At 38.1% G+C, this 57,671-nt stretch carries 41 protein-coding genes and 1 pseudogene (2 of these 42 cut by a window edge); 13 read left to right on the forward strand and 29 right to left on the reverse strand.

What is annotated here, in order from left to right; genetic code table 11:
- Positions 1-491, forward strand: partial view of a phosphatase PAP2 family protein gene (locus tag IPZ59_RS16040; RefSeq protein WP_236137061.1) — the 3' portion only. The gene continues 85 nt to the left of window position 1, outside the view; 491 of the gene's 576 nt are visible here — the last part of the coding sequence; its start codon lies off the left edge, out of view; the stop codon is at positions 489-491.
- Here the strand turns inward: IPZ59_RS16040 and IPZ59_RS16045 are convergent, their stop codons facing one another.
- Positions 492-1,085: a riboflavin synthase gene (locus IPZ59_RS16045; RefSeq protein WP_236137062.1), complete on the reverse strand. Its 594-nt coding sequence runs from the start codon at positions 1,083-1,085 to the stop codon at positions 492-494.
- A gap of 125 nt (positions 1,086-1,210) precedes the next feature.
- Here IPZ59_RS16045 and IPZ59_RS16050 point away from each other — a divergent pair, with 125 nt between their 5' ends.
- From IPZ59_RS16050 to IPZ59_RS16070, 5 genes are all read left to right on the forward strand, one after another.
- Entirely contained in the window at positions 1,211-1,864 is a 654-nt protein-coding gene (locus IPZ59_RS16050; protein WP_236137063.1) for a protein-L-isoaspartate(D-aspartate) O-methyltransferase, read from the forward strand.
- A gap of 84 nt (positions 1,865-1,948) precedes the next feature.
- On the forward strand, positions 1,949-2,479 hold the full coding sequence (locus IPZ59_RS16055; protein ID WP_236137064.1) for an acyl-CoA thioesterase: 531 nt from the start codon (positions 1,949-1,951) through the stop codon (positions 2,477-2,479).
- Positions 2,480-2,657: 178 nt separating this feature from the next.
- A complete protein-coding gene (locus IPZ59_RS16060) occupies positions 2,658-3,215 on the forward strand; it encodes a hypothetical protein (RefSeq protein ID WP_236137065.1) in 558 nt (185 codons plus the stop codon).
- A 4-nt stretch (positions 3,216-3,219) separates the two neighbouring features.
- The gene (locus IPZ59_RS16065; RefSeq protein ID WP_236137066.1) at positions 3,220-3,516 is read left to right on the forward strand and encodes a DUF3817 domain-containing protein; all 297 of its coding nucleotides are present in this window, start codon (positions 3,220-3,222) and stop codon (positions 3,514-3,516) included.
- A gap of 55 nt (positions 3,517-3,571) precedes the next feature.
- Complete coding sequence (locus tag IPZ59_RS16070) at positions 3,572-4,594, forward strand: hypothetical protein (RefSeq protein ID WP_236137067.1); 1,023 nt, start codon at positions 3,572-3,574, stop codon at positions 4,592-4,594.
- A gap of 32 nt (positions 4,595-4,626) precedes the next feature.
- Here IPZ59_RS16070 and IPZ59_RS16075 read toward each other — a convergent pair whose 3' ends face one another.
- The 7 genes from IPZ59_RS16075 to alaS all read right to left on the reverse strand — a co-directional run bounded on the left by IPZ59_RS16075 (position 4,627) and on the right by alaS (position 14,497).
- Positions 4,627-7,083 carry a leucine-rich repeat domain-containing protein gene (locus tag IPZ59_RS16075; RefSeq protein WP_236137068.1) on the reverse strand — a complete coding sequence of 819 codons (2,457 nt, stop codon included), beginning with the start codon at positions 7,081-7,083 and terminating at the stop codon, positions 4,627-4,629.
- A complete protein-coding gene (locus IPZ59_RS16080; RefSeq protein ID WP_236137069.1) occupies positions 7,070-7,909 on the reverse strand; it encodes a hypothetical protein in 840 nt (279 codons plus the stop codon). Before IPZ59_RS16080 ends, IPZ59_RS16075 begins: the two co-directional genes overlap by 14 nt.
- Positions 7,906-8,484, reverse strand: a complete 579-nt coding sequence (locus IPZ59_RS16085; RefSeq protein WP_236137070.1) for a hypothetical protein — start codon at positions 8,482-8,484, stop codon at positions 7,906-7,908. The genes IPZ59_RS16080 and IPZ59_RS16085 overlap by 4 nt, the downstream gene beginning before the upstream one ends.
- Before the next feature lie 25 nt (positions 8,485-8,509).
- Positions 8,510-8,983 carry a nucleoid-structuring protein H-NS gene (locus IPZ59_RS16090; RefSeq protein ID WP_236137071.1) on the reverse strand — a complete coding sequence of 158 codons (474 nt, stop codon included), beginning with the start codon at positions 8,981-8,983 and terminating at the stop codon, positions 8,510-8,512.
- A gap of 236 nt (positions 8,984-9,219) precedes the next feature.
- On the reverse strand, positions 9,220-10,335 hold the full coding sequence (locus IPZ59_RS16095) for a peroxiredoxin family protein (RefSeq protein ID WP_236137072.1): 1,116 nt from the start codon (positions 10,333-10,335) through the stop codon (positions 9,220-9,222).
- A gap of 3 nt (positions 10,336-10,338) precedes the next feature.
- Positions 10,339-11,799, reverse strand: a complete 1,461-nt coding sequence (gene gatB / locus IPZ59_RS16100) for an Asp-tRNA(Asn)/Glu-tRNA(Gln) amidotransferase subunit GatB (protein ID WP_236137073.1) — start codon at positions 11,797-11,799, stop codon at positions 10,339-10,341.
- A gap of 61 nt (positions 11,800-11,860) precedes the next feature.
- The gene (gene alaS, locus IPZ59_RS16105) at positions 11,861-14,497 is read right to left on the reverse strand and encodes an alanine--tRNA ligase (protein WP_236137074.1); all 2,637 of its coding nucleotides are present in this window, start codon (positions 14,495-14,497) and stop codon (positions 11,861-11,863) included.
- A gap of 121 nt (positions 14,498-14,618) precedes the next feature.
- Here alaS and IPZ59_RS16110 point away from each other — a divergent pair, with 121 nt between their 5' ends.
- Positions 14,619-15,596, forward strand: a complete 978-nt coding sequence (locus IPZ59_RS16110; protein WP_236137075.1) for a M23 family metallopeptidase — start codon at positions 14,619-14,621, stop codon at positions 15,594-15,596.
- A 215-nt stretch (positions 15,597-15,811) separates the two neighbouring features.
- On the opposite strand, the pseudogene IPZ59_RS16115 reads toward IPZ59_RS16110, so the two are convergent.
- Positions 15,812-16,224: pseudogene (locus IPZ59_RS16115) on the reverse strand (sodium:solute symporter family transporter); the annotation flags it as partial.
- A gap of 235 nt (positions 16,225-16,459) precedes the next feature.
- Between IPZ59_RS16115 and IPZ59_RS16120 the strand changes: the two are divergent.
- Positions 16,460-19,933: a gliding motility-associated C-terminal domain-containing protein gene (locus IPZ59_RS16120; RefSeq protein WP_236137076.1), complete on the forward strand. Its 3,474-nt coding sequence runs from the start codon at positions 16,460-16,462 to the stop codon at positions 19,931-19,933.
- Positions 19,934-20,099: 166 nt separating this feature from the next.
- Here IPZ59_RS16120 and IPZ59_RS16125 read toward each other — a convergent pair whose 3' ends face one another.
- Entirely contained in the window at positions 20,100-21,851 is a 1,752-nt protein-coding gene (locus IPZ59_RS16125; RefSeq protein ID WP_236137077.1) for an ABC transporter ATP-binding protein, read from the reverse strand.
- A 90-nt stretch (positions 21,852-21,941) separates the two neighbouring features.
- Between IPZ59_RS16125 and IPZ59_RS16130 the strand changes: the two genes are divergently transcribed.
- Entirely contained in the window at positions 21,942-22,472 is a 531-nt protein-coding gene (locus IPZ59_RS16130; protein ID WP_236137078.1) for a DinB family protein, read from the forward strand.
- Between the two features lie 4 nt (positions 22,473-22,476).
- Positions 22,477-24,252 (forward strand): acyl-CoA dehydrogenase, encoded by a 1,776-nt coding sequence (locus tag IPZ59_RS16135; RefSeq protein WP_236137079.1) that lies wholly within the window; start codon positions 22,477-22,479, stop codon positions 24,250-24,252.
- A gap of 28 nt (positions 24,253-24,280) precedes the next feature.
- On the opposite strand, the gene IPZ59_RS16140 is transcribed toward IPZ59_RS16135, so the two are convergent.
- The 4 genes from IPZ59_RS16140 to IPZ59_RS16155 all read right to left on the reverse strand — a co-directional run bounded on the left by IPZ59_RS16140 (position 24,281) and on the right by IPZ59_RS16155 (position 30,469).
- Complete coding sequence (locus tag IPZ59_RS16140; RefSeq protein ID WP_236137080.1) at positions 24,281-26,056, reverse strand: tetratricopeptide repeat-containing sensor histidine kinase; 1,776 nt, start codon at positions 26,054-26,056, stop codon at positions 24,281-24,283.
- 155 nt (positions 26,057-26,211) lie between these two features.
- Positions 26,212-27,327: a glycerate kinase family protein gene (locus IPZ59_RS16145; protein ID WP_236137081.1), complete on the reverse strand. Its 1,116-nt coding sequence runs from the start codon at positions 27,325-27,327 to the stop codon at positions 26,212-26,214.
- Between the two features lie 14 nt (positions 27,328-27,341).
- The gene (locus IPZ59_RS16150) at positions 27,342-28,685 is read right to left on the reverse strand and encodes an alanine/glycine:cation symporter family protein (RefSeq protein WP_236137082.1); all 1,344 of its coding nucleotides are present in this window, start codon (positions 28,683-28,685) and stop codon (positions 27,342-27,344) included.
- A gap of 188 nt (positions 28,686-28,873) precedes the next feature.
- Positions 28,874-30,469 (reverse strand): beta-N-acetylhexosaminidase, encoded by a 1,596-nt coding sequence (locus IPZ59_RS16155; protein WP_236137083.1) that lies wholly within the window; start codon positions 30,467-30,469, stop codon positions 28,874-28,876.
- A gap of 205 nt (positions 30,470-30,674) precedes the next feature.
- Between IPZ59_RS16155 and IPZ59_RS16160 the strand changes: the two genes are divergently transcribed.
- Together IPZ59_RS16160 and IPZ59_RS16165 are read left to right on the forward strand one after the other, a co-directional pair.
- On the forward strand, positions 30,675-32,132 hold the full coding sequence (locus tag IPZ59_RS16160) for a Gfo/Idh/MocA family protein (RefSeq protein ID WP_236137084.1): 1,458 nt from the start codon (positions 30,675-30,677) through the stop codon (positions 32,130-32,132).
- A gap of 348 nt (positions 32,133-32,480) precedes the next feature.
- Positions 32,481-33,599: a fatty acid desaturase family protein gene (locus tag IPZ59_RS16165; protein WP_236137085.1), complete on the forward strand. Its 1,119-nt coding sequence runs from the start codon at positions 32,481-32,483 to the stop codon at positions 33,597-33,599.
- Between the two features lie 179 nt (positions 33,600-33,778).
- Here IPZ59_RS16165 and IPZ59_RS16170 read toward each other — a convergent pair whose 3' ends face one another.
- The 10 genes from IPZ59_RS16170 to IPZ59_RS16215 all read right to left on the reverse strand — a co-directional run bounded on the left by IPZ59_RS16170 (position 33,779) and on the right by IPZ59_RS16215 (position 46,179).
- Complete coding sequence (locus IPZ59_RS16170) at positions 33,779-34,921, reverse strand: hypothetical protein (protein ID WP_236137086.1); 1,143 nt, start codon at positions 34,919-34,921, stop codon at positions 33,779-33,781.
- Between the two features lie 10 nt (positions 34,922-34,931).
- On the reverse strand, positions 34,932-35,957 hold the full coding sequence (locus IPZ59_RS16175; RefSeq protein WP_236137087.1) for a S41 family peptidase: 1,026 nt from the start codon (positions 35,955-35,957) through the stop codon (positions 34,932-34,934).
- Positions 35,954-36,721 (reverse strand): hypothetical protein, encoded by a 768-nt coding sequence (locus IPZ59_RS16180; RefSeq protein WP_236137088.1) that lies wholly within the window; start codon positions 36,719-36,721, stop codon positions 35,954-35,956. Before IPZ59_RS16180 ends, IPZ59_RS16175 begins: the two co-directional genes overlap by 4 nt.
- 313 nt (positions 36,722-37,034) lie before the next feature.
- Positions 37,035-37,610 (reverse strand): HD domain-containing protein, encoded by a 576-nt coding sequence (locus tag IPZ59_RS16185; RefSeq protein WP_236137089.1) that lies wholly within the window; start codon positions 37,608-37,610, stop codon positions 37,035-37,037.
- Positions 37,611-37,622: 12 nt separating this feature from the next.
- Complete coding sequence (locus tag IPZ59_RS16190; RefSeq protein WP_236137090.1) at positions 37,623-38,489, reverse strand: YitT family protein; 867 nt, start codon at positions 38,487-38,489, stop codon at positions 37,623-37,625.
- Positions 38,490-38,550: 61 nt separating this feature from the next.
- Complete coding sequence (locus tag IPZ59_RS16195) at positions 38,551-39,591, reverse strand: response regulator (protein ID WP_236137091.1); 1,041 nt, start codon at positions 39,589-39,591, stop codon at positions 38,551-38,553.
- 11 nt (positions 39,592-39,602) lie between these two features.
- Positions 39,603-43,337, reverse strand: coding sequence for a sensor histidine kinase (locus tag IPZ59_RS16200; RefSeq protein ID WP_236137092.1), 3,735 nt, complete (start codon positions 43,335-43,337; stop codon positions 39,603-39,605).
- Between the two features lie 4 nt (positions 43,338-43,341).
- On the reverse strand, positions 43,342-43,776 hold the full coding sequence (locus IPZ59_RS16205; RefSeq protein WP_236137093.1) for a hypothetical protein: 435 nt from the start codon (positions 43,774-43,776) through the stop codon (positions 43,342-43,344).
- Between the two features lie 318 nt (positions 43,777-44,094).
- Complete coding sequence (locus IPZ59_RS16210) at positions 44,095-44,988, reverse strand: NAD-dependent epimerase/dehydratase family protein (protein ID WP_236137094.1); 894 nt, start codon at positions 44,986-44,988, stop codon at positions 44,095-44,097.
- 288 nt (positions 44,989-45,276) lie between these two features.
- A complete protein-coding gene (locus IPZ59_RS16215; protein WP_236137095.1) occupies positions 45,277-46,179 on the reverse strand; it encodes an OmpA/MotB family protein in 903 nt (300 codons plus the stop codon).
- 166 nt (positions 46,180-46,345) lie between these two features.
- Between IPZ59_RS16215 and IPZ59_RS16220 the strand changes: the two genes are divergently transcribed.
- Complete coding sequence (locus tag IPZ59_RS16220) at positions 46,346-46,744, forward strand: STAS/SEC14 domain-containing protein (RefSeq protein ID WP_236137096.1); 399 nt, start codon at positions 46,346-46,348, stop codon at positions 46,742-46,744.
- A 336-nt stretch (positions 46,745-47,080) separates the two neighbouring features.
- Here IPZ59_RS16220 and IPZ59_RS16225 read toward each other — a convergent pair whose 3' ends face one another.
- From IPZ59_RS16225 to IPZ59_RS16245, 5 genes are all read right to left on the reverse strand, one after another.
- Positions 47,081-50,914 carry a PAS domain S-box protein gene (locus IPZ59_RS16225; RefSeq protein ID WP_236137097.1) on the reverse strand — a complete coding sequence of 1,278 codons (3,834 nt, stop codon included), beginning with the start codon at positions 50,912-50,914 and terminating at the stop codon, positions 47,081-47,083.
- Between the two features lie 196 nt (positions 50,915-51,110).
- Positions 51,111-53,015 carry an acetate--CoA ligase gene (locus IPZ59_RS16230; RefSeq protein ID WP_236137098.1) on the reverse strand — a complete coding sequence of 635 codons (1,905 nt, stop codon included), beginning with the start codon at positions 53,013-53,015 and terminating at the stop codon, positions 51,111-51,113.
- A gap of 660 nt (positions 53,016-53,675) precedes the next feature.
- Complete coding sequence (locus IPZ59_RS16235; protein ID WP_236137099.1) at positions 53,676-55,061, reverse strand: TolC family protein; 1,386 nt, start codon at positions 55,059-55,061, stop codon at positions 53,676-53,678.
- Positions 55,061-56,410, reverse strand: coding sequence for an HlyD family secretion protein (locus IPZ59_RS16240; protein ID WP_236137100.1), 1,350 nt, complete (start codon positions 56,408-56,410; stop codon positions 55,061-55,063). Before IPZ59_RS16240 ends, IPZ59_RS16235 begins: the two co-directional genes overlap by 1 nt.
- A gap of 11 nt (positions 56,411-56,421) precedes the next feature.
- Positions 56,422-57,671: the 3' portion of a peptidase domain-containing ABC transporter gene (locus IPZ59_RS16245; RefSeq protein WP_236137101.1), read on the reverse strand. 451 nt of this gene lie beyond the right edge of the window; 1,250 of the gene's 1,701 nt are visible here — the last part of the coding sequence; its start codon lies off the right edge, out of view; its stop codon occupies positions 56,422-56,424.

A 57,671-nucleotide genomic window follows, 5' to 3' on the forward strand; every position in this document is an offset into this window, starting at 1 on the left:
ATACTGCTACTCAAACTTGGCCTTGGGTACCCATGTATGCTTTTTTACTATTTTTAATTTGGAAGACACATGGGCTACAAGGCTGGTGGACTTTGATAGGGATATTTTTGGCTATTCTATTTGCTGATCAATTCACATCTGCCTTTATGAAACCCTTTTTTGGCAGGTTGAGGCCTTGTCAAAATCAAGATTTTGCTGAGCTATTGCATACTTACAAAACCTGTGGTGGAAAATTTGGTTTTGCTTCTTCGCATGCTGCCAACAGTTTTGCAATTGCAACCTTGATGTGGCAACTCATCGGTAAAAAATACCCCCATGTCAAATGGCTTTTTCTTTGGGCTGCATTTTTCTCGTATACACGTGTCTACCTAGGTGTACATTATCCTGGAGATATAATCGTAGGAGCGATCGTAGGTTCGATATGTGGATATCTAGCCTACTTGATCAGCTTCACACTGCACAAATTCGCAAGGAAAATTACCAGCAACTAATTATTGCTGGTACCCTCTGATGATACGTTGTATATATTTTCCTACAATATCAAACTCCAAATTGACCTCATCCCCTACCCGTAGTTGATGAAAATTGGTATGTTCATAGGTATATGGGATAATCGCCACTCTGAATGAACCATTTTGGGAGTTGAAACAGGTAAGACTGGTCCCATTAATAGTGATAGAACCTTTTTCAACGGTGACATTACCTGTGGATGGATCAAAGGAGAAATCAAAAAGCCAAGAACCGTCTTGCTCTTGAATGCTTCTAACCGTTCCAATTTGGTCTACATGTCCTTGTACAATATGCCCATCAAATCTGCCATTGGCAGGCATGCAGCGTTCTACATTTACCTTTTTACCAGGAGACCATGACTTCAGATTAGTCTTTTGCAACGTTTCATCGATTGCAGTCACACGATAGGTATCGCCTTCGATCGCAACCACCGTCAGACAGACACCATTATGTGCAACTGACTGATCTATTTTTAACTCATTAGTAATGGGTGAACTTATATCAAAGTGAATATTGGTACCTTCTATGGTTTTACCTGTTACCGTGCCGAGTGTTTCTATAATTCCTGTAAACATTTATCTATCGTAAGCTTTTGAATTTCAAAAGAACGCTTTTTCAAGCTTAATTTCTTTTCAAAATAAGTGAATAATTCCTTTAACTTCGCAAGGTCGATTCATGTTTTGAAGAATTAATCAATCAAATGATTAAACTAGAAGATACCTATAAACACAAAGGACAACGCAAAGCGCTTGTAAAATTATTACAAGAGAAAGGCATTCGATCTGAAGCCGTACTTGAAGCAATCCATGCACTACCCCGGCATTTCTTTTTTGACTCTGCCCTGCACTCGCATGCCTATGAAGATAAGGCCTTTCCTATCGGAGAAGGACAGACAATTTCACAGCCGTATACAGTTGCTTTCCAGACAGAATTATTACAGATCAAACCTGGAGACAAAGTACTGGAAATAGGTACTGGTTCAGGATATCAGGGGAGTATTTTACATTTGTTAGGAGCTGTAGTTCACACCATTGAATATCAACCGAAGCTCTACGAACGCACCAAGAGATTTTTAGGCAAATTAGGTATCCCGTTAAACTTTTATTTGGGTGATGGGAGTCAGGGCATTCCTCAACAAGCTCCATTCGATAAAATAATTGTCACCGCGGGTGCACCTGTTGTACCCACATCATTACTCAATCAGTTAAAAATCGGTGGTATTTTGGTAATTCCAGTAGGTGATCGCAAAACCCAAAAAATGATGAAATTAACTAAAATGAGTGCTACTAAAATCAGTAAAGAGGAATACGATAACTTTGCTTTTGTTCCTTTACTAGGAAAAGAGGGTTGGTAAAAACAAAATTTTATACTGTTAACTCAAACTTAAAAATCCTTTTTTGAGTTAAAATTTTGTACATTTGAAAAAAAATTAATTTTTATGGCAAAGAAAAAAGCAGCGTCTCTATCTCAAGTCATCATGACTGAAATGGTGCTACCAAACGACACCAACACCTTAAACAACCTCATGGGTGGAAAACTCATGCATTGGATGGACATTGTGGCCGCCATAGCTGCACAAAAACATTCCAATAGGATCGTTGTGACTGCTTCTGCAGATAGTATATCATTCAAGCATCCTATTGCCTTAGGTAATGTAGTCACCTTAAAGGCCTTCGTTACAAGAGCATTCAATTCATCTATGGAGGTATTCATAGAAGTTTTTGCCGAAGATATCCCAGCTAACAAAAAAATTACAACTCACCGTGCATTTTTCACCTTTGTAGCGGTAGATCAAAATGGTCGCCCTATAGAAGTCCCTGAGGTGGAACCCCATACACCGGATGAAATTGAATTGTTTGAGGGTGCATTGAGAAGACGTCAGCTGCGTCTAATTCTTTCCAAGAAAATGGATCCCAATGATGCATCAGAGTTAAAAGCGATATTCGATTTAAATGATCCAAAAAAATAATTCAACTGACTGTCTGTCCATTTAACTAACAGAATATATGATAAGATAGACACTTAATGGACAATCTTATGATCTACTCTGCGATTACCTCCTAAACTAATGAAATGTTTTTTGGACAGACAGCCTCTTTACTTTTTTAAGCTTTGGAAAGCATCTTATTTTTGCAGAATTTAGCCTCATGGAACAAATGAATCTGCATCACCTTAGTTTGTTTATCATGGACGATGTATACCTCATCCCTGGAGAGGAGGCAAACGCTACGATTTACAAAACATCTGCGCAGCCACTTCCTCAAGAAAATTCAATATCTCGCGAAGAAATAGAAGAAAATCTGAAGGATTTGGATAATGTGAAGGAACTACATTACGAGGGTAATTTTGAAAAAGGGGTACTAGTCATTATCGATGAGGTTGAATTTAAGAGCGAACTTAAGGAATTACTGTTTAAGATTTTAGGAGCTGTAAATTGTGCTCTCAAAGATATAGCACTTGTCAACGCGAGCGAATTAGAAGGTACAAGTATCGACTCTATCCAAAGGATAAACCCATCCAAAATCATCCTCTTTGGAAAAGTTGCGCATGACATCATGCACTACCGCGAAGATTTATACAAAATATCTGTTGAGGACAGCATAGAGTTTCTTTTTGCAGATCAATTAAGTGCTATTAACAGCAACGTAACGATGAAAAAGTCGTTATGGAATCAATTACAAATCCTTTTTGGAATTCAAAAATAAAAAAATGACTGAATCAGCAATTGTATGGCTAAAGCGTTTTAAATGGATCAGTATTATTGAGGGATTATCTTTCCTTCTGCTATTATTCATTGCTATGCCTCTCAAATATATGATGGATATGCCCCTTGCAGTGACTTATGTAGGATGGGCACATGGGGTACTATTTGTAGTATATATCTACGTGGTATTTCCTACGGCCTTTAAAGCAAAATGGGACTTCAAAAAAACATTTCTTGCCCTCGTAGCTTCTATTTTACCATTTGGACCATTTGTATTTGACAAATACATTCTAAACAATTGAGCAAAAACTTGCTCTTTTTTATGGTTGAAATTATCCTCTCAACATCTATGAGCGCATGGCACTGATCAGCAAAAAGAAATTAATTTATCCCATCAGCCAACGGCTAAGAGCCTTCCTTGTAAAGTATGGGCGTGAAGTTGACTTCCCGATTCATTATGGAGACTTGCTCCGATACACGGGATCAATTCCACTTTATGATTTCAAAGGTAATGACACATTGTGGGAAACAGTTTTCTTTGCAGAATCTGATAGGGAAGAAATTCATTACCATGTCAAAAAAATCTATGCTATTTTAAGATCGGAAGGTGACATGTCAGTCATGGACCATTTGTACATAGATCGGATTGATTTGTGTGTTTATGGAAATACACAACCCTTTCGGGTGCGCGTTGTGAACCGAATCAACGACAACTTTGATTATTTTTATATCAAGAATGCAGATGCATCAAGAGTTTATGGACTTGAATTAGAGCATTTGTTATCACCCAATAGAATCAGCTATTTGGTTCATCAAAATACCTTAATTGAGGAGCATATTGCTGGGATTCCAGGAGAACAATTCATGAGGCAACACATCAATGATCCTAACCTCAACCCTATCAGACTAGCTAAAGAATTTGTAAAATTTAATGAGCGGTGTTTTGTTCGCTTATTGGGAGATATGCATTCTTCTAACTTTGTGATTGATGTAACTCCTGATTTTGAGGAAACGCATTACAGAATCCGGGCTATTGACTTTGATCAGCAATCTTACGAAGGGAAAAAGTCCATTTATTTGCCTCAGTATTTTAAAGAAAATAATGCATTGATTCAATTAGGTATCAAACACATCACCCCCGAATCCATGCGCCAATATCAACGGGAAGAGCGGGCCCTAATTGCTACCAGACTCAAAAGCTCACCACAGGAGATCGAAGACATACTTTCAACAATGGAACTTGATACCGTTTCGATTCCGGAAAATATTCAAAGTCTTAAAAAAGAACTTGCAAAACATTATAAAAATCCACAGTTCTTAGCCTGTAAAAATATGGGACAGATTGTCCGAGAAAGCTTAGAGCAAGTATTACACCGATAAATGCAATACTTGTCCAAAGCTTCCTTAATGCATTAATAAAACTTGATCTCGCAGGTAGGATTCAATTTTCTAAAAGAATCAATAGCCCTAACGCTTATTCTGGTATTGAAAGCAGATAAACGTTTTAGATTGGCTAATCCTTGAATTGGTCTCAACGAACGAACATTCGTGCTTGCAATATTTAACTCTTCTAACTTTTGCATGGTTTCCAACCCCCGCAAAGACTTAATATTAGTGCCCGAAATATTTAGATAAGTTAAATTTTGAAGTTTTGCAAGGGGTCTTAAATCTGTGATTCCTGTATTTGATAAATCTAAACTTTTCAAATCTACTAAAAGACCCAATACCTCTAAATCGGTAATCGGAGCTTGCGATATTTTCAATTCCTCAAGTAATTTCAACTGACTTACTGCTTCAATATCTCTGAAATACACATCAAAAATTGACAATTTCCTAAGATTATTAAAGATTATCAATGGTTCAAGATTTTCAATGGAAACTTTTTCTATTGAAAATGAAGGTGTGGAAGTCCAGCTATGCAAGAGTTCTGAGTGTGGCTGAAAGGTGTTATCTCCAAAATGTTTTTGAATTACACTCTTCCAATCACTTTCCATCGATTCCCACCAAGCTTCTAAAACCGCCGTACGGTAGATAATAGCTACAGATTCGTTTTTAACCAAAAACTCTGATACTTGATCTTCATCAAATGTTGCTCCATCAATATTTAGGTATTCCAACTGTACCATATTGACCAGAGAAAGTATTTCCTGTATTGGAGAACGAGCAAAATCTATCCTTCTCAATCCATTCAAATTAGCCAGTGCACGTAAGGACCTTACATTCGTTTCCTTTCCTACCACACACTGTAACATTCGCATTTCTGACAGTGGGGTAATATCCGCAACGGAAGTTTGACTAAAATCCAGGTAATTTAACTTCCTAAACTTAAGAACCGGCGCAAGATTGGTAATCGCACTACCTGAAACTATTAAGCTATCAATCCCGACGGTGGCGGTTAAATCTTCAATAGTTGGATTGGCCTTTTGCAGATTAGGATTGTTTTTTTCAAGCACTTCACGCCAAGCTACCGACAAACCATCGTACCAAGTCTGTAGATTTTCCACATGATGAACCAATAAAACCCTTCTATTTGCGCGTGCAAACTCATCAGCACTTTCTTCTGAAATCCTTGTCAAATCAGCATACACCCTTCGAAGACTTAATTTATTTTGAAGTGGCGACAATTCAGCAATTTCTGTCTGATTAAAATTGACCATTGCCAAGTTTTGCATTGTTTTGAGAGGCTCCAAACTAGAAATATTCGTCTCGGAAACATTCAATTCGACCAAGCTAGACAAGTTTTCCAATAAATCGAAGTTGATGACAAAATTCTTACTTATGTCTAAATGGATCAATTCAGATAGTTCTGCAATATTTTCCATGTTATTAAATCCACTTTCACGCACATTCAACACTCGTAATGCTCCGAAGGAATTTAACACATCAAAACTTATAATAGGTGTATTTACGGCCTTGAGGGTATGCAATTGTTTCAAATTACCCAACTCACTTATATCGGTAATTTGGGTATTGGAAATATCTAGGAAAGCTAATCTATCTGAATATTTGATAAATTGAATATCATTAGTAGGTGTATTGGCAATATTTAAATAGCTTAGAAATGTTACATTACTGATAGGGCTCAAGTCTTGAATCTTTGTATTGCTGATATCAATGTATTTGAGATCCCTGAGAGCCTCTAAAGGCTCTAAATCAACAACAAAAAGATTACCTGTCAAATCAACCGAGTCAATAGCTGAAATCTTGTATAAATGATCGATTGTTACAGAATCCATTTCCTGTAAACCAACCTTATTTCTAAAATAATTTTCCCAAGTATAAGAAAGATTTGACCACCAAGTTTGCAACTCTTGATCCCTACTTAGTTTAGTCGTGTAGATACTTGCGATTTTGAGCTCATTGGATTTTTTGTCTACATTGATCTCTAAAAATCGTGGCTTGGTATTGGTAATTTTTTCTTTATTAAGTCCAGTTGCGGTGAGCGTTCTATCCATAGAGACAAGGAAAGATAGCTCCTCATTATCTCTTAGAAAAGGCTTCACCTCACGAATTTTAAACTTAAAATTTGCATCCTTGAAAAAAAATTCAATATCCTTCAAGTAGGCGGTAATGTCTTTGTTGGTAATTACCTTTCTATCATTTAATAAATCGTCTTCAACTTGTACTTTCCCATCTCTAAAAATCTTGGTATAGCTTTCACGAATGATCACATCTTTATCACGGGCAGGAGTATCCTTGCTTCCGACCGTATTAAGGAAATATTCCAAGAATCGGATTTGATCCTCTACTTGACTAGATAAATCCTTAAGTTCTTGTTTGCTATATCCCTTGATGTCTTGCGCTGCAGAAATCTGGATAATCAACAAGAAAAGACTGAAAAACGCCGTATAAAACTTATTTTTGATCATAAATGTAGCGTAAGATGGTCTCTTTATCGCCAGGATTTAATTTCACAAGATTACTAATCAGCCAACCTGTGTTAAACCCTGGTCTATTAAATTGATTTAATTCAAAGTACCAGTTATTGATTTGAAAGAAATGAAATTTGACATCTCTTATGTTATCAAATTTAATATTCCCTCTTTTCATTTCATAGAGAAACAGGGTAAGGTAATCAGGCTGAAAATCACTTGTAGTAAATGATTCCGGTAAATTAGATTCCTGAAAAGCCTTACGTAGGTTCATAAAACCAAGCTCATGACTTAAGGGATGTAAGAAACTTTTGCTGCTCCCCTCAGGCTTTTTGAAAATATCTTTGAAGGGACCAAAGGATACTTTATCAATGACCCACTCATAACCAAGACCTTCTGGTTGTAATTTCAAGAACAAGGTAGCTTTTTCAATTTTACCACGGTAACTGAATAGTGCTTCAACTTCGGCAAACCATCCTTCTCTGTGGAAATTTATATATTGAGGGAGTGTTTCAGAAAGCACTTCACTCATAAATGTTGTTTTCAATTGAGAGGAAATACCTGAAGTCTCATTATCAAAAAGAATTGATATGAATTTCCCCCTTAATGTTCGATCTCTATACAGCTCATCTTCAGGATAGTATCGTTTGAGACCATCAACACTTTCTTCTGCATTAAATCTTCTAAAAAATTGATTAACTTGTTTGGTGGAAGCTGCAAACCTCCCATCATCCTTGATGGCACCAGGACCGGAAAAGCCCTGTCCTGACGCCAATTCAATAGATGATACTAATATTAAGATTACTGCTACTAATTTTCTCATGCGGAGGTTTCGGTCACTCGAATGTCACCCAACATTACATCCCAGAACTCAATAGTTCTACCTGCAATCTGAGTTGATTTTTTCTCTACGTAGATGGTAATATCTTTTTTGGTAGTGTCTCTGTAGTTCAAACCACTTTCAATAGAAGTACCTTCAAATCTTTGATAAACTGTGATTACACCAACAAACCTGCCATCCGGCTGTCTTTCCAAGTCAGAAATGTAATGGATATCGTACCAAGAAATATTTACACGGTCATAGTTCAAAGCCATCAGACGCTCAAAGTATCTTCTTACTTTGTAGTATGCAATTTCTTTTCTATTCAAAGAGGAAACACCCATTTCAGCACCAGGAGCGAACAACTCTTCAGCTCTATCCATTACACGGTTAGCCTCAGAGAACTGGGTTTCTTTACTTCCGATGATACTGATATATTTACTTAAATCTTTTACCTTTTCAAGTGCAAGAGAATCGATTGCCTGCTTTCTAGCAGGGCTGATGTTGTCGGATTGAGCAACGGAAACAGATACCGCTGCTAAGAATACCAACAAAAATAGTGAGATGTATTTTTTCATTGTATAAGTGTTTTTTCTTTAGAGATTATTTCTTGCGACGTAATTCAAGCTCAGTTACTCTACCTGCATTATCCAAACGGATATCACTGATAAAATTCAAGTTTTTCTTCGTGTCTTTTAAATAGTGAAGGTACTTTTCAATTGAAGTTGGTTCATCGTAGTCTTTGATGCCACTCTCTTCATGAATTACAATCAAAACAGGAGTCTCTTTGTTCGAAAACAAATTCATTGCCTCACCTATAGTTCTGTTTGCAGCATCGACATTGGACGAATTAGCAATGCTGTTAAAGTAGTTTTCCAACTTACCTACTGCGACTTCTTCGGCAGAAGGTTGAGCTGGTGCTGGGGCTGGCGGTGGTGGTGGTGCTTGTTCAGCTACAGGAGCTGGCTCAGGAGCCACAACCTTCTTTTTACTTTTACATGCTCCCATAGAAAGCAACACGATCAAAGCAAGAAATGCGATCTTGCTTACGGGTGAAAGAATGGTTCTTTTTTTCATTAGTAGGTTTGGATTAATTTATTTTTACGTTTCAAATATCATTCCATTATGGCTATTTTAAACTTATTTTTAAGAGATTTTAAGTTATTATAGCAAAGGATTGTGATATAAGCCTGCAAATCTAAATGAAATTTTCTAGATTTTTTACAAGCGGTTTCTCACATCGATAAGATTATTTTTTTACAACAAAAAAGCCATCTCAAAAGAAGATGGCTTTCAATGTTTTTTTTAGAAAATTAACCGAAAATCTCTTTCAATTTATTTTCTAAACTATTTCCTCTCAGATCTTTAGCAACAATTGTACCATCAGGCCCAATTAAGTAGGTGGCTGGTATAGCATTGATCTGATAGGTGGCAGCAGCAGCAGAATTAAAATATTTTAAATCAGAAACATGCGTCCAGGTCAACTGATCATCTTCTATCGCCTTCACCCAAGCTTCTTTGGTGCGGTCTAGTGATACCCCAAATACCTCAAAGCCCTGTGAATTGTATTGATTAAATAAGCGTACTACATTTGGATTTTCTTCTCTGCAAGGCCTGCACCACGCAGCCCAAAAATCGATAAGTACATACTTCCCTCTTAAATCTGATAGCTTTACAAGTTCACCTTCCGGATTTGGTAGTTCAATTTCTGGTGCCATTTGACCGATAGCTAAGGAACGCATATCATCTAATTGTGCCAAAACATTCTGAATCATCTGCACATTGGGATATTTTTTATCTAAAGACTGAATCAATTCATCCACAAATTGAAAATCATTCCGAATATTGATCATGCCCAATGCAGCCATGGCAGCAAAACTATTATCCATAGAAGCTATCAATTCTTTTACTTTTTGCGATTGATTGGATTCCATGGAGATCGCAATGTCTTGGATATCTTTGATTTTATCAGTATCACGATTATTCATGGCTTCCATGTATGCCGTATTCAGCTGATTGATTTGCTCTTGATATTCTTCCGTCAAGCGCTCAATAGCCAACATATGCTGAGAATCCTCGGAACCATCAAGCACTAGTGAATTGGCGTCATTGAAATCATATATGATTTTTACATCCTGATCATACAATGCTAAACGAACAGATTTCTTACCCATCAAATCGACTTCATAAAAACCTGGTTCTGTCAATGCAAGTGTGTAAGAAAATTTCCCATCACCACTAACTTCGATTGTAGTAACCAATTCAGCATTATCATCTATAAATTTTGATATCTTGACCTGACCTGCGTCTGCATTTTGTAAGCTAGCTTTAATTTCTACTTGGCCATCAAATGAGCGCTCACTTGAGGAAGAGCAACCAAAAGAAATCACAAAAACAAGGGAAAAGAATAGTTTACTTAGCTGTTTCATATCTTAATTGTCTAGTAATTCTGTAAGTAATTTGGTAGCAACTTTAGGGTCTGCTTTGCCTTGTGATTGCTTCATAACTTGTCCCATAAACATCCCCATTAAACCTTTCTTACCAGACTTATATTCTGCTACTTTCAAGGCATTTTCGTTAAGAACACGCTCTACTATTGGTTTTAAGGAAGCTTCATCTGATTCTTGGATAAGATTCAACTCCTGAGCTATTTCCAAAGGTGACTTAGTCGAATCTGCCAGTAGCACCGGGTAAATTTTTTGAGATGCTACGGAAAAATTCAATTTTCCTTCATCAATGATTTGAATCAAAGAGGCCAATGCCTCTGGTTTAATTGGGAATTGCTCTATATGAAGTGTTAATTCATTTAAATAAGACTTCACAGGTCCCATCATCCAATTGGAAGCAGCCTTGTAGTTAGATGTCAGTGCACAAAGCTTTTCAAAATACAATGCTATCTCCTTAGAATCGGTCAATACCCCTGCATCGTAGTCAGGTAAGCCATATTCTTGTGTGAACTTTCTGAATAATTCTCTTGGTAAGGACGGCATGGAAACCTTTACCGAATCCAGCCATTCTTCAGAAATAATCACAGGGCTCAAATCTGGCTCAGGAAAATATCGATAATCATTGAGATCTTCCTTCGTTCGCATGCTTGCCGTAGTTCCGGTAGTAGCATCAAATGTTCTTGTTTCTGAAATGATAATTTCTCCGGCCTCTACTTGCAAAATTTGTCGCTCAAATTCATGCTCAATGGCTCTTGCTACATTTCGGAAAGAGTTCATATTTTTCACTTCCACCTTCTTCCCATATTCAGTCGCTCCCTTCAGCATAACAGAAATATTGGCGTCGCAACGAAGCGAACCTTCTTCCATATTCCCGTCACATACATCTAAGTATTTGACCAGTTTTTTGATCTCTACTAGATAATTATAAGCCTCCTCTGAGCTTCTGATATCGGGTTCTGATACAATCTCAATCAGAGGAACACCTGCTCGGTTAAAATCCACTAAGGTATCCACCTCTTCCGCTAAGTGCATGGATTTCCCAGCATCTTCTTCCATGTGGATACGGTTTAATCGAATCGTCTTTTCTTCACCGTTTGCTAATACCACAGGAACAAAGCCACCAACGCATATAGGGCCCTTATCTTGGGTAATTTGATAGCCTTTAGGTAAATCAGGGTAGAAATAGTTTTTTCTAGAAAAAATATTATATCGAGTAATCTCTGAGTTACAAGCCAAGCCCATTTTGATCGCAAATTCTACTGCTTTGCGGTTGACCTTTGGCAAGGTGCCCGGATGACCGAGTGTAATGGGAGAAATCTGCGTATTCGGGAGATTTCCAAATTCAGTGCTGTCTGAGGCATACATCTTGCTTTTAGTAAGCAACTGCGCATGCACTTCAAGACCAACTACAAGCGTATATTTATCTTTAATTTCCTGTGAAATCATTCTGCTAAAATTTTATGCATGGAGCTCAAAAATGAGTCCAAAATTAAGTAAAACCAAATTTTTATGCCGAAAGGTTGGCGAAATAGCTTTTGGCCTTTTCCAAAACCTTGGGAAGACCATTGATATCTTTTCCACCGGCCGTTGCAAAGAATGGCTGACCTCCGCCACCTCCTTGAATTTCTTTTGCCAATTCTCGTACAATAGCTCCAGCATTCAAACCTTTGCTTTCAATCAATTCTTCTTCAACGGCAACGGCCACCTGAGGTTTCCCATCGACATCTGCAGCAATAACAATAAATGCTCGTTGTAACTCATTTTTCAATTCAAACACCAACTTTTTTAGAGCATCAGCTGTAGGCAATTTTACCATTCCAAAAACCACTTGGACATCTCCTGCAGTAAGGGCATTTGCTAACAAATCAGCTTTCACACTGCCCGCCTTTTCGGCATGCAGAGTTTCCAATTCTTTCTTGAGTTCGTTCCGCTCAGTAAGTAAAGCTTCGATAGATTTTTTCAAATCGCGTGGATTCTTCATCAGTTCCTGCAATTCTTTAACCATAGTCACATGTGCACGATAATACGCTTCAGCTGCCTGTGAAGTGATTGCTTCAATTCTTCTCACACCAGCCGAAATAGAACCCTCAGAAACAATCTTGCAAAGACCAATTAATCCGGTACTTTTCACATGTATACCCCCACAAAGCTCCACAGAAAAATTGGGATCAAAGGTGATCACACGCACAAAGTCCCCATATTTTTCTCCAAACAATGCCGTAGCGCCTTGCCTTCTTGCTTCATCGATCGGCACATTTCTCTGTTCATTTAAAACAATATTTGCGCGGATTTTCTCATTCACTATCTGTTCGACTTGTGTCAGTTCCTCATCTGTCAATTTAGCAAAATGAGAAAAGTCAAAACGTAAAATTTCATCGTTAACCAGGGATCCTTTTTGCTGCACATGATCGCCTAACACCTGCTTCAATGCTGCGTGGAGCAAATGGGTAGCCGAGTGGTTGTTTGTGATCAAACCTCTTCTCTGCACATCCACTTGAGCATCAAATATGACCGATGGATTGGAAGGGATTTTATCTACAAAATGAACGATTAGGTCATTTTCTTTCTTCGTATCCACTACCCTAATCACTTCTTGACCATTGGTTAAAGTACCTTGATCACCTACTTGTCCCCCACTTTCAGCATAAAAGGGGGTTTTATCCAAAACAATTTGGTATCGATCCCCTTTCTTATCAGTAATCTTGCGGTACTTTACGATAGTAGAGCTCGCTTCTGTGTAATCATACCCTACAAACTCCACTCCTTCTTCCTCCCCTACAAGCACCCAATCACCTGTTTCTTGTTCCGCTGCAGCCCTCGAACGGGTTTTCTGGATTTCCATCTCTTGTGTGAATCCAGCTTGATCAACTGACAGTCCATTTTCTCTCGCAATCAAAGAAGTCAAATCCAAAGGAAATCCATATGTGTCGTATAGTTCAAAGGCTGTTTTCCCTGGAATGACCGAATCTCCCTTGGCTTGTAAATCAGACTTGATCTGATCCAACATTTTTAGACCATTATCCAAGGTACGTAGAAATGAAGCCTCTTCTTCTTTGATTACTCGGGCAATAAATTCTTGCTGCTGAGCTACTTCCGGAAACACATCACCAAAATTAGCTGCCAACAAAGGTAAAAGCTCGTGTAAAAATGGGGTTTGGAATCCAAGAAAGGTATAACCATAGCGAACAGCCCGTCTTAAAATTCTTCGAATCACGTAGCCAGCTTTGTTATTTGATGGCAATTGTCCATCTGCGATAGTAAAAGAAATCGCACGAATATGATCTACTATCACCCGCATGGCAATATCTATCTTTTCATCCTTGCCATAGGTTTTTCCAGACTTCTGTTCCAGATAATCTATGAAAGGTAAAAAGACATCTGTATCGTAATTGGATGCTTTTCCTTGAATGGCTCTCACCAATCGCTCAAAACCCATTCCTGTATCTACATGTTTGGCAGGTAGTTCTTTTAAACTTCCATCCGAAAGTCTATTGAATTGCATAAATACCAAATTCCAGATTTCAATCACCTGAGGATGGTCATTGTTAACCAAAGCATATCCATCCACAAGGGCACGTTCTTCATCCGTGCGTAAGTCGATATGAATTTCCGAACATGGACCACAAGGACCTGTATCCCCCATTTCCCAGAAATTATCTTTTTTGCTTCCGAAGATGATTCTATTCTCAGGGACAATCTGCTTCCAAAAGTCAAAGGCTTCTGTATCCTTGGACAAGTTATCACCTGCATCTCCTCCAAAAACAGATACATACAATCGGTCCTTTGGAAGGTTATATACATCTGTCAAGAGCTCCCAAGCCCATTCAATCGCATCCTTCTTAAAGTAATCTCCAAAAGACCAATTCCCCAACATTTCAAACATCGTATGATGGTAGGTGTCTACCCCTACTTCTTCTAGGTCGTTATGCTTACCTGATACACGTAAACATTTCTGACTGTTGGCTACACGAGTTGCTTTGGGAACGTCATTTCCAAGGAAAAAGTCCTTGAACTGATTCATCCCTGCATTTGTAAACATCAAGGTAGGATCATTCTTTACAACGATGGGTGAAGAGGGTACAAATTGATGCTGTTTTGATTGAAAAAATTCAATGAAGGTGGTTCTAATTTTTTTGGCTTCCATGTAAGCTTTTGACTATGTTCGGATTATAAGATTTACTTCGTATATTTACGGCCCTTGTCGATCAATCACCTCCAAAAGCCTTTAGGGCTACAAAATTAGGATATTTACCCCGCAAATTGTAATGAGTAGAATAAAATATTACTATGACCCAAAAACCTGCAAGTATGAACGGTATACCCGTAGTAAATGGGATGTTTTTTTAAACTCCTTGGGTTTTTTAGCACTTGCAGCCTTACTTTCGGCATTTATCTTGGCTATTTTTACTTACTACTTTGATAGTCCAAAGGAATTGTTGCTACAGCGGGAAAATCAAGAACTCAAGCGCTACTTCCAGTTAATGGAGGAAGATTTATTGAACATGAATGAAATGCTTGCAGATCTGCAAGATAGAGATGATAATTTGTATCGGGTGATATTTGAGTCAGAACCAATTCCAAGCGAAGTCAGAAATGCCGGTATTGGTGGAACAGATCGGTACCAAGAGATTAAAAGTAAAGGTTTAAATCAGGAAAAGCTGCTGGTTTCTTTAATGGAAAAAATTGATCTCCTTAAGCGCAAGATGTATGTTCAATCATACAGTATTGAAGAAATTACAGAGCTGGCTCTTAAGAAAGAGGAATATTGGGCATCTATTCCAGCAATTCAGCCTGTACTGAATGAAGAGCTAGGCAAACTAGCTTCTGGATTTGGAATGCGATTGCATCCGATCTTAAAAGTAAGAAAAATGCATACTGGAGTAGATTTTACAGCTCCTGTTGGAACTCCCATTTACGCCACAGGTGATGGAATAGTGAAAGAAGTTATCAGCGTTTTTGGTGGCTACGGGAAATATGTAGAAATAGACCATGGCTTTGGTTTTGTAAGCCGGTACGCTCATATGAATGAATTTTTAGTTCGGAAGGGACAAAAAATAAGAAGAGGAGACCAAATCGGAACAGTGGGAAATACAGGATCTTCGACTGCACCTCACTTACATTACGAAGTGATCAAAGATGGACGTTATGTGAATCCAGTCAACTACTTCTTCAAAGACCTCACACCAGAGGAATATGATAAGATTTTGGAATTGGCGAATAAGGAAAATCAGTCGTTGAGTTAAGGAGAGTCGCAAGGTTAGATCCGAGAAGCTAAAGGGTGGAAACAAGAAGCAAGCTAGATTCTAGGTAAAATAAGCTATGCTTTGACGAGTTCAACCCAAGTGCTTCGAAAACTCAAGATGATTGCAGTGAGACTTTTATAGGTTTATTGGGATGAAGACCTTCTCTAAAATTTTAGAGACTGTTCACTAATTCATCCTTTCGTAAGCCTCATCTCTAAATACTTATTAGTAAATCCTAAATAGCCCAAAAATGAAATAATAGCCGCTAGCAATCCAACCTTTTTATTGCATAGGTATTCAAAAATTTGCGGAAAAGTATAAAACTTTACAAAAGAGGGGTCACTTTTTACCCGAGGAATCAGAATCACAGCAGCTAACCATGCCCCTAACAAACCAGTAAATAACATCCAACTACCAGAAAGTCCCATTATAAAGCCTAATCCACCGAGACCAACGGTGCCCCCCCTACATCAGTAGCTACTACAGATACCCCTATGTGCCAGCTACCAATATTTCTGCCTCCTCCGTAGTAATCGTCCTGATTTTTATTTTGAAGGATGAAGTAGTATCCTACGCCCAACATTAGCACCATGTACCCGACAAAAATGCCGAGGTCAATGTAATGCATGCTTACTCATTTAAATATAAAAAAATAGTGGTCGAGCTTTCCGATACTATTTTTAAAAGTATTCTTAATCGGTTTAATTGCAGGAGTTTATTTTTTAAATCAAATAAATTGTTTTTCAAATACTTTAAAAAGCATTTGAAATATTTAATTTCAGAAATTTGGACTAAAAAAAACTTTTTAATCTCATCGCTTTCAAGTACTTTTGGAAGAAATATTAAAATTTCTCTTTATTCATATGAAGGTATTGGTTCAAGTTTTTTTATTCTTGATCGTGGTGTTGGAAATAGGCTCGATTTCAGAGGCGAAATCAGAGTCTATTAATTTTTCATTGATGGAAAGAGAAATGCCTATTTTTGAACATAGCATAACGGGGCCGGATGAATTATGCTTATATTATGGAAGCATAATTGGGGAGTTTTTTGGTGGAGGCCGTCTGACAGATGTATTCCGATGGAGAATTATCAACGAAAATGGTCAGGTAATTATCGATCGCGAAGGAGGATTCCAAACTTTCAGTCATACATTTTCAGAAGTTGGTGAATATGAAATACAATTGAACGTACGAAGAGGGGTAGAAGAAGTGTTCTCAGGAACTAAAAAAATCACCATTAATCCAGGAGCGAATATAACCTTAAACAATGCATATCTGCTTTGCGATAACGGTAGCACAACCATGCAGCTACTAGATCCAAACACGCCTGGATTATCAAATTACCGAATTGAATGGACAAATAGCAACGGAACTGTTGTAAGTACAAGTAATACATTTACAACTGATCGACCGGATCGCTACACTGTGAGTTTTTTTACTTTCAATCAATCAGGTGCACAGGTATGCCCTTTTAGTGTTAGTACAACAGTGAGTAGGCCTAGAGACTACAGTATAAACATCTCTGCCAATGAAGTTTGTCAAGGAGGATCTACAATAACCCTTTCAGCAACCAATAATGCCTTTGGTAATTGGTTTTTTACAAAAGATGGGGGTACAGAAGAAACTCTTTTGGGCGAAGGTCGGAGATTAGACTTTACAGTAAATAGAGACTTGAATGGCCCGGGTGATTATGAATTTATATTTAGACCTGATAATAGCAATAATGAATTTTGCAAGCTGGAAGAAAAGATTGGTTTTAGAGTAAATTTCACTCCTAATGTAAGAATCTTTTTTCAACAAGAGGCAGAAAGCTGTGAAGCTAATGATGGGATATTAATTATAGAAGCTTTAGGGGATGTTGATAGAATTACTCTATTTAAAAATGGTCAAATGATAGACCGCTTTTTTGATCTTAAGGAAGGAGAAGTCATTGAATTAACTGGAATGGAAGCTGCCATCTATAGAGCTTCTGTGGCACTTGGTAATTGTTCTACAAGTAGAAGTGTATTGTTACCTATGAGTAATCCTCCTGATGAAATAAATTTCAATATTATAGAAATAACAGATGAATCATGCAATGAGACTGGAACAATAGATGGAAAAATAAAGATTCAACTAAGCCAGCCAAACTTTACAGGAAGTTATCGTTTATTACAAATCAATGGAACGGTATTCAGCTCAGGAGAAATCAACAATGCTAACGAGTTTGAGTTTTTTGCTCCAGCAGGCAGTTATTTCCTAGCGTTAAGCAATGATCAAAATTGTTCATATCCAAATGACCAAAGAATTAATATTTCTTCAAAAGGAGAGGTTAATTTTTCTGTTCCCGATAGACTAAATATCTGTGAATACTTTGATTTCTCCCCAACCACCTCTATGGATTTGGTATTTACTCTGATCTACCCTGATAACACCGAAATCATAAAATCAAGCCAAGAAACTTTTCGACTTGATCAAGCAGGAGAATATAGAATCATAGGTAGAGATGTAAATACTGAGGATGGTTTTTGCCCAAGAGAACTTAATTTCTTTGTAAATTTAACCAATCAAATCAATTATGAACCTGAATTAATTTCTGAAGACTGTTTCGGAAACAAGCAATACTTTGCTAATCTTTTTGGGGCAGATATCAGTCGCTACAACATCCGATGGATCAATGAAAATGGGGTTGTAGTAGGTACTGAAGAATTCCTTTTCCCTACGTCAAGTGGAGAATTTAAATTAGAGGTGCAACCTCGAAATTCAGAAGCTTGTCCTACTCCACCAAAAAGTTTTTTTATACAACCTGCTGTCACAGAGGTAGCTGTTAACCTCTCAGCAGAACCACTTTGCCCAGGAGGAGAGTCAAGAATAGACTTGGTTACCGATTTTGATGAAGTTAAACAAATATTTTGGCTATTTATCGATGAAGATGGGGAATCAACCCCCTTAGATCAATTTGATGATCAACAATGGATTGTAATTTCTGAGGAAGGATCTTACGAAGCAGTAGTTTATAATAGGCTTAACTGCGAAATCGGAAGAAACTTTATCCAAATCAATACAAGCACAGATTTAGCTATTTTTGATATTCCTGAATCAATCGTTGTATGTGAATTTTATGAACTTACCCCACAAACAGAACTGGATCTAACGTTTATTGTGCGTTTCCCGGACGGTAATGAATTAAATTATGCTAAAGGTGATCTCATCTTTTTTGACCAAGAAGGAGAACACTTGATCACTGCTAGCAGTGCCGATCCAACTATTTTTTTGTGTGAAATTTCAAAAGCAATTCAGGTTACTCAGAAAAATGCAATCCCCTTTAGTCCTGAGCTTGTTGACCAAAGTTGTGATGGAACACTTACATACAGTGCTGAATTATTTGGTACTTCGAGTTCTGAAACTGATTTCTTGTGGTACGGTCCTGATGGCTCACTACTAGGGGAAATGGAGTTTTTCCAACCTCAAGAAAATGGGATATATGAATTAGAGGTAAGGCCTCAAGGAAGTTTGGTTTGTCCGGAACCTAATCGTATAAGTTTTGAAGTAATCATGCCCGTTACGGAACTTGATGGAAGCCTAAGTGTTGCGTTTTATTGTCCAAACGCTCCGTTTACAACTGTGACTTTAGATGCAGATCTTGAACAAGTGACAAGGATACAATGGTATTTCACCAATTTACAAGGAGATAGAACTACTTTAGATGATTTTTTTGGTCAATCGGAAATTATTGCCATCGAAGAGGGCTTCTATCGTGTAGAAACGTTTAATGCTCTTGATTGCCCATTAGGTGCTGACGAGGTGCTAGTTCAGAGAAGTACAGATGATTTGAGACCTCAGATTAATGAAAACTATACCATTTGTGCCCAATTCGGCTTATTCGTCACCATTAATCCAGGTTCTTTTAGTGAGTACCAATGGTTTTTTAATGGTGAATTAGTTTCAGAAAGCAGCACATTTGAACCGAGGAGTGCTGGTTCTTATGATCTCATCGTAACAAGCGTTGAAGGGTGTGACTTCTCTGCAAGCTTCGAAGTAGTAGAAGAATGTAAACTACAAATCAGGCACACGACAGGAATGCAGCCTAACAATGACAAACTTCCCTTTGAAATTTATGCAAACTTTTTAATTGATGAAATTGAAGTTTGGATTTATAACCACTGGGGGCAATTAGTCTATCATTGTCTCAATCAAAACAATGATGGAGAAACTCCTTCCTGTTCATGGATGGGGGTTTTAAATGGCGAAAAAATATTACAAGGAACTTATGCAGTAAAAATCAGGTATAAAAATAATTTTGAAAATATAGATAGAACGGAATTTGGATCACTGATAGTAATTGATGGAGGGACATAAATATAACTAAGGGAATTTTTGGCAGTTAAAGCTCATGGTATTCAGTGATTTGAATCAAATCTTTAGGCTGATATAAATGAATAGGGTCCAATTATTTACTTTAATCAACCCCAAAAATCTCTCCACACCAACCATCTTACTATCCATAAATATTATCCAATATCCCCTATATCCTAGCCTGATACGTATATAGTTGGTAATACCTCCCCTGCTTAGCAATCAACTCATCATGTTTACCGGACTCTACAATCTGACCCTGCTCGATGACCAAAATCTGATCAGCTTGACGGATGGTGCTTAGTCGGTGAGCAATGACAAAGGTGGTCCTGCCCTTCATTAATTCCTTCAATGACTCCTGTATTAAGCTCTCACTTTCAGTATCCAAATTGGATGTAGCCTCATCCAACACCAAAATCTTTGGATCTGCTAAAATGGCTCTTGCAATGGCAATCCGTTGTCGCTGACCACCGGATAACTTGACTCCTCGTTCCCCGATGACTGTTTCAAGCCCTAATTCGAATCGATCGGTAAATTCTTGCACATGAGCTGCTCGAACAGCCTTCATTAAATCTTCATGAGAAGCATTTGGTCTTGGAAACAAGATGTTTTCCCGAATAGTCCCCTCAAACAAAAAGTCATCTTGCAATACCACCCCCAACTGCGAGCGGTAACTATTCAACAAAATTTCCTGAATATCCACACCATCTACCCAAATATACCCGGAATCAGGATTTAAGAAAGATGCTGCCAAACCAGCAATGGTAGTCTTTCCTGAACCAGAAGTGCCAACCAAGGCTGTAACTGATCCGGCAGGCGCATGAAAACTTACACCTTTGATAACTTCTTTACCCTCCTCATAAGCATAGGAAACCTGCTCAAAACGAATATCCCCTCGGATAGACTCAAGACTCTTTGTTCGATTACCTGTAGTATGCTCGAGCGGCATATTCATGATTTCTTCTGTACGATCCAGCCCAGCAAATGCTTCCGTAAATTGACTACCAATGTTACTCATCTGTACAATTGGGGCAATCATAAAACCCAAATACAAGGTAAATGCAAGAAAATCCCCAAAGGTCATTTGCCCATCCATGATCATATAGCCACCAATACCCATGATTCCTGCTGATGCCAATCCAAGAAGAAAGGTTGCAGCAGAAGTCACAAAACTAGTAGCTGTCAAACTTGCCTTAACATTCAAAAACAAGCGCTCTACTCCATCCTCAAAAGATCTAATTTCCTGCTGCTCCGCATTAAATCCTTTAATCACTCGGATACCGCCTAGGGTTTCTGTCAGTCTACCCGTAACTTCTGCATTGATTTTACCACGTTCGCGAAAGATCGGTCTAATTTTACTGAATGCTTTCAAAGAGATGAATCCAAAAATAATCACTGGAACCAATACATAGAGCGTCATCAAAGGGCTTATATAAATCAACAAAACCAATGAAATGACTGCCGTCAAAATTCCGCCGATCATCTGTGCGAAGCCTGTCCCTACCAAATTCCGCACACCTTCTACATCGGTCATGATTCGGGAAACCAACTCACCTGTTTTAGTATTGTCAAAAAAGCGAATCGGTAATTGAATAATATGTCTCTGAACTTTTGAACGAAGTTTGGCAATCAAATGCTGTGCTTCCACGGATAAAATCTGGGTTAACGCATAGGAAGTGACCGATTGAATAGTGATCGCTACCACCACTCCAATAACCAAATACTTTAATAAGTCTAAGTCATTGGAGGGAATAACATCATCAATCAAAAATTTACTCGCTCCTGGTAATACAAGCCCGGTTAACCTTGAAATGATGATTAAAAATAAACCTAGGAATAGCTGACGGCGACGTGGCCAAATAATAGTTTTGAAAACACTGGCCATCGTGACCCTGCTCTCTTTTGTTTGGGATGTTTTCATAAGAATTTTCAACAATTAGTAACACTAATGGCTGTAACAATAGTTTCTTTTTCCTCACAAATAAATGGTTTGATTCCTATCTTTGGTTTTATGAAACAATGGATCCAAGAAATCAATGGTATTTCCTCCGAGGTTGAACGCTTATTTGGCAAACTTTCCCAAGAAGACTTACATAAAAAGCCAAACCCTTCCACTTGGAGTATTGCGGAAAACTTACAGCATTTGATTACACTCAATTCCAGCTATTTTCCAATTTTCAGACAATTGAAAGATGGCACAATCAGGCGGCCGTTTGTTGGAAAATTTGAATTTTTCACTAAGCTTTTTGGCAATATGATTTACCAATCGGTTAGTGATGGAGGAAAGAAAAAAATTAAAACTTTTCCACGGTGGGAACCAAAAATTTTTGATCCACAAGCACCTATCGTTGTAGACTTTCTAAAGCATCAAAAAGAGCTGAATGATCAAATTAAATCTTTGCAACTCTTCATAGAAAAAGAAGCGGTCATTTATTCTCCTGCCAATAAATTGATTGTCTATACCCTACCCAAAGCGTTAGATATCATCGTTGCACATGAACATCGGCATTTAGATCAAGCTAAAAAACTACTCAACCCATAACCTTATGTTTTATTCATCCAAGGATTTAAAATTTCAGCTTTTTGAACATATAAAGGTGAATGACTTATGTGAACTCCCCTATTTTGATGCACATTCACAGGAAACGTTTGAAATGGTGCTAGATGCAGCAGATAAGATTGCAGTGCATCAATTAAGGCCTTTACTTACAGCAATGGACAGACAGGAGCCGCAATTGACAGCTGAAGGTATCAAGGTACATCCCGGCATGAAAAAAATCATCCAAACCTTTGGAGCAGATGGATGGATCAATGCTACTTTTTCTTTTGAAGAGGGAGGTCAGCAGCTTCCCAATACCATGCACATGGCAGCGGGATTTATCTTTCAGGCTGCTAATTATTCAAGTTCGGTTTATCCATTTTTAACAACAGGTGCAGCTAACTTGATTCGAACTTTTGGTTCGCAGGAACTGATCGATAAGTTTACTCCAAACATGTATAGTGGTCAATGGCAGGGAACGATGGCTTTGACAGAACCAGATGCTGGAAGTTCCTTATCAGATTTAAGCACTACCGCATATCCCACTGATCATGAGGGTGTTTTCAAAATCAAAGGACAGAAGATTTACATTTCCTGTGGCGACCATGACGCTTGTGAAAATATCATTCATCTGATGCTGGCGCGCATACAAGGTGCCCCCGCAGGAGTGAAAGGGATTTCACTTTTTGTAGTCCCTAAAATCAACATTGTTACAGGACTTCCCAATGATGTTCGTACTGAAGGAGTTTATCATAAAATGGGTTACAAGGGTGCTCCCATTGCCCACTTGATGATGGGCTCGGAGGATCTATGCGAGGGCTACTTGGTTGGAGAAGCTCATAAAGGACTCAGCTACATGTTCCAGATGATGAATGAAGCAAGAGTTGGTGTTGGCATGAATGCGGCAGCCATTGCTACAGCTGCTTATTACAGTTCGCTCACTTATGCCAAGGAGCGTCCTCAAGGTAGAAAGGTTGGAGAAAAAGATCCCTACAATCCACAAGTTCCAATCATCGAGCATGCAGATGTCAAGCGAATGTTGCTCTTCCAAAAAGCCATTACCGAAGGCTCACTATCTTTACTCCTTTATTGTAGTAAACTTGGCGATTTGGCACATGCAGGTACAGGGGAGACCAAAGCCAATGCTGCATTATTATTGGATTTGTTAACACCAATTGCCAAAAGCTATCCTTCTGAAATGGGCTGTTTGAGTACATCTGCCGCGGTGCAGGTTTTAGGAGGTGCAGGCTATACTACGGATTTTCCTGTGGAGCAATACTACAGAGAGGCAAGAATCCATCCCATTCATGAAGGGACCACAGGTATTCATGGTATGGATTTGTTAGGCAGAAAGCTTGTCATGCAAGATGGAAAGGCCGTTCAATTATTGATGGCTGAAATGCTTCAATCTATTGCCAAAGCAAAATCACTATCGGAAATAGAAGTCTTAGGAAATGCATTTGAAAAATACCTTCAAAAAGCCCAAGTAGTCACAGGACATGTACTACAAAAAGCCAGTAAAAATCCGGAAGTATATCTTTCAGACGCCACCTTGTATTTGGAATTTTTAGGCATTCTCGTGATCGCATGGAGATGGCTAGAACAAGGTTTGGATGCCGTAAAACAACTCCAAAAAAGTTCAGAAGATTGGGACTTCTATCAAGGCAAACTTATGGCTATGGAATACTTCTTCGAGTATGAACTGGTCAAAACAAGTTCATTGGAGAAACGATTATTTTCGGAAAAAACAACCACAATCACGATGAAACCTAACTGGTTTTAACAAGATGATCTGTCGAAAAATGGGACGCTTATGAGGAAAATTCAATGGGTAGCGTAACAGTAATAGTAGTCCCTTTATTCTGCTCTGAAATTAGTTTAATACTCCCATTGAGTTTTTGAATAATAGCCTGAACTATGGATAAACCTATTCCGCTGCCTTTTTTTTCTCCTACGTTACTTGCTCGAAAAAACTCCTTAAATATGAACTTTTGTTCAATTTCAGGAATTCCAATTCCAAAATCTTGAATCACTACTGTAATTGCATTTGCGTTTTTTTCAATAATACATTTAGGTGCTGCATTGCCAATAGAATACTTATAAGCGTTGCTTAAAATATTTGAAAAAAGATGGCCCAACAATACTTTGTCATGTGAAACTAAAATGGATGAGGATGGACATTCAAAAATTGTAATTCTCTGAGCTGGATCAGAATCCTTTAAATCATCAGAAATCGATTTAAAAAAAGATATCAAATCAAACTTTTTAGGATGAAGGGTATATTTATCCATGAATAATTGTTCGAAAATCATCAAATCCTCAACCAAATCATTTAATCGATTTTCTTGGCGTCTGATTTTATTGGTCTGATGTTCAATTTTTTGTTTAATTGATGGGTTATCTAATTGTTCTTTATAAAAATTCAATAATTCTAGAGCGCTGGAAATAATTCCTAGGGGGTTTTTAAATTCATGTACAGCCATGGCAATGAATCTAGACTTTAATTGTTGTAACTCCTTTGATTTTCGAAAAAGCCTAAAGTAGAAGAATAAAAGAGCAAATAACAATAGTCCAACCAATATCAATAAAATCGAGCTAAATGTTAACCAAAATATTCGATCCTCTTTCTTTTGATTTTCTGACCTGAGTTCTAATGCTTCTTTTTCAATTTTCCTCAATTCAAGGATATCCAGAACTAATTTCTGAGCATTCTGACTCTTTGTTTGATTAGATTGATTATACTTTTCCCGAAGCCTATGAAAGATTTTAATTGACTCTTCAAAATCTTTTGAACTCAAGGCCAACTGCCCTAATTCAAATAAATTTTCTTCTGTATTAATATTAATTTTATACTTTTCAGAATAACTCAATGAGCTTTCAAAGTGAATTTTTGCCAATGCTATTTGATTTAATTCTTTGAAGTTTTTACCAATGAAGTAATGAGATTCGACAATGACTTCTTTATTGGACTTAGACTCTTGAAGTTGTTCATTGATCTCCAATGCCCTGAATAAGTAATCATTTGAGTCCATGTATTGGTTTTTTCTATTGTTTACTTTTCCTAAATACATGTACGATGAAGCTAATAGGGGTAAATTATTGACCTCAGCATTTATTGAAATGGATTCAAGCAAATATTTTTCTGCGTTGACCAAATCCTTATTTAAAAAGTGACTTTCAGCCAAATTGTAAGACGCTATGGCGTATCTATCTTTTTGATCTGATTTTCTAAAATAGTCATATGCCAATGAATGATATTTTAAACTGGACTCATGTTCACCTAATCTGTAAAAAAATGTTCCTAGACTGATGTAACAATCTGCAATACCTGCATCATCTCCAAGCTGTTCGAAAATTTCTAAAGCCTTGTTTACATAATCTAAAGAAAAAGATAAGTTATCACTGAAATAACTCAGAATAGCTAAGTTTCGATAGGCATAAGCCAATCCCCTTTTGTAATCATATTGAAATGACAACTCTAAGGCTTGTTGAGAAGCCTTGGAACTTGCATCAAAATCAATCCTAAAATTATCACGTGCATGGTTATTCAGTGAGTCGATTGTATCAAACTCAAGTAACCTTTTCACCGTTTGGGCAGCAAGCTCTTCATGAGTACAAAAACAAAAGATTATAAAAATTATTATTTTTATTCTCGCTTTCATTCTAATTTAATAAATAGGACTTTGAATATATCTTAAATTAGGCAAATAGAGTTCAAAAACAAATAAAAGCTCAAATTATGTTAATCAAATGAATTATGTCGGACTGCTTGAAAAAGATTTTTTTTGGCCTGATTTTGAAAATCCGATACAGAAAAATCCAATGCTGGGAGCCTTAAAATTTCAGAAAAACCTTCCCCTTTTCCATTATTTCCAGAAGTAATCAGCATACAGGTTTTTTTATGTTTTTTGGCTATTTGGAGAAGTTCAAAACTTCCTTTTCCAGCTACTGATTGCTTGTCATACCTACCCTCACCAGTAATAATGATGTCAGAATTTTTTATTTTTTCCTCCAAACCAGTCAACTGAAAAAAATACTTTGCTCCTTTGTGTATCCTCACGTTGAAAAAATGACTAAGCCCATATGCAACTCCTCCAGCAGCTCCAAAGCTTGCTTGGTCTGCTATACTAGTCTTCGACTTGTGTTCAAGTAGGCTAATAGCATTCTTAATCTTCTTTTCGTAAAGCTCAAAATCAGTCTTTGATAGCCCTTTTTGGAGGCCGAAAACAGGGATAGCTCCATTTGGTCCAAAAAAAGTATTATCTACATCACAAAGTAGTTCAAATCGAATGGTTGGTTTGGGAATGGGTGCTTGGATAAAGGCAATTTTCTGCATAAAACTATCTGTGAAAAAGGTCAATACCCTACCCTTTTCATCTAAAAATTGAAAGCCTAGCCCTCCTAATATTCCCAATCCAAGATCTACACTTGCACTTCCTCCCAATCCTAGAAAAATAGTTACTGCTCCCCTCTTGATCGCATGTTGAATTAATTCCCCTGTACCAAAAGTGCTGGCAACCCATGGATTTAAATGCTCGGATGCAAGGTACTTAATCCCGGAAACGGTGGACACATCCAAGTACGCTGCATGATTTTCTTCATCCCAGAAATAAAATCCATGAATTGCCCTGCCAATAGCATCTACAGTCCAATGATGAACCTGTTTTAATTGCAATGCTTTCCCTAATAACCAACAGGTTCCATCACCCCCATCGGCAATGGGTAAAAGCATTAACTCGTCTTTTGGAAATTTTTCCTTCCATGCCTGAGCAATAATGGCAGCAGCAACATCTGCTTCTATAGTTCCCTTGAATGCATTGGGAGCTATCAAAATCTTCCGTTGCTTATTTGCCTCCATTAATCTATTTCATTTTATTGAAAACGTTGAAAATAATCCTTGGTAGCTGCCTTTACTTTAGGTGCCAAATAAATGGTAGAAATCATGGTTGGGATAGCCATAATCGCATACATCCCATCTATGAAACTTACCACTACTTCCAACGATACAACTGCACCAGCTACGATAGTTACCAAGTAGAAGTAATTATAGAGGTTTGCCTTCTCAGCTCCAAAAAGGTAATTCATACATTTATGGCCATAGTAAGAATAGGTAAACATGGTGGATAAGGCAAAAACTAATACTGCAAGCATCAACAAATATTTCCCATACACAGGAATTCCCATTTCAAATGCTGCCAAGGTCAAGCGGACCCCATCATTTTCGGTACTTTCCCAAACCCCCGTCAAAAGAATAACTAATGCGGTCAGCGTGCAGACCACTACCGTATCAATAAAAGGACCTAACATGGCTATCAATCCTTCGCGTACAGGTTCATTATTTTTGGAAGCTCCATGCACCATGGGTGCTGTACCAATACCTGCTTCATTCGAAAATGCTGCTCTTCGGGCACCCACCACCATTACTGCCCCTACAGCACCACCCATCACCGCTTGACCTGTAAATGCATCTTCCAAAATCAACCAAAACATGGAAGGAACCAGATCAATATATTTGAACACGATAATCAATACAGTCAAAAAATACAGAACGACCATAAAGGGAACGAGTTTAGATGCAACAGCTGCGATTCGTTTAATCCCTCCCAAAATTACAATAGCAACAATGATCATCATGGAAATTCCTATGATCCACTTGGTGGTCTCTCCTTGATCCAATCCATTTGGTTGCAACATCACAGATCTAAATACAGCTGTCAATTGATTGGCTTGAAAAATGGCCAATAATCCCAAAGCACCTGCAACAGAAAACAATATTGCCAGTGGTTTCCATTTTTTCCCCATACCTTCTTCAATAACATACATGGGTCCACCTTGAATCTGTCCTGAAGTATCCGTTCCTCTATACATAATGGCTAAGGAACAGGTAAAATATTTGGTAGCCATACCTACAAATGCAGAAATCCACATCCAAAAGATAGCTCCAGGCCCACCCATATTGATCGCAATTGCCACACCAGAGATATTTCCAAGCCCAACGGTAGCAGCAATTGCTGCAGACAATGCTTGACGGGAAGAAATCTGACCTGGTGCATTTTTATCATCATATTTACCACTTACTACCTTCAGCGCATGGCCAAAATACCGAAAAGGTAAGAAGCCAGAATACAAAAATAAAATCAAGCCGCCACCCATGAGTAAAATCAACATAGGGGTGTCCCAAATCCAATTACTAAAGTCAATGATCAATTGTCCCATAAATCCATTTTGAAATGAAACAGCATATTAAGGGCAATTTTTCAAAATGCAAAAAGTATAGAGGTAAAACTAGATTAGTTAATAGTGATTAGTTGATTGATTTTAGTAGGAATAAGATGAAAGGGTCCACAGTTAACGGTCCAATATCAACAGTTTCACTATACTTTGGTACTTTGTACCTGGAAGATTTACTCCCATAGTACCTGAGGGGATCGATAGTAGTTTATTCCTTTTTCCTCCCAGACTTGACCATGTTTTGAAATTCGTCGTTGAAAATCCTCCCAGCTTCTATTCACTTGAGGAGACCAGGCGATCTCAGCAATAGCAGCCAATCTTGGAAATACCATATATTCTATATCTGCTCTTGATTCGATCGTTTCGGTCCAAAGTGGTGCTTCTACTCCTAAGATATCTTTCAGATGAATACCTTCATCTAAAGTGGTTGGGTCCCATTTGTAAGCGTCATCCAATTCTATATACGCCGCCCATTTTAATCCAATACTCGTCGTACTATCATATTTCATATCCAAATATGTATGGACCGCTGGCGACATCAATACCTTGGCACCCTGTTCTATAGCTAGCACAGCATTTTCAGGCTTTGCCCAAAACTGTACGATCGAACTCGGGAGTAACTTCGCATGGGCTACTTCATCCCATCCCATAGTTATTTTCCCATATTTTGTCACCAATTCCTGTGCTCTTTCTATGAAGTACACATAATCTTCTATGGGTACAATCAGTGTTTCATCCCCTCCAATATGTAAATATGGGCCAGGAGTTATCGCCGCTAATTCTCGAATTACATCTTCCACAAACTGATAGGTCACTTCTGAATGAATATCCAACGTACTAAAGCCCACATCGATTCCAGTATGATAAGGAGTTGCATTAGCATCTTTTTCAAGTCCAAATGCAGTCCAATCAATTGGAACTGCTGTTTCTTTGGGTACTTCTATTCCGGGATTGAGGATTCCATAGCTATTTAGGACCGCATTTGTATGGCCAGGCATATCAATTTCCGGCACGATAGTGATGAAATTCTTCGCTGCATAGGCCACCAACTCTTGGTATTCTTCTTGAGTGTAATATCCACCATCGCCACCACCTACTTCATTTGATCCACCAATCGTTGTCAATAGTGGCCAGGATTTAATTTCTATTCTCCATCCTTGATCATCGGATAAATGCAAATGCAAATGATTGATTTTATAAATGGCTAATTGATCAATAAGGTGCTTAACATCTGATACCGGAAAAAAATGTCTGGCAACATCCAACATCATCCCTCGATACGCATACGCTGGATAATCTTCAATCAAACCGCCTTGAAGTAAAATCTGCTTACCTTTCACCCCATTCAGTAATTGCTGAAATGTCTGAATAGAATAAAATAAACCAGCTTGATCTGAACCTATCAATCGAATTTTTTCTGTCTGAATATCTATTTTGTAGGATTCTTTAACAGGGGTAAAGCTGGAATCAATTTTCAATTCAATAACCTTACTTGCACTCTCAGACTCCATCCCCAATTGCAGACCAGTACTTGATTGAATAGCTGCTTGTAACCGAACTCCAAATACATCTAAATCTACACCTTCTTCTACTTGGATTTTAACCGTTTTATCCAATAAAAAATTTGCACCTGAAGTCATTACCTGTACAGGAATAGGAATAATTGAATGTTTTTCCAAAGATACTTCCACCACCTTTTCTTGACAAGACCAAGCAATCAAGCAAAAAAGCACTAAAGTGACTGCACATTTTTTTATAGCTAGAAACATACTATATCTAATTTGGTTTAGGATCGATTCAAACTTACTTAATTTTTTTTACAAAGATCATATCAATAAGAAAAACTTTATCTGAAGATAATTTATATCCATCCATCCACAAAATATGCCCATTGCTATCAAAAATGACATGATCTAGTTTACAATATCGGATTTTTAGAATAAATTAACTGCGCAATAAACTCCAATCAACGATATGAAAAAAGATAACCAAGAGCATCACATTAATTCCCGACGAAATTTTATAAAAGCTTCGGCAACAGCCTTGGCTGGATTTTATTTTGTACCCCGTCATGTCTTGGGAGGTCCTGGGTTTTTGGCACCTTCAGATCGACTAAGGGTTGCTGGTATTGGTGTAGGAGGTATGGGAGGAAATGATGTAAGAGGGGTATTTAACTCCGGTAAAGCTGATTTTATAGCCCTTTGCGATGTCCATGACAGCAGAGCTAAAGGCAGTGTCGATGCTCACCCAAAAGCAAAATACTACAGAGATTATCGCGAAATGCTAGACAAGGAGCACAAAAACATCGATGCTGTAACTATATCCACACCAGATCATATGCACGCCGTGCAAACGATGGCTGCCATGCAGTTGGGTAAACATGTTTACGTACAAAAACCTCTCACACATGATATTTATGAAGCCCGCATGCTGACGCAAGCAGCTGAAAAATATAAAGTTGTCACTCAAATGGGTAATCAGGGTTCCTCTGGTGATGGTGTCCGACAAATGATCGAATGGTATAATGCAGGCCTGATTGGAGAAGCTACCAAGGTATACTGCTGGACGGATAGACCTGTTTGGCCTCAGGGCATTCCGTGGCCATCAGCCCCAGCAACTCCTCCCGCTGATTTGGATTGGGATTTATGGTTAGGAACAGCTCCTTACAGAGACTACATCACTAACTTAGTACCATTTAATTGGAGAGGTTGGTGGGATTATGGCACTGGGGCATTGGGAGATATGGCCTGTCATATTATGGAACCTCCCTTCCGTGTTTTAGGTCTTGGATACCCCAAGTCGGCCGAAGCGAGCGTAGGATCTGTCTATGTAGGTGAATTCCAGCGTGGGTATTTCCCTGAAAGCTGTCCTCCTTCTTCTCATATTACCCTAAGATTTGACAGACCCGGTAAAGAGGATTTGGAATTCCATTGGATGGATGGGGGAATTCAACCAACCAGACCAACTGAACTCGGACCAAATGAAATTATGGGAGATGGTGGTAATGGAGTAATTATCGAAGGAACCAAAGGCAAAATGATGTGTGGTACGTATGGTATGAATCCTCAATTGCTCCCTACTACCAAAACTATGGAAGCCAATGTAGCCCAAAGTATACAAAGAATTGAGGGAGGTGACCGAGGACACTATAATAATTGGGTGAATGCGTGTATTGCAGGGTATGGATCCAATGAGTTTGAAATTTTGAGTTCTCCTTTTTCCATTGCTGGACCACTGACAGAATCCGTATTGATGGGAAATCTTGCGATTAGAAGCTACGACTACCGTGAACCTAGAGAAACAGGGAATGGCTTTAACTATCCTGGGAGAGGGATCAAGTTGGTATGGGATGGCCCAGATATGAGGGTAACTAACTTCGAACCTGCCAATCAATTCGTAAAAAGAACCTACAGGGAAGGTTGGACTCTATAAATTAATGAACACTCATTAAAAACTATTACTACACCTCTGAAAAATGTCAAATAATTTGAGCTAAAATTCAGAGGTGTTATTTTCTAAAATCATTAGCCATACTATTAGTTATCCTATCCTTTGCTTAGTCTACTGGTGTTATGACTAACTTCCTTGCCCCTTTACTATTGCACTATTTATATGGAGATCACAATTTGTTTAAAATATAAATGCATTAATCTACTTGGAAATTGAATGGTATTTTTACATCTTTAAAATCAATCAACGCTTTTTAAACAACATCTTAGATGTTTGTAGAAAGTTTCGAATGTTTTATTCAAATTATCATTTCATTACCAAGTACCTATTATGATTTCATCCCTCAAGTTTAATGATCAAGGGAACTCTCAATTTTTCGCCACCGTCAAACAACGTGTCGATGAGTATTTCAAAATCAATAACATTTCCAAAAAAGCCAACAAGGCAATGGTTGTCAAAACCACGATTTATCTCAGTTCATTTGTCGGTCTTTATTTTCTGATACTATTGGGAGGACTTCCCTTGTCAGTCACATTGGGTCTAGCCATTCTTCTAGGTATGAATATGGCCTTTATCGGCTTTAATATCTGTCACGATGCCCTGCATGGCTCTTATTCCAAACATCCTTGGGTCAACAAAAGCCTTGGTTTTATTTTCAATATCATTGGCGCCAATGTTTATGTTTGGAATATTACGCATAACCAAATCCATCATACCTATACCAATATCGTAGGCCATGATGGGGATTTGGAACTAGCTCCAGGAATCGTGCGAATTTCAGAAAATGATCCATGGAAACCCTGGCATCGTTTCCAACATATTTACGCCTTCTTTTTGTATGGTTTAGCTTCTCTTTCTTGGTTTTTCAGAAAAGACTATGTGAAGTTTTTCCAGAAAAAAATCGGCTCCCACGTCAATAAGCATCCCAAAATCGAATATTTCAACCTCTTCTTTTACAAGTTAGTGTACTATGGACTTTTTATCATCATTCCTTTATTGGTGATGGAAATTACTTGGCAACAATTTTTGATTGGTTTCTTACTGATGAATTTTGCTGAAGGGCTCGTGTTAGGTCTAGTATTCCAATTGGCGCATTTGGTAGAAGATACGCATCAGGTAGTACCAAAAGAAGGTGAAAGCATAGAAGAATCTTGGGCTGCTCATCAGTTGCGTACCACTGCAAACTTTTCAAGAAAAAGCGGTATTGCTACTTTCTTATGCGGAGGCTTGAATTTCCAGGTGGAACATCATTTGTTTCCAAAAATCTGCCATATCCATTATCCGGAAATTTCAGAAATCGTCAAAAGTACGGCACATGAGTTTGATCTACCTTACCATGAAAATGAAAGTTTTGCAAGTGCATTAAAATCGCATTATAATTTCCTCAAAGAAGCAGGCTCCCCTGTTATCGCAAAAAAAGAAGTGCGGGAGCATTCTTATTCGCATTGATCGCCCAATTAAAATAAAATGCTTTATAAGGGGTTTTATCAATAGATAAAACCCTAATTTTTTATGTTCAAAAGAGCACATAAAACCTGCTCTAGGCTACTATTTCAGATTATTTTCCATATCAAAACTCTGCCTCAAATCTGTCAAATCCTATTTATCTGCAGGAGAAATTCGTGGAATTATTTATCTAAATTCAATTGATAAAAGGTGAGATAATCCTCCTCAACACTAAAATATTCCTGATTTTTTTGGGCAATGATTGCTCCATTTCTGTGAACTACTGAAGAGAGCCAAATTCCTTTTGGAACGAGTATATCCTTTTGAATCAACTCATGATTGGAGTCGAAGATAGCCGCATACCTCTGTATACCATCAAGAAATGCTGACCATTCTTCCCAATCATCACGACTATATTGGCTAGCAATATCTTCACTCACCCCCTTGGTGTAAATGACCACTACGTCAGACTCCCTTCTATAAATCTGTTCAATCCTTCCAAACATTACATTCCCATGTTCTTCATACCAGTCTTGGTATCTAGGCATAGGAATTCCAGGCATTGGTAAAGCACCGTTTAAGTTGAGGTCCACCACTTTAGAAAACACTATTTCCCCTTCTTGTTCTTTATAGACAAAATACTTTTGCTCTGCTAACATCCACAATATCCATTCGTCCTCGTATTTGTAAAGACCCGGGAAAGTCCAATTATAAAAATTCCCAGAACTGTACACTGTATTTGGGGGGAAAGGCATACTCGTCCGAATCCTTCCTGTGCTGGCGTTATAAATTTCTAAAATATCTGCTGAATAAACATTTTTATACATGGCACTAAAATCTTCCAAACTTGCCCCTCTTTCTGGGCGAAAATACAAGAACTCATCACCTGATCGATGAGCTCCAAAAGGCAAGCCATTGATATGAAAGTAATCTTCCACTATAGGAAGTTTACTACTAATAGTACCATCCAATTCAAAGAAAAAAATACCTTGAGTCTGATCCATCACACAGATTTTTCCATCTAATAAATTTACTCCTGTGGCCCAACCTATTTTATTGGGACCATCTTCCGTTAACTTAAAGGTATGCTTGATTATTCCGGATTTATCAAAAACCACGTATTCCTCTTGCGCATTCCACCTTCCCAAATACCATTCTTGAAGAGGATCGTAGTCCATTAAAAACAATTCCCCCATAAAATCTACCTGAATGGAGTCTTGAAAAACCCATTGGTATGTGTCCGTCAACTGTTCATTAACATTATTTTTTGAACATGCTGCTAACAAAAACACGAGAGATAACGCTTTAAAAATTTCCTTTTTCATCCAGTATTCATTATTCCGATTGTTCTTTCAGCCAAGATACGGCTGTGTCTATAAAATGATCTCTCCCAATTCTCACCAGTAAAAAAGAAGTTAAATCCTCATCTACTTGCACACCAAACTCTAAATGATTCCCTTCCAAGTCGATACTTTGGGATCCGGAAAAGCGGTAAGTCCAACCATTAGGCAATTCTGCAAAAACAGGAATCCCTCCTCCTCCGCCAGTCTGATCACCAAATAGACGAACTTGCGGTAAAGACCTACCCATCTGTGCAAAAAAAGTGGTTGTACTAAATGAGCGGCGATTGGTTAGGATGGCAACATTTCCAAGATACTTGGAACCCGAACTTGGGATAATCCGCAAAGGAGCCCATGGGGTAAAATCATTCCTTCCCGGCCCTGACTTGAAGCGTTGCTGTCCATAAATCACCTCCTCATCCGTAAATCTTGCCATGATGTTCAGCGCATTTTGCAAATTCCCTCCACCATTACTCCGCACATCTATGATCAACCCCTTATGCGTTCGCATCAAAAACATAATTTGGTCCATGTGCTGCTCTGTAAGCGCTCGCTCAAATGAACGATAATTAACATACAGCACATCATCATCCAACGTTTGTGCCTGTAAAGGACCAATAATCCAAAAATTAGTTCGTAGGTATACTTGCTCAATCAATTGTTGATTGTAAAACAAGGGGAAATTCTCATACCAAAGCCAATTTCGTGACCTGTCAAAAGTGCTTAATAAATTGACATGGCCATCTTCCAACTCCCCAAGCATATCACCCAAGACATCAAAAAGCTCATGTTCTGTCATCGTGGCAAATAATTTTGGACTGTATTTTTCTCTGACTGCATTCCAGTCCACCTGTTTTTCTTCAAAAAAGCTATAGCGGTTATTGATATCATTCCATAAATGATCAAATACCACTTGAGGACTTGACGCTGGTCTTGGAGGCGTAAGCATTTCTTCACATGCCCCAAGAATAAATATGATTGCAATAAAAAACCAATTATGGATTGAAAAACGCTTGTTCATAACTGAAAATTAAACTGTAAGAAATAGTGTCCCGCAGCACGCTGGGAACGTTGCTCATTGACCAGATTACTGAAATTGAAGCGATAGCCTAACCCAAATTCATTCCCATTGGTGAGTTTATAAAAAACTTGATTAATCATGCCTAAGTCTTGCTGCTGAAATGGTTGAAAGAACCGGATGGATTGTAAAAAGGCATTGAATGTAGGTTGTTCGTGCAAAAATGCATCAGGAGGGCTTGTGACATAGGATGCTGAAAACAAAAAACCTATCACTTGCCAGTGCCCTTGAAAGCTGTACCTCCATTGTTCTTTTTTGCCAAAAATTGATTCATATCGAAGAGATGGACCAAAAGAGGTATGAAAGTCAAAACGTGGATTGAAGTTCTGAGCATCCTGAAAATCACGAAGACTGAGCGCATTGTTATTGGACCAACCAATCATCCATTTTTTAGGCATCCAAGGGGCTTTATAAAAGGTATAGGTCATGATACTGGCTTGGGTACCTATCATAGCAGCCCCAAATTCATTTCCCATTGGGATTCGGGCATAGTGTATATAGACCTCATCTATTTTTTTCTCGGATGCACTGATAAACCCAAAGGAAAAACCCATACTCCCTCCTCGATATATCAGAGGAGAATAGGCAAAATCCCTTTCCCAAGCATTTTGCGGGCCGGCATTCCATAAAAGCGTGCGTTGCTTTTCTTGTCCAAAAACAAGAGTCTGTACTACCAAAAGCAGCACTAACACTATGTACTTTTTCATTCGCTTGAATTATAACGTTAAAGATAGGTTTCTGGGATTAAGAAAAAAATGATTTTATACCACAATCCAAAATTCGGTATGCTCCTGAGCACATACATGAATTACGGTCATTGAATGTTGCCCCTTCTAGAGAGCTAACTATTCAAATCGAACAAGTATTTAAATCCTTGAATACGAATTTCAGGATCAGCACCTGTTATGGGAGGCATTCTTCAAAAAACGAAGAAAATAAAGATCATAGCAACAGAAACAAACTAAGTAGAAATCCCAACTCATTGCGAAAGATCACTCCAAGCTTTTCCAAGTTCAACAATTAGGATCGTAAGATCTTATCAAGGTTCTTTTGTTTGATTGGACTTAGTACGGTTTTCCCATAATCTGTATGATAAACATGTGTTTCTAAAAAATCTACTTGGATTTCTTTCCACTCCTCATCCTTCAATGAGGGGTTAAAATGTATTAATTCATTTTTTAATAACATACTTTGATTAACATATTGATCAGTGCCAAGATAGAATAAATCAGCATCTGCGAGAATTTGTTCTAATTTGTTATGAGGTGATTGAGGTGTTTTAGTGGCCATGATCATACCACAAATTTGCTCAATTTCATGAGAGCTAAAACCATAACTGGGTAAATCAGCTTTTATCAAAAAACAACCCTTCATTTCATGGCTTTCACTACCCAATAAAAACCCTGAATCATGATAAAGTGCTGCAATGGAAAGCACATCCAATTCGTAATCTGTACAGCCTTCCATCTTACCTAAAAAAATGGAATTATCAATCACTTGTTTTGTGTGTTTCAGGTCGTGATAAACCATAAAAGATGGTAAATCATCTTTTAACCGCTTGAACATACGCTCAAAAAGTTGCTGTTTCTTTTCCAAAAATTGTTTCGTTTAGTTTTTTTGAATCAAACCTCCTTTTACCTCCTTTATGCTGTGCACATAAATAAAAGCATTGGGATCAATTTTAATTGCTGCCTCCCGAATTCTATGAATTTCAAGGCGAGTAACTACGGTCATGATGATATCTGCATCAGCTTTAACACTGTAGGATCCAGGTAAATATCCACGCTCACCTTTGTAGACTGTTATTGCCTTATTGAAATCGTTGACGATTGTTTTTTTAATTAATTCTGGTTGCTTAGAGATAATATGCATTGCCGTAAACTCTTCAAAACCATCCACCACATAATTGGTAGTTTTCATGGCAGTATAATACACTAAGATCGAATACATTCCAGTTTCTATGCCAAATTTGTAAGCAGCGCCGATAATTATCAGCGTATTCAAAGAAAGTATAATTTCACCAGCAGTAAAAGAAGATTTCCTTTCGGTGTAGAGTGCTATTACTTCCAAGCCATCAATTACTCCCCCGCCTCTTATAACAAATCCTATCCCAAGACCTATAAAAAAGCCCCCAAATACGGCAATCAGGACTTTATCTGTAGTAAAAACAGGTATTTCGATGAAGTACATACCAGCCGCTAGTAAGAGGACAGCAAAAGTTGCCTGTACACCAAATGTCTTACTAATTTTTTTAAAGCCGATTATCAAAAAAGGAATATTGAAAACTACCAATAAAATACTGATATGGATATTTGAGAAGCTTTTTACAAGAATGGAAATACCCGTAACACCTCCATCCAAAAAGTTATTGGGCACCATGAATCCTTGTAAGCCAATAATTGCCAGCCCAACACCTAGAACTGTAAAAATTATAGCTCTCAAAGAAAAAACGGATTTCCAGCTGATCGGATTCATTGGATTTAAATTTTAGTAGTTTGAATATACTGATTTTTAAGAAAATAAGGTGGTAGATGCGTTATTTATCAACTTTGTACACCACAATTGGCTCTTTTTTATTTTTCACTTGAACTTCGCCGACAATAGAGCATTCAAAGGAATCTTTGATTTTAAGGTAATTTTGCTCTGAAATAAAAATCTCCCCTTTGTCAGCAGCAGCCTGTAATCTTGCTGCTAGGTTTACAGTATCTCCAATTACGGTGTAATCCAATCGTTTCAGTGCAGCTGAACCAATATTTCCCCAAACCATCTCGCCACTATTGATGCCGATCGATACTTGGGGTTTAAATTTCGAAACACCAATGCTTAAATCAGTCATATTAATAACCTCTCTAATTGCTAAACAAGCATCGATTGCTCGGTCAAGATGAAAATCCCCCTTAAAAGTTGCCATCACTGCATCTCCCAAAAATTTATCAACCGTTCCTTCTTCGTTGATAATCTCTTGAACGATGATATCAAAATATGAATTGAGCATGTTGACAACTAAGTCTGGAGACTCTGATTCACTAATTGCCGTAAATCCACAAATATCTATAAAGGCAACCGTTCCCTCTAACGTTTCATTTTCAAAAAGAGAGACTTCCATTTCCTTACTACCCATAAAATTGAGAACGGTTTCGTCCACATACATTCTCAAAATGTTATTTTCTTTGACTGCTTGAAGTGTACGCTTTATGGCTGCAATATGCGCAATTGTTTTATCGATCGTAATCTCTAAATCCTTGAAATCAATGGGCTTGGTTATAAAATCAAAAGCCCCCCTATTCATAGCGACTCTGATATTCTCCATATCTCCATAAGCAGAAATAATGACTGCTTTTACAAGTCCATGCTTTTCATGTAATCTGCTAAGTAAAGTCAATCCATCCATCACTGGCATATTGATATCACTGAGTACCAAGTCTATATCTGGATGTTCTAATAATTGTTCAAGTGCATTTTTCCCATTTTCAGCAAAAACAAAATCGTATTCTCCTTGCCTAATTTTTTGCCTGAAACGCTGCTTGATGAGAATTTTTAAATCTTCTTCGTCATCAACTACCAAAATTTTGGTCATATTCATTCCGTTTAGTGGTTAAGTTCATTAAGGGTTATCGTAAATTTTGATCCTTTACCAAGTATACTTTCTATATGTAAGATTCCGCCATGAGCTATCACTATATCATTACTGATGGAAAGTCCCAATCCAGTACCTTCTGTTCCTTTTTTAGTGGTAAAGAAGGGATGGAGAATTTTTTTTCTAATATCATCTGACATACCGGGACCATTATCCTCAACTTCAATCACCACTTTCCCCTGATCAAATCTACTTCTAACATAAAGAGTAGGCTGAAAATCTTGATCACCTGTAAGGATTTTATGTCGCATGGCATCAAAGGCATTGTTGCATAAGTTGACGATTACCCTACTAAAATCCTCCGCAATTAAACTGACCTCCCCAATAGAATCGTCTAATTCGTACCTGATATCTACATTGATAGGGTTTTTTCCTGCGCGCATCCCATGAAAACTAAGCGTAGTATAATCTTTGATTAATGCATTCAAATTCGTCGGTTCTTTTTGACCTGTGCCTCCTCTAGCATGCTGTAGCATAGAACTGACTATACTATTTGCTCTAGAGCCATGATGATGAACTTTCCCTAAATTAAATTTAATGTCCTCTAAATTTTCTAGGATAATACTTTCATCTTTAGGGTTTACGGAGGGGTTGTTATACTCGGTGAAAATTTCATCAATAAGTTCAATAGAAACTTCTGAAAAGTTTTTAACAAAATTCAACGGGTTTTTTATCTCATGAGCAATTCCTGCTGTGAGTGCTCCTAAAGACGCCATTTTTTCGGCGTGTATTAATTGCGCCTGTGTTGTTTTTAACTCCTTGTATGCTTGTTCGATTTTTTTAGCCTGTTCGAGTTCTCGTTGCTGCGCACGATCTCTTTCCCTACGGATAGTTTTAGCTTTTTGGTACACATGAATTCGCCTCAGAATAAAGATCAACAGTAGCCCATAAATAGAAAAAGCCCACCACGAACGGTGCCATGGAGGACGAACACTGAAAGCATAGGATGATATCTCAGACCAATCATTGAATCCTTGTTCTGAAGGCCCCGTATACCGAGCCTTCACTTTAAATTGATAATTCCCCTCCCTCATATTACCGAAAATTGCACGGTTACTTTTGACAGGAGAAATCCAGTCTTTACTGTATCCCTCCAAAATATAACTGTATTCAATTAGATTGGGACGTGCCAATTCATCTGTTGTAAAGTCAATCGTGATGCTATTGGAAGAATAAGGCAAACTCAGATTTTCAGGAATATTTTCATAAGTACTTACACCTGAAAAAGCAATAGCTTTCAATCTTTTTTGGAGCTTCGCCCTTTCTTCATCGCTTAAGACCTTACCATATGTTTTTAATTCACTACTGCTGTAAACTTTTGATATTTCTGACGCAATTGATGTAGATTCTAAAGGGATCAATGAACTCCAACTGATATTTTCTTCACTTAAACTAATGGACGTGATTTTAACGATAGGCTTAGATTTTTTCTTTTCTAATTGACTGTAGTCAAACCTAACCAAAGCTGTTTTATCACTTCCATTGCCAGCCCATAGAATTCCTTTACTATCCAACAACATGCCTTTATTGACATCTTTTACAGGATAACCATAGGCGGTGCTGTAATATTCCAGTTTTTGTTTTAGTTGATTAAATGGAACTTGTGATGCTTCTGCAGGTATGACCGTTAAACCACGGTTGGTGCCTATAAAAATATTCCCTGCAAGATCTGCCACGAGATCATAGGTTGTATCGTCATTCAAACCTTCTCTAGTACTAAAGGTACTAAAAGCTATTCCGTCAAACCTTGAAACTCCTCCTCCTTGCGTGGCAAACCAAAGCTGACCAAACGAGTCCTCTAAAATACTCCACACAATATCGTTGGCCAATCCTTGATCGGTTGTATAGTTGGTAAATGATTCTCCATCAAACTTACTGATACCTCCCCCAGCGGTACCAATCCATATGGCACCATTCCGATCTTCTAAAAGCCCTAAGACTGTGTTGTGGGGCAACCCTTGAGAGGTGGTGTAGATAGTAAAGGAATCATTGCCTGTAATGGGTATAGACCTATCAAACTTTACTAGACCGCCCCCTCCAGTTCCTACCCAGATGTTTCCACGACTATCTTCTAATAACGAATATATAATATCATTGGGAAGTCCATTTTTTGAATTAATCGTGGTAAAGGACGCTGCTTGATTTTGCATGAAGGCATCTTTATAAACTGAAATACCTCCACCACCCGTACCAAACCACAAATTACCTTTGCTATCTTTTAATGAACTAATCACTAAGGGGTTAGCCAATCCCTGTTCGGTTGAAAAATTAGTAAAGGATTTACCATCAAATTTAGAAATACCGCCTCCATTAGTACCCAACCAATAATTACCTTGATTGTCTTCGATAATGCTGTAGACACCATTTTCTGGAAGCCCTTGATAAACAGTGAAATTTGAAAAAGCAGAACCATAAAAAAGCGCCACTCCACCGCCTCCTGTTCCTATCCATAGATTCCCTGATCTATCTTCTGTAATGCTATATACAAGACTCATGGGTAATCCCTCTGAACTCGTAAAATTAGTGAACGATTTACCGTCAAATTTAGAAATACCCCCGCCTCCTGTTGCAAACCAAATAATTGATTCACGATCCTCAATAATTTGCCAAATTTCATTACTGCCCAAACCATCCGCTTTGGTGTAATTTGTAAAAACCCCTTTTTCGGAATTTCCGTCCTCATGATAAACAGAAACACCTCCACCACGGGTTCCAAACCACAGCTTCCCCGAGGAATCAGCCATGATACAATTGACTTCATTATCAATTAGTCCATCAGCAACTGTAAATTGGGTAAAAGAACTTCCATCAAACCTACTAACCCCAGCATTCCCAGTAGCAAACCAAATATGCCCTTTATCATCTTCTGCAATTTTTATAATTGAATTGCTAGGAAGAGAATCATCAATCGTATAATTCACAAAGGCATTCCCATCGAACTTAGAAGCTCCCCCTTCACCCGTAGCGATCCATATATTGCCTTTACTATCGGGAGTAATTCCGTATACCAAATTGTCAGCCAATCCATCCTTGACACTGTAAGTGGTAAATGTCAGTCCGTCGAATTTAGAAACTCCTCCCCCATCTGTACCTATCCAAATACTACCACTCAAATCTTCGGCAATGCAATGAACCAAATTATTGGCAAGACCATGGTTGGTATTGTAATTAGTAAAAGACATACCATCAAACTTGGAAATTCCTCCACCCCAAGTACCAAACCATAGGTAACCATTGGAATCCAACACGGATGATGTAATATTATCCAGTGCCAAACCATCGTCCGTGGTAAATGTGGTAAAGTGTGAAAGTCCTCCATCCCCCAAAAAATAGGGATTACCATTTTTATCTAGGATTGCATCTCCCTGATCATTTTTCAAGAATGACCTAGAGATTATTTGTGGAGGTTTTAGGCGGACAACCTCGTAACCATCTTCAAAAGTATAACTTTCTTGCTCAGTGCTTGGGATTGCTAAATGTTTGAAAGCAGGCATATCTGCAAGCAAGATTATTTGAGGCTGTAAAGAGTCCTGAAGATCTTTTAAATGAGTAATCGTGGGCGAAAGCATGTGTGTTCTTTCGCCCACGATTAAGGATGTGGAAGCACTTTGCTCAGAGACAGTGAATCTATCACAAGCAAAAAACACCACGCCAATTCCAACCCACTTAAAAATCCTCAAAAACATAGTCTCAATTTCTAATAATTATTCGGGGAGGTGATTGGCCTCTGGCATAGGTCATCCCTTCATGAACAAAAACTGTATAGGCAAATGTACCTCGGGGACTTCTCGCTGAAACTGCTAATGTCAATGGATTTCCATCTTTTACTACCCGGGTTTCATGACCGAAAATATTCTGGTCGGGAAAGGCAAAAGAAGCATCTGAACCTTCTACTACCCAACGAATCCGATCTCCTCTTCTTAGTGTCACATCACTACGGGAATCATCTCCGTCAATCACAACGCGCCATTCATCGTTGATGACTTTTACGACTAATCTGTATTCTTGTCTTCGTTGATCTTGATCAGTGACAGAAAACTCCTCTAAAAGCAAGCCTTGACTCAACATCGAGATGACAAAAAGTCCCATCAAAGAAACCCCCATACGCATGATTTTGTAATACATATCCTATAAATTAAAATGGTTAATGATTGCTAATCGACCAAAAAACTTTAAGTGTCCCGTCCACAAAAAATTATCGGTAGGTTATTTATGCTACAATATAATAATTTAAAGGTAAAGACCTTTGCAATCTCATTTTTTTATGGAAAAAATGATGTGGCTCCTATAAAAAAAACTGTAGATCTTTATTTCACCACAAGCTAGATATACGTAAATGCCTTGGACTCTTCATCCAGCCTGATAATCTCAAGAAAAAATCAAAAATCTCTTGAAAAACCTCAAGAGATTTTGTGATAGTTGGTTTTCATCAAAAAAAGAGCTTCAAAATCCTTTTACATACTTCCTCCAATTGTGCTCCTCTTTAAACCCTAGCACTTCTTTAATTTTTCTATTGGAAAATAATGCCTCATGTTGCTCAAGTTCTCGAGTAAAAGGAACTCCTGGAAAAAAACGTGCTGCTAATTCCTTACTCGGGATGATAGCACCATTGTGATCGTTGCCTGCATTGAAAATCTGGAAGCCCAACCCATCTTTTTTCAAACACAAATCCACAATCTGCCCCAAATCACGTGCATCAATGTAGCAAAAAGCATTTCTTCGACGAACTTCCGGATGTTTAAAGTAATGCGGAAAAAGCTCAGCATACTCATGAGGTTCAATCACGTTACCAATTCTTAGCGCGTAGATGTCAATCCCTGATCTTCGTTGAAAACTACGTGCAGTTTGTTCGTTGACCACTTTAGATAAACCATAAGAATCCATTGGATCTACATCATAACTTTCTTCTAAAGGAAGAGATTTGGGGTTGGTTTGCCCATCTGAAAAACAAATCCCGTAGGTAGTTTCTGAAGATGCAATTATGACTTTTTTGATCCCCAACTTGACCGCTGCCTCGATTACATTGTATGTCCCAACAGTATTGACACGGAAGGTTTCATTGTCCGGGTTAATCAGAATCCTTGGAACTGCCGCAAAATGCACCACCGCATCAAATTTGGGCACACCAGTCCCTGCTTCTAATTCATCAAACCAGGCATAGGATGTCATGGCGTTAAACATCTGTCCAGAATCTGTAATATCAGCAATTAAGGTGTTGACCCCAGTAATATCCAATGGCTTCAAATCTACATTGACGACTTGATGACCTTGGTCCAGAAGGTATTGAACGGCATGTTTTCCCGCTTTTCCAGAGCCTCCCGTAAATAAAATTCTCATTGTTTTATTGAATTTTTTGAACCTAAAATTAAACGAATGCTTTTCTACAAAGTAAAGAATTCTCTGCAAGATATTCTTATCTGCAATTATATCAATATTTCAACTATTCTCATTCGGCTAATCGTCCAAGGTAGACAGTCATCCGGCCAAAATAAACCTCAAATAAGATGGTAAGTGACACTAGTTTAAAAGCGGAAATCGAAAATTACCATCGAGAAAATTGGAGTCTTGGCTCCTTAGTGGCAGATAAAGTATAAACAACCACTAAGGAACCAAATGACTCATACATTAACTTGGATTCAAAATCTTCATCAACTCATCCAATTTAGGGGATAAGATAATTTCTGTTCTTCTATTCAAAGCCCGTCCATCTGCAGTATCATTAGAAGCACGTGGCAAGAATTCGCCTTTACCAGAGGCAGTTACTCTTGTGGATGGTATTTGATGCTGATCTGTTAACAAGCGAACGATGGACGTCGCTCTTACTACGCTCAAATCCCAATTATCTCTGAAGCGAGATGTTCTGATTGGAATATTATCAGTATGCCCTTCCACCAAAACGTCTATCTCTTCATTTTTATTCAAGACATCGGCCAAAACTTTGATTGCTTCCCTTCCTTTTTGTTCTACGTCGGCACTTCCTGAACGAAACAATAGTTTATCCGACATTGATACATACACTTTTCCGTTCCGGACTTCTACTGTCAATTCATCAGAATTAAATCCCAGTAAAGCATTTCGAACGATGTCATTCAAATTTCTGGTAATTGAATCTTGACGGGAGATGATTTGTTGCATTTCACGCAATGCGTTTTCACGTTCTGCAAGTATGCGCTCTTTGTCAGTTAATTCCTGAGATTTTTGCTGCAGTGCAGTGTTAAATTGCTGTGCCTGCGAAACATTTTCATTTCTCAGATCATCATAAAGTCCTCTTAAATCATTGAACTCCTGTAGAAGAGCTTGATTTTGTTGAGTACTTTCATTGAGCATTCCTGTAAGATTTGCGTTTTCAGACTCACTAACGGCAAGATTGGCACATAGTTCATCGCGTTCGATTACAACTGCTTTCAATCGTTTTCCATTCGGTAGTTTATCGGGAATTCTGTCTCCGCATCGATATACAGGAGCACATGAGGAGGCCGCTAACATTAAGAAGCCGCCTATAAAGGCCAAGGCATGTAGTTTGTTCATAATATCTTTTTTTCACAGTGAATTTTTCAAACGTTGTTAACGCAAAATCTTGATTTCAGTTGGCATGATTAAGTGAAGTAATTCCCACACAAGATACTTTACAGCAGAAAAATCTATGCCAAAAAACCAATAATAAACTCTTTGGCTTTAAACCAGTTATTGTTATATGGAACCATATGCAATTATTGACGAATCATCTTTGCCTTTAGTAAATATTCAATTTACTGGCACCAAAAGTACCGATGAAAATTTTCAGGCTTATCTGCAAGGCACAAAGGATTGCTATAGGAACCAAGAAAAGTTAGGGATCATTTTTGATGCGAGTAATGCCTCTATCCCATCGCTTAAACACCAACAAATGCAAGCAGCATGGCTTAAAGAAAATAAAAACCTGATGGAGCTGTACTGTGTGGGAACAGCATACGTTATCCCCAGTGCCGCCATTCGAGCTATCCTTCGTGTGATTTTTTCCTTTCAAAAACAACCTGTCCCCTACGAGATTTTTGAGTCTACCAAAGAAGCGAAAAACTGGCTTGAATCGGTCTTTTCTAAGGATTTAATATAAATGTCATAAGTATTAATTTTTTTCCAACAGGTGATTTACCTTATTCTTCAATTTATATGGCTAATGACCGCATTTTAGGGTATGACTCTTAAAAAATACCATTATGCTTATATTAAGAGATTCCAAAATTTTTACCTTTTGCCAATTTGTATAGTATTTAATGCCTGCTTTAATTCTAAATGTATTTATCTTTCAGTACCCATCCGTATCTGAACTTACCCTACCCCAAAACGTTCTATAAACAAAGTAGCTGTATAATAACACTAAAGGTCCACCCACTGCTACAAAACCCATCATGGTTTTTAAGGTTAGCAATTCATAAATAGTTGTCATCAACTACGAAACGACATAATTGGTTCTTTTGGGAATAGTAAAGTAAAAATCACTTCCTTGTCCTAAAACTGACGTCACACCAATTTCTCCACCCCAGGATTCTACATGCCTCTTAGCCACTGCAAGACCGATGCCTGTGCCTTTATGGTGATCTTTGGTAGGTATCCGTTGGAAAATTATGAAAATTTTATCAAAATACTCTTGATCAATCCCAATCCCATTATCTGAAATAGTGACTTTCAGAAAAGACTCCATATCCTCTACCTTTACTTCTATTTTGGGGGATACTCCCGGTCTTGAATACTTAATTGCATTATCCAATAAACTGTGGAACGTTTGAACCAATGGTACCTTGAAGGCTTGTACTGAAGGCAGATGACTGATAATTAACTCAGCTGATTTATTGGTAATTATCTTTCTACGCAACAACTGATAATCTTTGAGTACTTCATTTAAATTAACGAGTTCTGTAGTACCTGTGAAATTACCTGCCGTTGAATATTCCAACAAATCCATAATGATTCCCTTCATTTTTTTGGCACCATCATACGCAAACTCAATGTACTGATTTGCCTTTTCGTCCAATTGATTTCCATACTTCTTCTTTAAAAGCTCCATAAATCCCACAATCATTCGCAAGGGTTCTTGCAAATCATGAGACGTAACAAATGCAAACTGCTCCAATTCTTGGTTAGTCAACTCTAAAACACGCGCATACTTTTTAAGTGATTCATTCAATTCCAGTAATCGGTGCTCAAACCTTTTTTGCTCCGAAATATCGGTCATAGCTCCTACCATACGGATTGGTTGATTATTTTCATCTCTTACAATCACTCCTCTATCTATCACATAAATAATTTCACCACCTGAATTGAATATCCTATACTCCTTTTCCCAGCGCTTGCAGTCTGGGTCCTTTAAGGATTTATCAAGACTTTCTTTGAGTTCTTCCAAATCATCCGGATGAAATTTATCTTTCCAAAAATCCTTTTCATTCAAGAGTTTGGAAGTGCCTATGCCAAAAATCTTTTCAATTGCATTTGATCTATAATACTCTCCTTTTATAATATCCCAATCCCAAATGGTATCATTCGTTGCTTCCGTTACCTTTTGAAATCGTTCATTCGCCTTTACAAGTTGTAAATCAACTTGTTTTCTCAAGGTTATGTCTCTGAAATAAGCTGATACCCCCCCTTGTGATGGATAAGCATTGATTTCATACCATTTTCCATCACCTGGATACCAATATTCAAAAGATGCTGCTCTCCCAGATTCCGCAACATTTACATAAATTTCGTGAATGAGCGTATGTTCAGCAGCTGGAAACAAGGTCCAAACACTTTTACCAAGTACATCTTCTGCCTTTTTTCCAAGTAAATTCTCAGCTTCCTTATTGAAATAAGTAAAATTCCAATTTTTATCCATAGCATAAAAAGCATCGGAAATACTATCTAAAATTTCTCTTATTTGAAGTTCAAGAGATTTTGAAGTGTGGATATCCTGAAAACTACCGTAAATACGGTGACATTTTTTTTCGATAAATTCAGCTGACCCAATAGTCCTCACCCACCGTTCATTTTTTTTATGGGTAACCAAAATTCCTTCAAAATCAAAAGACTCACCTGTACGGATACAATTCGTTAGGAGTCTAGATGCCTCATCCCTGAAATCTTCTCGATACATAGTAATGACAGAAGCAATATCAAGCATAATATCGGTGGGAGACGTTTCATAAATGGTATATACCATGTCTGAACAAAATAATTCCCCACGTACTAAATCGAATTCCCAACTGCCGATTTTGGCTAATTGAGAAGAGATCGTATTGAGTTCTACTAACTTTTTCTCAAGCGTAATGTTTTTAGCTGTTGCATAAAACATACCTTCTTCCATTGAGGAATTACACGTCCAACTCAACCAAATAACCTCACCGCTTTGGTTGATATAACGGTTTTCAAAATGGATGCTACCACCCCCATCTTTAAGTTTCTTTAATTCTAAAATTGTACTCCGCTTATCTTCAGGGTGTACTAGATCATCAAAGGAACGACATAGGATTTCCTGTTCAGAATATCCCAACAAGGCTATACCAGCTGTATTTATCTTGAGAAATCTGCCTTCAAAATCAACTAAACACAAAATATCCGGAATTGATTTATACAGGTAACTTAAATCATTTTCCAACCTTTTTCGTTTAATCTCTGTCCCTATAAATGGTCCTATATTTTGAAACAAATCGAGGTATTGTTTCAAATCCTGTAAATCCCTATGTGAGGTAATGATTAAGACACCTTCGACTGCTCCATTGAATAACAGAGGAATACCCAAAGCTGATGTTTTATTTGAATTTTTAGCTACATCTTTTCCTACATAAGCTAAGTCTCCATCGACAATTTCCTTAACCACTATCGTCTTTTTCCTCCAGACGGAAACAGGCAGACTTTTTTCAACATCCAAAGAAATGACCTGCTCATCTATTTTATAAAAATCTCTAAACTTTGGTTTATGCGAATTAGTGGTGATTAAATTGATTTGAGTGTTTTCAATATTAGGAATCCATAGCTCTACCAAATCAAAATCACTTAACCTTTCAATGCTAGCACAAAACTCCTCCAAAGAAGTTTTAAGATCGTTTTGGTATGAAAAATTCAAACTAATTTGTGCCAAAAGGTCATTTGCTATTTCTTTTTGCTTTTGTTCGGTCACATCTCTTTCGATGGCTATCCAATGCGTATACCAGCCATTTTGATCAGCAACGGGTGTTACAGCAAAATTAATCCAAAATTCCTCTCCATTTTTTTTGTAATTAATCACGGTAATTTCGCAAGACTCCCAATTCCTAATAGCTTTCCCAAGTCTTTTCAACTCTTCTTTATTTGAATTAGGCCCCTGGAGTATCCTTGGAGTTTTACCAATCACCTCTTCCCTAGTGTAGCCTGTCATTTGGGTAAAAGCATCATTTACATAAAGGATTTTTGGTCCTGGCTCATTAAATGGTTGTGCTTCGGTAATTAGGATAGAATCCTTAGTATTGGTAATTACACTTTCCAACAGTTTTAAACGCTGTTCTTCTTGTTTTTGAGTAGAAATATTTTCGCAGATAGTTACAGTCTTGGAGACTTTGCCGTATTCGTCTCTGATACATGCGACGTGTGCACGTACCCAAATGATACTGCCATCTTTACGGACAAATCGCTTCTCATGGCAGTAAGCTGCTTCACCACCTTTAGCCCGGTTGAAGACTTCACTATCGTTTGCTCGATCATCTTCATGGGTAAGCTCTAAAAAATTCATATAGCGTAATTCCTCTCGAGAGTACCCTGTAATTTGTTCGAAATAAGAATTGATCAGTAGTATCTTCCCATCGAACGGATCTACTTGAGCTATTCCTAAAGTAGCTATTTCAAAAATAGTTCTAAAATTTGCCTCACTGATCTGTAAATCTACTTTGGATGCTTGAACTACTTTGAACTGCTTTTCCTTAAGTGTTACATCTTGGCAAACCACCAACATGCTAGCACGACCAAGAAAATCAAGTTTATGGCCATTAATTTCCATGCGAATTCGTTCGCCATTTTTTTTGAGATGCGTGAATACCCCAAAAAAAATGTTTCCATCGCTACTATCAATAGTTGCATGAGCAGCAATCATTTGAGGAATTTCTTCAATCAGCTGGAGCTGTGACAGCTTCAAATCCAAAAATGCAACTTTCGAATACCCATAATGTAGAATTGCCGCTTCATTTACATCTAAAATCTGATACGTCTCTAAATCATAGACCCAAGATGGCAAGGGGTTAAAGTAAAAGAGGCTACTGTAATTTGGATCATAATTCATAGGAAAGTTCATTCATTGAACAATAAAGACGTGCCAAATCAAAACCATTTTAAATTAAAAGCTTTTTTACCAAATATCAGTTTAATAAATCACTTTATGCAAAACAAAAATACTTCGAACCAAAATTACCTAAAATATCATTTGGATTCAATAAATTTAATCTGAATTTTCCAAGTCCATAATTTACTCTTACATTTCAATCCAACTCAAATTCAATTCCGATTTTATGAGACTTAAGTACATCTTTGATTTCGTCCAAAATCAGTGGGTCATCAATGGTTGATGGAATATCAAAATGTACATCATCAGCAATGTTCCGAATAATTTTTCGGAGAATCTTCCCAGATCGGGTTTTTGGTAGGCGCTTCACTATAACTGCTGTTTTGAAATAAGAAATTGCCCCTATCGTATCTCGTACACTTTTCACCAACTGAGCTTCCAATTCTTCCCTACCAAGATCTCTCCCATCCTTCAAAACCACTAAGGCAATAGGTCGCTGACCACGCAACTTATCCGCAATTCCGACTACAGCACATTCTGCCACAACTGGGTTAGCAGCAACAATTTCCTCCATCTCTCCCGTGGATAGCCTGTGACCACTGACATTGATCACATCATCTACCCTTCCCATGATGTAGAAGTAATTCTCTTCATCTTTGAATCCTCCATCACCCGTCAGGTAATACCCTTCAAACTTAGATAAATACCCTTTACGGAAACGCTCATCGTCTTTCCATAAGGTAGGAAAACATCCAGGTCCTAGCGGAAGTTTGATGACCACATAACCCTCTTGATTAGGTCCAAGCAACTCCCCATTTTCTCCCATGATTTGAACATCATACCCAGGAACTGGGGTAGAAGATGATCCTGCTTTGATAGGCTTTAAGTCTATTCCAGCCATATTTGCCAACATAGGAGATCCGGACTCTGTCTGCCACCAATGATCAATCACCGGGATTTTCAACAAATCACTGACCCATTCATACGTCGCCGGATCGCAGCGTTCTCCAGCCACAAACAAGTATTTCAGAGATGAAACATTGTATTTTTTAAATAACTCACCTTCATGGTCTTCTTTTTTAATGGCGCGAATTGCTGTTGGAGCTGTAAAAAAAGTCTTTACCTGATGCTGCTCTATGATTCTCCAAAAGGTACCAGCATCTGGCGTACGAATAGGCTTCCCTTCAAACAAAATGGTCGTACAACCCGTAATCAATGGCGCATAGACAATGTATGAATGCCCAACAGCCCAACCTATGTCAGAAGCCGCCCAAAATACCTCTCCAGGGTTGGTATCATATACCGCTTGCAAACTATACTTCATCACAACAGCATGCCCCCCATTATCCCGAATAATTCCTTTAGGTTTTCCAGTAGTCCCCGAGGTATACAAAATGTACAAAGGATCCCATGCATCAACTGGAACATAGCTATGAGGCTCTACTGATTCCAACGCTTGATTCCAATCAATTTCTCGCTCCGAACGAAGTTCAGCGATAGCCATCGGTCTCTGTAAAACAATATGATAATCCGGCTCAAAAGTGGCCTCTTTCAATGCTTGATCAATTAATGGCTTATATGGAATAACCCGATCAAATTCAATTCCACAAGAAGCCGAGACAATGACTTTAGGCTCTGCATCGTTGATACGAATAGCCAATTCGTGGGGTGCAAATCCCCCAAATACAACTGAATGAATGGCTCCCAACCGAGCACAAGCCAACATAGCGATAACAGCTTCTGGAACCATCGGCATATATATGATGACCGTATCACCCTTGACAACTCCCTTTGCTGCAAGCAATCCAGCAAAAAGCGCGACTTTTGCGGTCAACTCCCGATAAGTAAATTTTTGAATGGTTTTCGTTACTGGTGAGTCATAAATTAAAGCCACTTGATCACCTCTACCTGTTTCCACGTGATAGTCCAAACATAAATAGGAAGTGTTTAATTTCCCTCCTTCATACCAGCGATAGAAGCCTTGCTCATTGGTAGAAAGAATTTTTTCAGGAAATGTTAACCATGCGATGCTTTCAGCTTTTTCTTTCCAAAACTGTTCTGGATTCGTAAGCGAAGAGTGATAATCATTGATAGAAGCCATTAATGCTGTTAATAAAATAGTGCAAATTAGTTATTTGGGGAGATATAATTCTCTGAAACTAAGGTAATGCAAAAAAATGAAGGGCTTCAATAATAAAAAGCTAAATAGGTATAGATTAAAAAAGATAAGTGACTTGTGAACAGGGGAGGGAAAATTGGGAGTTAGAAATGATGAATTTAACATGAGCGTATGCTTGGGCACTTTTGAGGGTAGTGTTACATGTTAACATGTGGGGCTTAGGCACAAGACTCAATCAGGGATAACTTTTCCAAAGTTTAGAACTTTGGGGAAGTTTAAGTACATAACTAAAATTCCGTGTCAAAAGTCTTGAGTCCGTCGAAGGAATTGATTATATGCTGATAGTGTATTCCTGTGTTTTTTGACACCGAAGTGAGTTAAAACCCACGTATTTGAATCAGGAGATACTCATGTTTTTCCGGGGTTAAAAACACGGGACAATTGATAGAGTTAACTAGCTAAATCTTAATTTCTTTCTTCGGGTATAGATTTTTCAATGCGAATTTTTATATGCTTTCCGTGTATTCTGCGAGATTCCTGCTTTGTTTAAACTCTCGCTTCTAACCTCTTGCTTCTCTTCCTTCTAAAAAGTTTCTCTGCATTCCGCGAGAACAAAAAACCCGACTTGCGCCGGGTTTCATTCTACTCTTCAAACCCTAAACCTGCTGCGTTAAGCATCTTCGCATAAGCGGTTTTTCTTCGGGCAGCTAGGTTGTTGAGAGTTACTCTAGCGCTGATTAAGCTTACTTCTCGAGCATTGACTAGGAATAAGGAGGATTCACCTACCTCAAACCGCATCATTTCCCCATCCAATAATTTTTGAAGACCATTCACATTATTCGTGAAGACTACTAACTGTTGTCCAACCGTCTCAAAGTTAAAGATTTCAGCATCGAGTTTATTTCTCAATTGTAAAAACTTAAGATCTCGCTCATAATTTTTGAAATTCAATTTCGCTCTTGCTATCCCAAGGCCACCACGCTCTTTTCTAAGGAACAAAGGAGTGGCAATAGTAAATCCATACTTGTAGTTATTCTCTAAGAATGGGACTACTTCAGCAGCGCTAAATGTTTCTGTCAAGAAATTATAATTAAACTTAGCTATGGGCAAAAGTAGATTTGCCTTAAAACGCCGCTCTACCTCCAAGGATTCAATATCAAAGTCCGTCAAACGAAGTTCGGGATGCATACTTACATAGCCTCTCAAAGACTCCGGGATATAATCTACCAAAAATGGATCGAGAACATTTTCTGGAAAAACATCCTCTACCAAATCAACTGGCTCTTCACTTTCATCCCACAAAAAGGTATTTAACATTTGGGTAGATTTGAAGAAGTTGATTTGAGCGGACTGCAAACTGAAAAGGCGATCCTGCACTTGGGTGTATGCTTCTACAGTGTCGATCGCTGGAAAGTCCCCTTGAATAAAGCTTTCTTTTACCATCCGAAATCTCTGTACTGCTAAATCATATCCTTCTTCAAAAACTTTTACATTTTGGTAGTCAGAGGCCCATTTCCAGTAATGATCCGTTGCATCCAAGTATAGATCATTCAAAAATAATTGACGTTCTACAACGGTAGCTTCCCTGAAAATCTGTGCTTTTCGCAAAGCCGCTCTTCGCTGATCTATAATCAAACCCTGCCCTAAATTGAACGATGCACCTGCAGCGAATAAGCCGCCTGCAGGAACGGTACGTTCACTGTTAAGAAAAACTCCTGAATTTTGCTCAAGCAAGCCTTTTAATTCCACACCTCCCATGGTTGGAATGGATATCCCAGTCTCTTGAATATCAAAATAATCAGAATTATTGAATCGCTTCCGATCTCTTTGAGTGTAGATTTTAGGGTCGAAACCTCCCCTTGCAGCACGCAACTCCTGCTTACCAAATTCCAAGTTAACATCCGCTTGTTTAGCAATGGGATGATAGGATCGAACCCACTCCATGTAGGTTTCAAAATCTAAGATCTCTTGCGCAGAAATAGTAAATGAAATGAAGCTAAAGCAGAAAACTAAAATTGCTCTCATCATTATTTCTTTTTGTTGTCCGCCTTTTCTCGGGCTGTATAATAGTCTGCTGGGAAGCCATTCAATTGTCGCCAAATTTCATACCATAAAGGCACATCGTTTAATAAGGCAATCCCATCTGCACCTGAACCTATCCTTAATGCTTCTGGCCAATTTTCCTCTTCTGGGTCTTCCACTACCAAAATCCTATACTTCCCATTTGGGCTAGCAAAATTGTCAATAGCATGAATGACGCCACCAAAGGTTCCATTGGTGATCTGTGGCCACCCTGAGAAGACAATTGCCGGCCATCCATCAAAGATAAACCGAACTTTAGAACCGATTCTCATCAAAGGATAATCCACTGGAGACACAAACATTTCTACTGCTAATTGGGCATTGGCAGGCATGATACTGATAATCTCAGCTCCTTCTTTAATGGTTTCTCCAAGACCTACCTGAACAGCCTGTGTAATATAACCATCCTGAGGTGCTAAAATATAACGGAAACCCGTACGCATTTCATAATTCGAATACTGATTCTCAAGTTTAGTAACTGTAGCTTCTGTATCAAACTGAGCAGACATGGACTCGAACATATCAGCGCGTGCTTTGGCCATACGATCTCTAAAGTCATTATCAATGGCATTCAACTCAATTGTCGCCGCAATTCTAGCATTAACACTTTGGAGTAAGGAGTTTTCTGCGGCAATCATACTTGCTTGCACTTCCTGAAAACGCAATTCCCGCTGTTCGAAATCTGTCAGTGAACGTAATCCCTCCTGAAATAGCTTTTCTGTTCGTTTAAGCTGTTCCTCTCCAATTTTAAAATTCACTTTTGCCTGTTCGAAGCGTATACTATCGGATATCACTTGCAATTCAGCCATCCGAAGCCTGTTGTTTGCTTGATCTATTCTCAGAATATTATTTTGACGCATGGCCTCTATCTGAATTTCGATCGCTTTTACTTTTTCAGAATAGGATTGAGCAGATAACGCCTTGGCATCAACCTGCATTTGAGTACGCTCCAAAAGTCTAGGATCAAAGTAGTCGTCTTTAATTTCAGATACTAACAAAACAGTATCGCCTCTTTGCACAAAATCACCTTCTGCTACATACCATTTTTCTATCCTTCCTGCAATAATTGAATGCACAGTCTGCGGTCGCTGATCCGGCCTTAACGCTGTAACAAAGCCTTGCGAACGGATATTTTGTGTCCAAGGAAGGAATAAAAACAAAAACGAACCTAACAATATCCATAAAAGGATTTTACGCCTCTTTTTGCTATCGTCTCCAGGATAGGTCATATTGAGACTTACAAACTCTTTGAAGGAGACTTTCTCACTAATTTTATTTTTAGTAATATTTATCATCGCCTTTCGAATTAAATTGTTTTAGTTGATAAAAACCCATCTGTACTTCCATCGTAGGTAAGCCTTCCGTTTTTCAATTCCAGCACCCGAGGGAATTTGTTGATAATATCTTTCTCTTGAGTCACGAGCATTACTGTCCAACTACCTTCTAAAATATAATCCACTAACCTCATTTTCTCCTCATACTCCATTGCACCAAACATGTCTTCGAGTAACAAAGCTTTTGGTTTGCACACTAGACACCTAGCTAAAATAATCTTGCTAATTACTTCTTTACTCAGTCCTTTACCTTCAGGCATCAACATTGTGTCCCAATCCTCTGTCAATTTGTAGATAAAGTCTTTTAAACCTACCAATTGTAAAATTTCGCGCACATGGGAATCCTCCGCATCTTTTCGTAAAGTGACATTTTCATAAATGGTCCCATGAAATATGGATTGATGAGATAAACTATCACCAATAAAGCCTCTGAGCTTATCTAAATTCATGGTATCAATCGGTAAACCGTTGACGATGATTCTTCCTCTGTACTCACTGAATAATCCGGACATCAAGTACATCAACGTACTTTTACCTCCCCCACTGTTCCCGGTAAGCACTACTTTTTCGCCCGCATTCAAATCAAAAGAGACATTATCCAATACTTCATAATTGGTGTTTTTGATGGAATAATGAAGGTTTTTAATCTGGAATTGAAGACTTTCATTGTTAGTAGTAAGTGACTTCTCTGTACCCTCTTGACGTTCCATCTGCAAATCCATGATTTGACCGATTTTTTCTGTAGCAGTCATGGTATCATACACCGCATCCAAAGAAAGAATCACCTTTTCAACAGAAGTTACCATCAATATAATGATTACTTCTACTGCTACAAATTGTCCGATACTGATCTGATTATCAATCAACAAAATACTTCCTACAATTAACAAAGTAGTCACAATCAAAGCCTTGAAAGCAATCATTATTTTGTATTGAAACACCAATACAGCAAAGTGTCTATCCCTGTACTCTACATAGGATTTTAACAATTTATCCATGTTGAAAAACGGAAGCTTGGAATTACCCGCCAACTTAAAAGTAGCCATAGTTCTACCAATTTCCTCCAACCAATATGCTGTTTTATATTTCATCGTGGATACCTTCAAATTGGTCTCCATCCCTTTGGGACTGGTAAAATAAAAGATCAAAATAACCAAGGAAACCAAAGCCAAACTGAATAAGAGGAAAAAGATATTATACAGTGCCAGCAAAATCATACCAA

This window comes from Mongoliitalea daihaiensis, from assembly GCF_021596945.1.
GTDB lineage: Bacteria > Bacteroidota > Bacteroidia > Cytophagales > Cyclobacteriaceae > Mongoliitalea > Mongoliitalea daihaiensis.

Excerpts from the sequence above, each read along its gene's own strand:
- IPZ59_RS16045 (WP_236137062.1), bottom strand. The coding sequence starts at position 1,085 with ATGTTTACAGGAATTATAGAAACACTCGGCACGGTAACAGGTAAAACC.
- IPZ59_RS16050 (WP_236137063.1), top strand. The coding sequence starts at position 1,211 with ATGATTAAACTAGAAGATACCTATAAACACAAAGGACAACGCAAAGCG.
- IPZ59_RS16055 (WP_236137064.1), top strand. The coding sequence starts at position 1,949 with ATGGCAAAGAAAAAAGCAGCGTCTCTATCTCAAGTCATCATGACTGAA.
- IPZ59_RS16060 (WP_236137065.1), top strand. The coding sequence starts at position 2,658 with ATGGAACAAATGAATCTGCATCACCTTAGTTTGTTTATCATGGACGAT.
- IPZ59_RS16065 (WP_236137066.1), top strand. The coding sequence starts at position 3,220 with ATGACTGAATCAGCAATTGTATGGCTAAAGCGTTTTAAATGGATCAGT.
- IPZ59_RS16070 (WP_236137067.1), top strand. The coding sequence starts at position 3,572 with ATGGCACTGATCAGCAAAAAGAAATTAATTTATCCCATCAGCCAACGG.
- IPZ59_RS16075 (WP_236137068.1), bottom strand. The coding sequence starts at position 7,083 with ATGATCAAAAATAAGTTTTATACGGCGTTTTTCAGTCTTTTCTTGTTG.
- IPZ59_RS16080 (WP_236137069.1), bottom strand. The coding sequence starts at position 7,909 with ATGAGAAAATTAGTAGCAGTAATCTTAATATTAGTATCATCTATTGAA.
- IPZ59_RS16085 (WP_236137070.1), bottom strand. The coding sequence starts at position 8,484 with ATGAAAAAATACATCTCACTATTTTTGTTGGTATTCTTAGCAGCGGTA.
- IPZ59_RS16090 (WP_236137071.1), bottom strand. The coding sequence starts at position 8,983 with ATGAAAAAAAGAACCATTCTTTCACCCGTAAGCAAGATCGCATTTCTT.
- IPZ59_RS16095 (WP_236137072.1), bottom strand. The coding sequence starts at position 10,335 with ATGAAACAGCTAAGTAAACTATTCTTTTCCCTTGTTTTTGTGATTTCT.
- gatB (WP_236137073.1), bottom strand. The coding sequence starts at position 11,799 with ATGATTTCACAGGAAATTAAAGATAAATATACGCTTGTAGTTGGTCTT.
- alaS (WP_236137074.1), bottom strand. The coding sequence starts at position 14,497 with ATGGAAGCCAAAAAAATTAGAACCACCTTCATTGAATTTTTTCAATCA.
- IPZ59_RS16110 (WP_236137075.1), top strand. The coding sequence starts at position 14,619 with ATGAGTAGAATAAAATATTACTATGACCCAAAAACCTGCAAGTATGAA.
- IPZ59_RS16120 (WP_236137076.1), top strand. The coding sequence starts at position 16,460 with ATGAAGGTATTGGTTCAAGTTTTTTTATTCTTGATCGTGGTGTTGGAA.
- IPZ59_RS16125 (WP_236137077.1), bottom strand. The coding sequence starts at position 21,851 with ATGAAAACATCCCAAACAAAAGAGAGCAGGGTCACGATGGCCAGTGTT.
- IPZ59_RS16130 (WP_236137078.1), top strand. The coding sequence starts at position 21,942 with ATGAAACAATGGATCCAAGAAATCAATGGTATTTCCTCCGAGGTTGAA.
- IPZ59_RS16135 (WP_236137079.1), top strand. The coding sequence starts at position 22,477 with ATGTTTTATTCATCCAAGGATTTAAAATTTCAGCTTTTTGAACATATA.
- IPZ59_RS16145 (WP_236137081.1), bottom strand. The coding sequence starts at position 27,327 with ATGGAGGCAAATAAGCAACGGAAGATTTTGATAGCTCCCAATGCATTC.
- IPZ59_RS16150 (WP_236137082.1), bottom strand. The coding sequence starts at position 28,685 with ATGGGACAATTGATCATTGACTTTAGTAATTGGATTTGGGACACCCCT.
- IPZ59_RS16155 (WP_236137083.1), bottom strand. The coding sequence starts at position 30,469 with ATGTTTCTAGCTATAAAAAAATGTGCAGTCACTTTAGTGCTTTTTTGC.
- IPZ59_RS16160 (WP_236137084.1), top strand. The coding sequence starts at position 30,675 with ATGAAAAAAGATAACCAAGAGCATCACATTAATTCCCGACGAAATTTT.
- IPZ59_RS16165 (WP_236137085.1), top strand. The coding sequence starts at position 32,481 with ATGATTTCATCCCTCAAGTTTAATGATCAAGGGAACTCTCAATTTTTC.
- IPZ59_RS16170 (WP_236137086.1), bottom strand. The coding sequence starts at position 34,921 with ATGAAAAAGGAAATTTTTAAAGCGTTATCTCTCGTGTTTTTGTTAGCA.
- IPZ59_RS16175 (WP_236137087.1), bottom strand. The coding sequence starts at position 35,957 with ATGAACAAGCGTTTTTCAATCCATAATTGGTTTTTTATTGCAATCATA.
- IPZ59_RS16180 (WP_236137088.1), bottom strand. The coding sequence starts at position 36,721 with ATGAAAAAGTACATAGTGTTAGTGCTGCTTTTGGTAGTACAGACTCTT.
- IPZ59_RS16190 (WP_236137090.1), bottom strand. The coding sequence starts at position 38,489 with ATGAATCCGATCAGCTGGAAATCCGTTTTTTCTTTGAGAGCTATAATT.
- IPZ59_RS16195 (WP_236137091.1), bottom strand. The coding sequence starts at position 39,591 with ATGACCAAAATTTTGGTAGTTGATGACGAAGAAGATTTAAAAATTCTC.
- IPZ59_RS16200 (WP_236137092.1), bottom strand. The coding sequence starts at position 43,337 with ATGTTTTTGAGGATTTTTAAGTGGGTTGGAATTGGCGTGGTGTTTTTT.
- IPZ59_RS16205 (WP_236137093.1), bottom strand. The coding sequence starts at position 43,776 with ATGTATTACAAAATCATGCGTATGGGGGTTTCTTTGATGGGACTTTTT.
- IPZ59_RS16210 (WP_236137094.1), bottom strand. The coding sequence starts at position 44,988 with ATGAGAATTTTATTTACGGGAGGCTCTGGAAAAGCGGGAAAACATGCC.
- IPZ59_RS16215 (WP_236137095.1), bottom strand. The coding sequence starts at position 46,179 with ATGAACAAACTACATGCCTTGGCCTTTATAGGCGGCTTCTTAATGTTA.
- IPZ59_RS16220 (WP_236137096.1), top strand. The coding sequence starts at position 46,346 with ATGGAACCATATGCAATTATTGACGAATCATCTTTGCCTTTAGTAAAT.
- IPZ59_RS16225 (WP_236137097.1), bottom strand. The coding sequence starts at position 50,914 with ATGAATTATGATCCAAATTACAGTAGCCTCTTTTACTTTAACCCCTTG.
- IPZ59_RS16230 (WP_236137098.1), bottom strand. The coding sequence starts at position 53,015 with ATGGCTTCTATCAATGATTATCACTCTTCGCTTACGAATCCAGAACAG.
- IPZ59_RS16235 (WP_236137099.1), bottom strand. The coding sequence starts at position 55,061 with ATGATGAGAGCAATTTTAGTTTTCTGCTTTAGCTTCATTTCATTTACT.
- IPZ59_RS16240 (WP_236137100.1), bottom strand. The coding sequence starts at position 56,410 with ATGATAAATATTACTAAAAATAAAATTAGTGAGAAAGTCTCCTTCAAA.